This window comes from Variovorax paradoxus, assembly GCF_029919115.1.
Taxonomy (GTDB): domain Bacteria; phylum Pseudomonadota; class Gammaproteobacteria; order Burkholderiales; family Burkholderiaceae_C; genus Variovorax; species Variovorax paradoxus_O.
Genome location: NZ_CP123990.1, coordinates 1 through 57,671, shown reverse-complemented (window position 1 = coordinate 57,671; position 57,671 = coordinate 1). Strand labels below are relative to the sequence as shown.

Annotated in this window: 45 protein-coding genes (1 of these 45 running past the window's edge); 20 read left to right on the top strand and 25 right to left on the bottom strand. The window is 65.2% G+C overall.

The genetic code is table 11. The annotated features are described in order from the left end of the window. The 4 genes in view from QHG62_RS00225 to QHG62_RS00210 are tightly spaced (each overlapping or abutting the next) and all read right to left on the bottom strand, a layout consistent with a single transcriptional unit that may run on beyond the window. Positions 1-23 carry the 5' end (the start) of a PilW family protein gene (locus tag QHG62_RS00225; protein ID WP_281148815.1) on the bottom strand. The gene continues 1,207 nt to the left of window position 1, outside the view, so the window shows 23 of its 1,230 coding nt (coding positions 1-23); it begins with the start codon at positions 21-23; the stop codon falls past the left edge of the window. Beyond that, on the bottom strand, positions 20-448 hold the full coding sequence (gene pilV, locus QHG62_RS00220; protein ID WP_281148814.1) for a type IV pilus modification protein PilV: 429 nt from the start codon (positions 446-448) through the stop codon (positions 20-22). Before pilV ends, QHG62_RS00225 begins: the two co-directional genes overlap by 4 nt. Continuing rightward, the gene (locus QHG62_RS00215) at positions 448-1,053 is read right to left on the bottom strand and encodes a pilus assembly FimT family protein (protein ID WP_281148813.1); all 606 of its coding nucleotides are present in this window, start codon (positions 1,051-1,053) and stop codon (positions 448-450) included. Before QHG62_RS00215 ends, pilV begins: the two co-directional genes overlap by 1 nt. Beyond that, on the bottom strand, positions 1,053-1,517 hold the full coding sequence (locus QHG62_RS00210; protein ID WP_281148812.1) for a type IV pilin protein: 465 nt from the start codon (positions 1,515-1,517) through the stop codon (positions 1,053-1,055). Before QHG62_RS00210 ends, QHG62_RS00215 begins: the two co-directional genes overlap by 1 nt. A gap of 155 nt (positions 1,518-1,672) precedes the next feature. Between QHG62_RS00210 and QHG62_RS00205 the strand changes: the two genes are divergently transcribed. Next, on the top strand, positions 1,673-3,406 hold the full coding sequence (locus QHG62_RS00205) for a PglL family O-oligosaccharyltransferase (RefSeq protein WP_281148811.1): 1,734 nt from the start codon (positions 1,673-1,675) through the stop codon (positions 3,404-3,406). 4 nt (positions 3,407-3,410) lie between these two features. Here the strand turns inward: QHG62_RS00205 and moaC are convergent, their stop codons facing one another. Then, positions 3,411-3,893 (bottom strand): cyclic pyranopterin monophosphate synthase MoaC, encoded by a 483-nt coding sequence (moaC, locus tag QHG62_RS00200; protein ID WP_281148810.1) that lies wholly within the window; start codon positions 3,891-3,893, stop codon positions 3,411-3,413. A 54-nt stretch (positions 3,894-3,947) separates the two neighbouring features. On the opposite strand from moaC, the gene QHG62_RS00195 reads away from it, so the two are divergent. Further along, positions 3,948-5,513: a M48 family metalloprotease gene (locus QHG62_RS00195; protein ID WP_281148809.1), complete on the top strand. Its 1,566-nt coding sequence runs from the start codon at positions 3,948-3,950 to the stop codon at positions 5,511-5,513. Between the two features lie 39 nt (positions 5,514-5,552). On the opposite strand, the gene QHG62_RS00190 is transcribed toward QHG62_RS00195, so the two are convergent. From QHG62_RS00190 to QHG62_RS00180, 3 genes are all read right to left on the bottom strand, one after another. Next, a complete protein-coding gene (locus QHG62_RS00190; RefSeq protein ID WP_281148808.1) occupies positions 5,553-5,906 on the bottom strand; it encodes a phage holin family protein in 354 nt (117 codons plus the stop codon). A 96-nt stretch (positions 5,907-6,002) separates the two neighbouring features. Next, positions 6,003-6,467 (bottom strand): hypothetical protein, encoded by a 465-nt coding sequence (locus QHG62_RS00185; RefSeq protein ID WP_281148807.1) that lies wholly within the window; start codon positions 6,465-6,467, stop codon positions 6,003-6,005. An 81-nt stretch (positions 6,468-6,548) separates the two neighbouring features. Then, positions 6,549-7,292, bottom strand: a complete 744-nt coding sequence (locus QHG62_RS00180) for a TerC family protein (RefSeq protein ID WP_281148806.1) — start codon at positions 7,290-7,292, stop codon at positions 6,549-6,551. A gap of 463 nt (positions 7,293-7,755) precedes the next feature. Between QHG62_RS00180 and QHG62_RS00175 the strand changes: the two genes are divergently transcribed. Together QHG62_RS00175 and QHG62_RS00170 are read left to right on the top strand one after the other, a co-directional pair. Beyond that, positions 7,756-8,223, top strand: coding sequence for a DUF3717 domain-containing protein (locus tag QHG62_RS00175; RefSeq protein ID WP_281148805.1), 468 nt, complete (start codon positions 7,756-7,758; stop codon positions 8,221-8,223). 13 nt (positions 8,224-8,236) lie between these two features. Continuing rightward, positions 8,237-8,542: a putative signal transducing protein gene (locus QHG62_RS00170; RefSeq protein ID WP_281148804.1), complete on the top strand. Its 306-nt coding sequence runs from the start codon at positions 8,237-8,239 to the stop codon at positions 8,540-8,542. 13 nt (positions 8,543-8,555) lie between these two features. Here the strand turns inward: QHG62_RS00170 and QHG62_RS00165 are convergent, their stop codons facing one another. From QHG62_RS00165 to purB, 4 genes are all read right to left on the bottom strand, one after another. Beyond that, entirely contained in the window at positions 8,556-9,116 is a 561-nt protein-coding gene (locus QHG62_RS00165; protein ID WP_281148803.1) for a YaeQ family protein, read from the bottom strand. A 34-nt stretch (positions 9,117-9,150) separates the two neighbouring features. Then, a complete protein-coding gene (locus tag QHG62_RS00160) occupies positions 9,151-11,322 on the bottom strand; it encodes a TonB-dependent receptor family protein (protein WP_281148802.1) in 2,172 nt (723 codons plus the stop codon). 47 nt (positions 11,323-11,369) lie between these two features. After that, positions 11,370-12,515: a PepSY-associated TM helix domain-containing protein gene (locus QHG62_RS00155; RefSeq protein ID WP_281148801.1), complete on the bottom strand. Its 1,146-nt coding sequence runs from the start codon at positions 12,513-12,515 to the stop codon at positions 11,370-11,372. A gap of 150 nt (positions 12,516-12,665) precedes the next feature. Then, entirely contained in the window at positions 12,666-14,045 is a 1,380-nt protein-coding gene (gene purB / locus QHG62_RS00150) for an adenylosuccinate lyase (RefSeq protein WP_281148800.1), read from the bottom strand. A gap of 119 nt (positions 14,046-14,164) precedes the next feature. On the opposite strand from purB, the gene QHG62_RS00145 reads away from it, so the two are divergent. Further along, positions 14,165-14,776 (top strand): glutathione S-transferase N-terminal domain-containing protein, encoded by a 612-nt coding sequence (locus tag QHG62_RS00145; RefSeq protein WP_281148799.1) that lies wholly within the window; start codon positions 14,165-14,167, stop codon positions 14,774-14,776. Positions 14,777-15,102: 326 nt separating this feature from the next. Here the strand turns inward: QHG62_RS00145 and QHG62_RS00140 are convergent, their stop codons facing one another. Further along, the gene (locus QHG62_RS00140) at positions 15,103-15,744 is read right to left on the bottom strand and encodes a glutathione peroxidase (protein WP_281151839.1); all 642 of its coding nucleotides are present in this window, start codon (positions 15,742-15,744) and stop codon (positions 15,103-15,105) included. 128 nt (positions 15,745-15,872) lie between these two features. On the opposite strand from QHG62_RS00140, the gene QHG62_RS00135 reads away from it, so the two are divergent. The 3 genes from QHG62_RS00135 to QHG62_RS00125 all read left to right on the top strand — a co-directional run bounded on the left by QHG62_RS00135 (position 15,873) and on the right by QHG62_RS00125 (position 18,215). Further along, positions 15,873-16,730, top strand: a complete 858-nt coding sequence (locus tag QHG62_RS00135) for a ferritin-like domain-containing protein (RefSeq protein WP_258502981.1) — start codon at positions 15,873-15,875, stop codon at positions 16,728-16,730. Between the two features lie 57 nt (positions 16,731-16,787). Further along, entirely contained in the window at positions 16,788-17,669 is an 882-nt protein-coding gene (locus QHG62_RS00130) for an RNA polymerase sigma-70 factor (protein ID WP_281148798.1), read from the top strand. An 84-nt stretch (positions 17,670-17,753) separates the two neighbouring features. Further along, positions 17,754-18,215 (top strand): carboxymuconolactone decarboxylase family protein, encoded by a 462-nt coding sequence (locus QHG62_RS00125; protein WP_281148797.1) that lies wholly within the window; start codon positions 17,754-17,756, stop codon positions 18,213-18,215. A 6-nt stretch (positions 18,216-18,221) separates the two neighbouring features. Here the strand turns inward: QHG62_RS00125 and QHG62_RS00120 are convergent, their stop codons facing one another. Both QHG62_RS00120 and glnE read right to left on the bottom strand, forming a co-directional pair. Next, a complete protein-coding gene (locus tag QHG62_RS00120; RefSeq protein WP_281148796.1) occupies positions 18,222-19,379 on the bottom strand; it encodes a septal ring lytic transglycosylase RlpA family protein in 1,158 nt (385 codons plus the stop codon). Continuing rightward, positions 19,372-22,170, bottom strand: a complete 2,799-nt coding sequence (gene glnE / locus QHG62_RS00115; protein ID WP_281148795.1) for a bifunctional [glutamate--ammonia ligase]-adenylyl-L-tyrosine phosphorylase/[glutamate--ammonia-ligase] adenylyltransferase — start codon at positions 22,168-22,170, stop codon at positions 19,372-19,374. The genes QHG62_RS00120 and glnE overlap by 8 nt, the downstream gene beginning before the upstream one ends. Positions 22,171-22,195: 25 nt before the next feature. Here glnE and QHG62_RS00110 point away from each other — a divergent pair, with 25 nt between their 5' ends. From QHG62_RS00110 to QHG62_RS00095, 4 genes are read left to right on the top strand one after another with little or no spacing between them, the layout of a single operon-like run. Continuing rightward, the gene (locus QHG62_RS00110; protein ID WP_281148794.1) at positions 22,196-26,380 is read left to right on the top strand and encodes a YhdP family protein; all 4,185 of its coding nucleotides are present in this window, start codon (positions 22,196-22,198) and stop codon (positions 26,378-26,380) included. Next, the gene (locus QHG62_RS00105; RefSeq protein ID WP_281148793.1) at positions 26,377-27,192 is read left to right on the top strand and encodes a carbon-nitrogen hydrolase family protein; all 816 of its coding nucleotides are present in this window, start codon (positions 26,377-26,379) and stop codon (positions 27,190-27,192) included. Before QHG62_RS00110 ends, QHG62_RS00105 begins: the two co-directional genes overlap by 4 nt. Continuing rightward, entirely contained in the window at positions 27,193-29,241 is a 2,049-nt protein-coding gene (locus QHG62_RS00100) for a two-component system sensor histidine kinase NtrB (RefSeq protein ID WP_281148792.1), read from the top strand. It begins immediately after the preceding gene. Between the two features lie 42 nt (positions 29,242-29,283). Continuing rightward, positions 29,284-29,910 carry a response regulator transcription factor gene (locus QHG62_RS00095; RefSeq protein ID WP_281148791.1) on the top strand — a complete coding sequence of 209 codons (627 nt, stop codon included), beginning with the start codon at positions 29,284-29,286 and terminating at the stop codon, positions 29,908-29,910. 4 nt (positions 29,911-29,914) lie between these two features. Here the strand turns inward: QHG62_RS00095 and QHG62_RS00090 are convergent, their stop codons facing one another. From QHG62_RS00090 to QHG62_RS00080, 3 genes are all read right to left on the bottom strand, one after another. Next, the gene (locus tag QHG62_RS00090; RefSeq protein ID WP_281148790.1) at positions 29,915-30,478 is read right to left on the bottom strand and encodes an OmpA family protein; all 564 of its coding nucleotides are present in this window, start codon (positions 30,476-30,478) and stop codon (positions 29,915-29,917) included. Between the two features lie 112 nt (positions 30,479-30,590). Then, positions 30,591-31,250, bottom strand: a complete 660-nt coding sequence (locus tag QHG62_RS00085; protein WP_281148789.1) for an OmpA family protein — start codon at positions 31,248-31,250, stop codon at positions 30,591-30,593. Positions 31,251-31,447: 197 nt separating this feature from the next. Beyond that, complete coding sequence (locus tag QHG62_RS00080; protein WP_281148788.1) at positions 31,448-31,612, bottom strand: hypothetical protein; 165 nt, start codon at positions 31,610-31,612, stop codon at positions 31,448-31,450. On the opposite strand from QHG62_RS00080, the gene mltA reads away from it, so the two are divergent. Both mltA and QHG62_RS00070 read left to right on the top strand, forming a co-directional pair. Further along, positions 31,611-32,759 (top strand): murein transglycosylase A, encoded by a 1,149-nt coding sequence (gene mltA, locus QHG62_RS00075; RefSeq protein WP_281148787.1) that lies wholly within the window; start codon positions 31,611-31,613, stop codon positions 32,757-32,759. The two genes, QHG62_RS00080 and mltA, sit on opposite strands and share 2 nt — an antisense overlap. A gap of 88 nt (positions 32,760-32,847) precedes the next feature. Next, on the top strand, positions 32,848-35,115 hold the full coding sequence (locus QHG62_RS00070; RefSeq protein ID WP_281148786.1) for a PhoX family protein: 2,268 nt from the start codon (positions 32,848-32,850) through the stop codon (positions 35,113-35,115). A 58-nt stretch (positions 35,116-35,173) separates the two neighbouring features. Here the strand turns inward: QHG62_RS00070 and QHG62_RS00065 are convergent, their stop codons facing one another. Further along, complete coding sequence (locus QHG62_RS00065; protein ID WP_126749627.1) at positions 35,174-35,638, bottom strand: Lrp/AsnC family transcriptional regulator; 465 nt, start codon at positions 35,636-35,638, stop codon at positions 35,174-35,176. 105 nt (positions 35,639-35,743) lie between these two features. On the opposite strand from QHG62_RS00065, the gene mdeB reads away from it, so the two are divergent. Next, positions 35,744-38,407, top strand: coding sequence for an alpha-ketoglutarate dehydrogenase (mdeB, locus tag QHG62_RS00060; RefSeq protein ID WP_281148785.1), 2,664 nt, complete (start codon positions 35,744-35,746; stop codon positions 38,405-38,407). Between the two features lie 40 nt (positions 38,408-38,447). On the opposite strand, the gene QHG62_RS00055 is transcribed toward mdeB, so the two are convergent. The 6 genes from QHG62_RS00055 to QHG62_RS00030 all read right to left on the bottom strand — a co-directional run bounded on the left by QHG62_RS00055 (position 38,448) and on the right by QHG62_RS00030 (position 51,675). Next, positions 38,448-39,065, bottom strand: a complete 618-nt coding sequence (locus tag QHG62_RS00055; RefSeq protein WP_432445637.1) for a CC0125/CC1285 family lipoprotein — start codon at positions 39,063-39,065, stop codon at positions 38,448-38,450. Positions 39,066-39,072: 7 nt separating this feature from the next. After that, a complete protein-coding gene (locus QHG62_RS00050) occupies positions 39,073-40,776 on the bottom strand; it encodes a ShlB/FhaC/HecB family hemolysin secretion/activation protein (protein ID WP_281151838.1) in 1,704 nt (567 codons plus the stop codon). 120 nt (positions 40,777-40,896) lie between these two features. After that, positions 40,897-41,280 carry a hypothetical protein gene (locus tag QHG62_RS00045; RefSeq protein WP_281148783.1) on the bottom strand — a complete coding sequence of 128 codons (384 nt, stop codon included), beginning with the start codon at positions 41,278-41,280 and terminating at the stop codon, positions 40,897-40,899. A 276-nt stretch (positions 41,281-41,556) separates the two neighbouring features. Continuing rightward, positions 41,557-41,931: a hypothetical protein gene (locus QHG62_RS00040; RefSeq protein ID WP_281148782.1), complete on the bottom strand. Its 375-nt coding sequence runs from the start codon at positions 41,929-41,931 to the stop codon at positions 41,557-41,559. Positions 41,932-41,969: 38 nt separating this feature from the next. Continuing rightward, on the bottom strand, positions 41,970-42,431 hold the full coding sequence (locus QHG62_RS00035; RefSeq protein WP_281148781.1) for a hypothetical protein: 462 nt from the start codon (positions 42,429-42,431) through the stop codon (positions 41,970-41,972). A 13-nt stretch (positions 42,432-42,444) separates the two neighbouring features. Further along, positions 42,445-51,675 carry a polymorphic toxin-type HINT domain-containing protein gene (locus QHG62_RS00030; protein WP_281148780.1) on the bottom strand — a complete coding sequence of 3,077 codons (9,231 nt, stop codon included), beginning with the start codon at positions 51,673-51,675 and terminating at the stop codon, positions 42,445-42,447. Between the two features lie 270 nt (positions 51,676-51,945). Here QHG62_RS00030 and QHG62_RS00025 point away from each other — a divergent pair, with 270 nt between their 5' ends. The 5 genes from QHG62_RS00025 (at position 51,946) to otnK (ending at position 57,456) form a co-directional block, all read left to right on the top strand. Then, positions 51,946-52,722: a FadR/GntR family transcriptional regulator gene (locus tag QHG62_RS00025; RefSeq protein WP_281148779.1), complete on the top strand. Its 777-nt coding sequence runs from the start codon at positions 51,946-51,948 to the stop codon at positions 52,720-52,722. Between the two features lie 148 nt (positions 52,723-52,870). Next, positions 52,871-54,199, top strand: a complete 1,329-nt coding sequence (locus QHG62_RS00020) for an MFS transporter (protein ID WP_432445565.1) — start codon at positions 52,871-52,873, stop codon at positions 54,197-54,199. Continuing rightward, the gene (ltnD, locus tag QHG62_RS00015; RefSeq protein WP_348638697.1) at positions 54,199-55,143 is read left to right on the top strand and encodes an L-threonate dehydrogenase; all 945 of its coding nucleotides are present in this window, start codon (positions 54,199-54,201) and stop codon (positions 55,141-55,143) included. Before QHG62_RS00020 ends, ltnD begins: the two co-directional genes overlap by 1 nt. A gap of 18 nt (positions 55,144-55,161) precedes the next feature. Next, the gene (gene denD / locus QHG62_RS00010) at positions 55,162-56,181 is read left to right on the top strand and encodes a D-erythronate dehydrogenase (RefSeq protein ID WP_281148777.1); all 1,020 of its coding nucleotides are present in this window, start codon (positions 55,162-55,164) and stop codon (positions 56,179-56,181) included. Positions 56,182-56,184: 3 nt separating this feature from the next. Beyond that, positions 56,185-57,456, top strand: a complete 1,272-nt coding sequence (gene otnK, locus QHG62_RS00005) for a 3-oxo-tetronate kinase (protein WP_281148776.1) — start codon at positions 56,185-56,187, stop codon at positions 57,454-57,456. The last annotated feature ends 215 nt before the right edge of the window (positions 57,457-57,671 follow it).

The following is a 57,671-nucleotide window of genomic DNA, read 5'->3' as shown; positions in this document are numbered from 1 at the left end:
AAGGGTTTGGAGTGGGCGTTCATGGTGGGGGCAGCGCGACGCGCGTAGTCAACCGGCTGTCTTGCTGGCCCACTGGGCGCTGAGGAGGGCGCCAAGTGATAAGGATGTCTGCGGTATTGGCTGCGACGTCCGAGGTGATTTGAACAGTGCCGCCAGGCAGGCCGCCGGCTTGCGGGTTGCTGGCGCGGTCGTTCCACGAAGGTTCTCCTACGTCGGGGTCTATCGCCACTGTGCGAGTAGTCCACATCGTGGCCGCGATGTCGTTGGCGATCAGGGCGGCGCGGTTGCGGTCTTCCGCATCGAGTGATAGGCCGATCGCGCGCGTCTGCAGGCCGATCAGGCCGAGGATGCCCAGCGAAAACAGAAGGACCGAGACCAGGACTTCGATCAACGCGACACCGGACTGGGAAGCGCGCGCGACGGAGCGCGAGAGGCGTTGGTGTGTCATCACGCGGGGCACCCGTCGGGATGGGCGTTGGAAAGCGTCTTAGCCGGATCGCACAGCCGGACCTGCCCTCCCAGTGCGACTAGCACACGCATCGCGCGCACGGAATCGACATCCGGGATCGTGATGTTGTAGGCCGCAGCTGCGGCGCTACATGCCACACCGGTGCCAGGCGCGGGGTTGTCGACGACCCGTCCCAGCGAGTTGAAACAGAGTGTCGCCGGGCCGGTGACCCGAACATCGGGGGCCAAGCCAGTTAGGCCGCCGCCCTCGATGAACGTGGGATCAGTTGACTCGCCCGTGAGGAGCGGCACGAAGTTGACCGACCAATTGGAGCCGTTCGCCGCGGCGGTGAGACCGTCTGCGGGGTTTGTGTCGGCGGTCAGCGAGAAGACGGTCTGGCGGCTGCGCCGAAGTGCCTCGGTCTGGGCGAGGCGAAGCCCGTTCTGCAGTGCATCCGCGACCGTACGTATGCGGCTGTTGCGCAACCATTCACTCATTGCAGGCAACGCCAGCGCCATCAGGGCGCCCAACAGCACCAATGTCACCATCATCTCGATCAGCGTAAAACCGCGTACGGCCGGCGGCCGACGGAGTGGCGTCTTCATCAGCACCCCGACTTCCTTGTCGTCCAGCCGGTCGCACAGGCCGTCCAGCCGGAGCCTGCTGCGGTCGTGGCACGGGTGTTTTGATGATTAACAGTGAACGTGAATCCACTAGTAGGGCCGCTACCCACGGCGCGCGCTGTGAATGTTGTGGCCGTCAGCGTTGGACAGGAGATAGCGAAACTACCTGCCGCAGCTGGCGCGGCGCATGGCGAGATGAAGGTGGTGCCAATGGAGCGGTAGTCTCGGTTGTCTTGGAAGTGCCGCTCCATGTTGGCGCGTAGTGCCGAAAGGGCGTTATGAGCCTCCACGAGCTGCCCTCGAAGCACGTAGTCTCGATAGCTGGGAATAGCGATTGACGCCAGAATGCCGATGATCGCGATGGTGACCATCACCTCGATCAGCGTGAAGCCACGTGAACCGCGCGGACCTATCACGGGTTGACGCGGAACCGAATGTTGTTTCATTGACACCTTTCGCGCTCGCCCGCACCCCCAAAAAAGGCGCTGGGCAACAGTTGCAGACAGTTGTCAAAGAATGTCTCCAATTGTGTTTTTTTGCAAAACCGCTCGTCTGCGGTTGGTAGCCATTCGTCGGCTCCCCAGTCGGCACAATCGGCGGTATGACTTCCCGTGCAGCGCCGCTCGAGGTGGCCGCCCTTCCATCGACAGCCGTGGGCGCCATGCGGGCCGGGCTGATCGCATTCCCTTTTCTCTGCCCGCTGGTAGCGGGCCCCTCCGTCCAGGCTTGGCAGCTGTTCGCCACATGGGTTTGCATTGCCGCACTGCTTCTCGTGATACCTCCGGCCGCGCCGGCGCGGGGCATCTGGCTTTGGCTAGCGGCGGGCTTGGCCGCAGTCGCGATTTCGTCGCATGGCGCACCGGCCCTGTGGCTCCCCGTCGTCGCGGTGCTAGGCGCCATGGCCGCCGCAGCGTGTGTGGGCACCGGCATCGTTCGGGGCGGGCCGCCGGCAGCGGCGGTGCTGGCAACCGGCATCCTCGCAGCCGGCCTCATCAGTGCCGTCCTCGGCCTGCTCCAGTACTACGGCCTGGCCGACCCGCTCGTCCCCTGGACCACAACCCCGGCGCTGGGCCAGGCGTACGGCAACCTGCGCCAGCGCAACCAGTTCGCCACGCTGATCAGCATGGCGCTGGTGGCGGCGCTCTGGATTCATGCCACGCAGCCGTGGACTCGCGTTAGGCGTTGGCTGCTGCCAGCCACTTTGCTGTTATTGACGGCCGCGGCGGCATCAACGTCGCGTACCGGCTTGCTTCAGCTGCTATCGATCGTCGGCGTGGCGACTCTGATCGCCTGGCGAGAGCGCCGCGGCAGGCCTGAAGCAACAGAACACGGCGGCCCGAGATTCACCTTGCCGCCGCCGCTCGTGCTGCTGGCGATGATTCCGATCTATTTCGCCATCGCCTGGGCGCTGCCCCAGCTCACCGCCAGCGAGGTCGAGGGCATGATGCAGCGGCTGCAGGAGGGCGCGCCGGGCGACCACACGCGGCTGATTCTGTGGCGCAACGTGCTCACTCTGATTGCCGAGCACCCCTGGACGGGATGGGGATGGGGCGAACTGGCCTTTGCGCACTACAGCACGCTGTATTCCGGCCCGCGGTTTCCAGAGATTCTGGACAACGCGCACAACCTGCCGCTGCACCTGGCCGTGGAACTGGGCATTCCAGCTTCGGTGCTGATCTGCGGTGGTTTCATCTGGATGGTGCTGGCAGCGCGGCCTTGGCGCGAGCGCGATCCGGCCCGTCTCATGGCGTGGGGCATGCTGGGCGCGATCGTGCTGCACAGCCTGCTGGAATATCCGCTCTGGTACGGGCCCTTCCAACTGGTGTTCGGGCTGTGCCTTGGAATGCTGTGGCCCGGCAGGCGTGCGCCAGCGCGGCTTGCTTCGCTGCGGCAGCATTTCGGAGCCAAGTGGCTCAACGCCAACGTCTTGTCCGTGGCGGCGGCCTCTGTGCTGGCAGCGGTGGTTGGCTATGCCACCTGGGACTACATCCGCATCAGCCAGATCTACCTGCCGCGCGACGAGCGTTTGCCGGCCTATGAGGACGACACGCTGACCAAGGCGAAGGGGTCGTGGCTTTTTGCGAGGCAGGTGGGGTTTGCCGAGCTGACGCTCACGCGGGTCACGGCCGCCAACGCCGCCGAGATGCATTCGCTGGCCGAGCGCACGATACATTTTTCGCCCGAGCCTCGCGTGATCGTCAAGCTGATCGAAAGCGCCGAGCTGACGGGCCGAGACCAGGAGGCCTGGGAGCAGGCGGAGCGGTTTCGCATTGCCTTTCCGGAGGAATACGAACGCTGGCTGAAGGGGCTGCCGGTCGACAGGCGAGCGCCCTAGCTGGCTAGCCGGCGACGTAGCTCCCCGACTTTCCGCCGTGCTTCTCCAGCACATGCACGTCGGTGATCCGCATGCCGCGGTCAACCGCCTTGCACATGTCGTAGATGGTGAGCAGCGCCACTTGAACGGCAGTGAGCGCTTCCATCTCGACGCCTGTCGGCCCCACGGTTTCGACGGTGGCAGTGCACACGACCTGCGGTGCATGGCCCTTTTCTGCGACCGCAAATGCCAATGCCACGCGTGTGAGCGCCAGCGGGTGGCACAGCGGAATGAGGTCGCTGGTTTTCTTGGCAGCCTGAATGCCTGCGATGCGAGCGATGCCGAGCACGTCGCCCTTCTTTGCCGTGCCCGATTCGATCAGCGCCAGCGTGGCGGGCTGCATTTCGATGCGGCCGGTGGCCACTGCAACGCGGTGGGTGGCGGGCTTGGCCGCAACGTCGACCATGTGGGCTTGGCCCTGGGCATCGAAATGGGTGAGGGAGCTCATGTGTGAACGTTCGGTGTGGAGGTGCATCATACGAGCCCGAGCCATGGACGAGGAATGCCGCGCTTGACTCCTTCAGCCAAGAAAAAAAGTTCTGCCACGCCCGCTTTGCGGTCGCTGTGCGCTACCGTTTTAATAGCGTGCCAGGTACTGCTGCCGGTGCCTGCCCGTGCGCAGCTGCAAGTGCTGCCGGGCTTGGGCGACGGCGGCGAAATGACGGCCAGCGCCGAGCGGCAGCTGGGCGACCAGATTGCGCGCGAACTCTATCGCGACACCGACTACATCGACGACCCGGTGGTCGGCGCCTATGTGCAGGAAATCTGGCAGCGCCTCATGACTGCCGCACGCGAGCGCGGCGAACTCACGCCCGAGCTCGATGAGCGGTTCGCCTGGGTCGTTCTGCTGGGCCGCGACCGCAACATCAACGCCTTCGCGCTGCCGGGCGGCTACCTTGGCCTGAACATGGGCTTGATTGCCACGGTCGGCAGCCGCGACGAACTGGCCACCGTTCTCGGGCATGAGCTGTCGCACGTCACGCAGCGCCACATCTCGCGCATCATGAGCCGCCAGGGCAAGCAGATGCCGCTCATGCTGGCGGGGCTCATCCTGGGCATGATCGCCGCCGGCAAGAGCCGCAATGCCGACGCGGGCCAGGCGGTGATCATGGGCAGCCAGGCGCTCTTCATGCAGAACCAGCTGAGCTTTTCGCGCGACATGGAGCGCGAGGCCGACCGAGTCGGCTTCGGCGTAATGACCCAGGCGGGCTTTGCGCCGCAGGGCGCGGCGACCATGTTCGAGAAGCTGCAGTACGCCTCGCGCCTCAACGACAACGGCTCGTATCCTTACTTGCGCAGCCATCCGCTCACGTCCGAGCGCATTTCCGACATGCAGGGGCGGTTCCAGTTCCGCATGGACGCTGCCCCGGCCATGCCGCTCGTCATGGACCACGCGATGATCGCCGCGCGCGCGCGGGTGCTCACGCGTCCGGGCGTCGATGTGCTGCGGCTCTGGGTCGATGCTGCGTCGAGCGGCGAGTTCGCCAGGAGCAGCCCGGCCCAGCAGGCCGGTACGCTCTACGCGGCAGCCCTGTCGGCCAAGGAACTGCGCGATTTCAGGTCGGCGCGTGCGCTGGCCGAACGGCTGACCGCACGAACCGCCGAAGACGCACCCGCCGCCAAGCTGGCGCGGTGGCTCAGTGCCGAAATCGAGCTTGCCGGCGGCGGTGCTCCCAAGGCTGCAGCCCTGCTCGACGTCAAATCCCGCGAAAGACCCGAGATGCTGCTTGCGGCCGAGGCTGCCGCGGCAACCCGCCAGCCCGCGCCCATGGTGCCGGTGCTGCGCGACTGGGTGGCTACCAATCCGCGCGACGCCACTGCCTGGCGGGCGCTGGCCAATCTTTACGGCGCGCAGAACGACACCCTGCGTGCCGTGCGGGCCGATGCCGAAGCGAACGTCGCCATCCTCGACTACCCCGCTGCGCGCGACCGTTTCAAGGCCGCGCAAGAACTGGTGCGCAAGCCGGGCGCACCCATCGACCACTACGAGGCGTCGATCATCGATACTCGCGCGCGGGCAGTGGAGGCGATGGTGAAGCGGCAGGCCGAAGAGCCGCCGCTGAGGTGAACTTTGGGAAGGCGTTGAGGCGGTCGCGCAGGCGTTCGCTCAGCGCTTCGAAAGAAGCCCGCCCAGCGCCGCTTCGATGACCAGGCCCAACAGCGAATAGATCAGCGAGCCGATCAGCGCCGCCAGAAAGCCGCTGACCTGAAAACCCGCGAGCAGGCCCGAGGCGGCCCAGAACAGCAGTGCGTTGATCACGAAGAGGAAAAGCCCCAGCGTGACGATGGTGACCGGCAGCGTCAGCACCACGAGCACCGGCCTCACGATCATGTTGAGCAGGCCGATGACCGCTGCGGCGATCAGTGCGGAGCCGAAGCTGTTGACCTGGACGCCGCTGTACAGATAAGCGACCGCCAGCAGCGCGACAGCGCTGAGCAGCCATTTGATGATGATGCGCATGCGCCGCAGGATACCCCAGCAGTCGCAAAACGACGAGCCCCGGGGCGTTGCCGCACCGGGGCTCGTCAGGGGAGCGCCGAAGCGCCGGCTGCGCGGCTACTCTGCCAATTCGTTCGCGAGCACCAGCAGCGCACCCATGCCCATCACCGCGCCGGGAAAAGCCCAGCCCGACTGGCGCGGGGGCGTCTGTTCGGGCGTGACCGGCTCAAGGTCGACACCGATCTTCGGCCGGCGCGCATCGACCACATGGGTGGCCGAATGCTCGCGCTTGAGCTGCTGCGTCAGTTCGGCCAGCGGACCCTTGGCAAGCACCGCCGTCACCTGCCCGCCATTGCGCTCGAGCATGGGCAGCAACTGCGCCTGCACCTTGCTGAACCACTTGGCACGCCAGTTTTCGCGCGCGCTGTGGCTCACCCATTTGCTGATGCGGTGCGTCATGCGCGGAGCGCAGGCCACCAGTACCCAATGGCGCGCCACGACGCTGCCGGCGTCCGGTGCGAGTTCTGCGAACTGCTCGGCGGCATAACCGGCGTCGTCGACATAGAGAATGATCTTTTCCATGAGGCGCTCCTTCAAGTAGTTAGAGTGGCAGAGGCTGTTCCATAGAGGAAGAGCATTTTCTCCGATAGCGGCGTTGGGCGGTCAGCTTGTCGTGGCGGCTTGTTCTGCCGCCTTCGGGCGGCGCATGGCCACCAGCTTGCCGATGACCAGCACCAGCAGCGCACCGGCGATGCCGGCTGCATACCTGACCGTGTCGCTCTGCGGCACCTTCGGCACCCACGTCCAGGCTGCGGTGTTCGACAGCGCGGGGTCGGACACCGCCATGGTGCCGGCAATCCAGCCGAGCAGCATGCCGCCGACCGTGATGATGACCGGGAAGCGGTCCATCAGCTTGATGACCAGCTGGCTGCCCCAGACGATGATCGGAATGCTCACCAGGAGGCCGAAGATCACGAGCGGCATCTGGTGGCCCTGGCCGGCACCCTGCGCGGCGCCTGCAATGGCAATCACGTTGTCCACGCTCATGACCAGGTCGGCCACGATCACGGTCTTCACGGCGGCCCACAGCTTGTCGCTGCCCTGGATGTTGCCGTGCGCGTCGTCATGGTCGGGTGCCAGCAGCTTGACGCCGATCCACACCAGCAGCGCGGCGCCGACCAGCTTGAGGAACGGAATGGCCAGCAGTGTGAGCGCAAAGAAGATCAGGATCACGCGCAAGATGATGGCGCCGGCCGTGCCCCAAAGAATGCCTTTGGTGCGTTGAGCGGGCGGCAGCTTGCGGCAAGCCAGGGCAATGACGACGGCGTTGTCGCCACCGAGCAGGATGTCGATCATGATGATCTGACCGACCGCGACCCAGAATTCCGGGGCCATGAACTGTTCCATAGATTCCTCTTGTCTTCACGCGCCATTCGACAGCCTGGCGCATCCGTTCGTTTCGATTCATCCCGCACTGGAATGTTCGAAGCGATGACGAAGACCGGGGTGAAGACCGGAGATTCAGGAACGCTTCGACCAAACCTGCGCAGGTTCAAATCGAAGGTCTTGCTCGACACAGCGCGCCCGCAGGCACGCGTTGCCCGACAGGCCGGAAGTGTTGTGCTTCGTATTGACGACCTGTCGATTTCCGCCGTTGGATGGCGGTCGGGAGCTACTCCCCTTCGTAGGCGGGATTAGAGCATCGAGGCCCTTGTTCTGGCAACCCGAAAGTTTTAGGCCTTCAAGCGGAAGGCTTCTGGAAGAACCGTCAGCGCTTGCCTTGGCGCTATTCATTTGGGAGCGTCTATAACCTTCGGCCTTGGTAGGGCATTGCCGGACTATGATCGCCGCTCGCTGTTTTTTCTCTTCCATGGCCGCCATTCACATCACAGACATCGAGGCCGCCATCAATCATTGGCGCGAGAAGAGCCCCTCGCCCGACGGCATCACGCTGGCGCCCGAATTGCGCGCGCTCGCCGAGGTTTATGCGCTCATGGTGTTCCACCACGAAGACGAGGTCGACGAGAAGGGCTTCCCTGAAAAAGCCTGGGCCGCCTGGCTCGACTGGTACCACAGCACGCCCGACACGCCCTGCATTGCCATCTGCTCCACCAGCCAGGGCGACGACCAATGCAAGGGCTGCGGCCGCAGCTTCGACGAGGTGCAGCACTGGCCTGCCATGTCCCCGGCTGAAAAGCGCGTGACGTGGCGCCGCATCACCATGGAAGACTCGGCCTGGCGTTTCAACAAGTACGCCGAGCGGGCGCGAGAGGCCGAGCCGCCGCAGTGGCCGGACGAAGACCCCGCCGAGCCGCTCGGCCCCGACGACACGCCCTGACAAAGGCCACCGCATGCGCCGCCTCGCCCAAGCGCCCAACCTTGCGATCGCGACCTTGTGGGTACATGCCTTGCGAGAGGAGGGCGTCGAGGCAACGGTGCAGCGTGAATTTCTCGGCGCCGTGATGGGGCAGCTGCCACCCGACCAGTGCCTGCCCGAAATCTGGATTGATGACGAAGCCCAGTTCGAACGGGCGCAGCAAGTGCTGCATGCGGCGCAGCACCGGCCGCAGCGCAACTGGCAGTGCGCCTGCGGCGAGCGCATCGAAGGCGCCTTCGAGCAGTGCTGGCACTGCGGTGCGATGATGCCAGCCGCCTGAAGTCTTTAAGGCGTTACTTCCAGCGCAGCAATTCGACGTCGATGCTGTTCGTGCCGTCGCCCAGCGTCAGCGTGTTTTCCTGGATGGTCGCTTGCAGCTGCATGCTGCGTTGCGCGAGCGCTGCAAGCGCCTGCGAGGCCTCTGTCGGCACCCGGTAGACAGACAGGTTCTGCGGCCGCGTGAGCTTGCTTTCGATGCCACGCCACCAGATCTCGGCCGCATGGTTGAAGCAATAGACGATCACCTCGTCCGACTTGCCGCAGGCCTTGATGATGGGCTTGTCCTCGGGCTGGCCGACTTCGATCCACAGCTTGGTCTCGCCCGTGAAATCGCGCAGCCACACATCGGGCTCGTCCACGTTCGACAACCCGGCGCCGAAAGCCAGGGTGCCGTCCCCTTGGCACACCTCCTGAAGCTTGTAGGCGTTGAGCGCGAGCGCCACGAGCCGGATCATCATCCGTTCGTCGGTCTCGCTCGGATGGCGCGCCAGGGTCAGCGCATGGTCGGCGTAGTAGCCGTGGTCGATGTCGGCCACCGCGAGGGCGGCCTTGAAGATGGTGGATTTGAGGGCCATGGGTGCGCGAGTGTATGCGCCCCCATGGGGTTCGTCAGAACGCCACCGAGGCCTGCATGTACAGCGTGCGCGGCTGGCCCACGTACTTGCCGCCGTTGTTGTCGACCGAGCGGTTGTAGTAGCGCCGGTCGAACAGGTTCTTGATGCCGACGGCCAGCTTCAGGTTGCTCATCGACGGGCCGAAGTCGTAGCCTGCGCGCAGGTTCATGGTGGCGTAGCCCGGAATGTTGCCGAGGCGGCCGGTCGAATCTTCGAGCGTGACGTAGTTTGCGCCGTCGTCGGGCGAGCCCGGCGAACGCTGCTTCGATTGCGCGTACACGTCGGCGTTGAAGGTCCACGGTCCGCGCTCGTAGCGTGCACCGAGCGTGGCCACCTGGCGCGAGTAGAACGGCAGGTCGCGGCCGGCAAAGGCGCCGGCCTTGGAGGTGGCCTGCGTGTACGTGTAGGTGGCCGACAGCGACAGGCCCTTGAGCGAATCGCTCAGGCTGCCCATGTCGTAGCGCAGGGCCGACTCCAGGCCGCGGTGCCGCGTGGCGCCCAGGTCCGTCCATTGGCCGACGTCGCCGGTGATGGAGCGGGCCAGCTGCAGTTCCTTGTCGAAATTGATGTTGAACAGCGTCAGCTCGCCGCTCCAGGCCTCGCCCTTGTAGTGCGTGCCGATCTCGTAGGTTTTCGCTTTTTCCGGGTGCAGGCCGGTGGTCGACTGCGCAAGCTGTGCGTACTGCTGCGGCCCGAAAGAGACACCCGCGTTCGCAAACACCGACCAGCGCTCGCTCATGCGGTAGAGCACCGACAGCGTCGGCAGCACCTCGTTCGAATCGATCTTCGGATAGATCGCGCCGGTCACCCGGTTGTTTGCCACGGTGAAGACATCGTTGTGCGAGCGGATCGACTCGTAGCGCACGCCGGGCGTGATCGTCCAGTTGCCGAAGTCGATGCGGTCGTCGATGTAGAACGCATGTGCGGTCGTGCCGCCCTTGCTGGTCTGGTAGGCCGGTTGCGCGCGCGTGTAGGCGTTGTAGCCGGGAGTGGGCGTGTAGTAGGTGCTGCGCGTTGCGATCTCGGAGGCTTCTTCCTTCAGGTAGCGCACGCCCACGCTCACTTCCTGCACCACGCTGCCCGAATCGATGAGGCGCGAGTAGCGGGGTTCGATCGCAAATGTCTTGTAGTCGCGCGGAGCCGTGGTGAGGCGGCGCCGGCCGGTGTTGGCGCCGGTGCCCTCCTGCTCGAGGTAGCTGCTGCGGTACGAGTCCGTGTAGTAGGTCAGCATCTCGAACTTGTTCACGCCGTCGTTGTGCGTGTACTTGATCGACCCGTCGGTCCGGCGCCCCGAAAACTCGTCGAAAGGGCGGTCCGACTGGAGCGGGTTGACGGCAAATTGCGCTGTTGTCAGGCCGCCAGGCATGCGGCCCTTGCCCTCGAAGTGATGCAGCGAAACGGCGATGTCGTCCGTCTTCGAAATGCGGTACGCGCCCTTCAGCATCAGGTCGTCGATGCTGGCGTGGTCGTTGCTCTGGCGAAAGCCGTCGCCGTGCGTGCCCGAATACAGCAGCGCAAGCCCGAGGCCGTTCTCGTTGGTGCCGCCCATGAACAACGTGGGCGTGGTCTTTACGCCGCCGCCGTGGCTGGCGCTTTCAACACCCACGCCCACTTCGCCCGCAAACTGCTTCGGAATTGCCCGCGTCACAAAGTTGATGATGCCGCCCACGTTCTGGGGACCGTAGCGCACCGATCCCGCGCCGCGCACCACGTCGACCGCTTCCAGGCTGCCAAGCGACAGGGGCGCCAGCGAGAGCTGCGGCTGGCCGTAAGGGGCATAGGCCAGCGGCACGCCGTCCAGCAGGATGGTGGAGCGGGGCGACAGCCGCGAGGTGAGCCCGCGCACGCCCACGTTCAGCGAAATGTCGCTGCCGCCCGTGCCGTTGCTCTCCTGCACCTGCACGCCGGGCACCTGGCGCAGCACGTCGCGCACGCTGCTCGATCCGCTCTCCTGGATCTGCCTGCGTTCGATGATGCTGCGCGCACCCGGATGCTCGAGCACCTTGGTCTCGCTGGGCGAGCCGAGCCAGTCGCCGGTAACGGTGACCGCCTCGAGCGTTTTCGCGCCGGATGCGGCATCGGCGGGCTCTGCATCGGCCGCAAAGCTCTGGAAGCTGATCGGAAACAGCGCCACGACCAGCGCGGCGCACTTCTTTTGTTTGAACAAGGTTTCTCCTCGGATATCAAGAAATCGAAAGGCCCGGCGCGTACCGCTCAGGACGTCGTGCGGCTGCTGCCCGAAAGTGCGCCCTGGCGAGCCGCTGCGGCCACCGCGCGGCGCCGCCACCACAGCCAGACACCGCTCAAGCCAAGGCCGCCGAGCGCAAGGCCGATCAGCACGGTGAGCGCCTGGTGCACAGGCCCGCCGAGCACGCCTGTGTGCAGCGGATAAATCACCACCACCGCGCCGTTGCCGGCGTCCAGGTCTTGCCAGCGGCGCACCGCCAGCACCTCGCCCGTGAGCGGATGCAGCCACACCGAGCCGATGCCGTTCGGATGGGGATCGTCGGGCAGCCGAAAGCGCACGCGCATCGGCCGGTCCGGCTTGCCCGGCACCTGCACGTAGCCGATCGGCTGGCCCGGAAACACCTGTTGGGCGCGGGCGACGAGTTCGTCGAGCGAAAGCCGGGGGCCTTTGGCCGCGCCCTTCGGCATCACAGGCGGCTTGACCTGCTGTTGCCCGACCGCGGCGGAAATAAAGTTGCCGAGCGGCCGCCAAGCCATGTAGGCGCCGGTGAATACCGACACCGCAATCAGCAGCCCAAGCACCGCGCCGCCGGTCCGGTGCAGATCGAACAGGCCGCGCAGCAGCCCGCGGTTCAGCACGATGCGCAGCGAAGGCGGCCAGCGCGTGGGCCACCAGAGCACCACACCCGTGACCAGCAGAAACAGATAGGCCAGCGCCACGAAAGCCAGGATGCCTTTGCCCGTGTCTTCGAGCAGCAGGCTGCTGTGCAGCTCGAAGAGCACGTTGTAGGCGCCTTCATGCGACCCGCGCCGGCCCTGCTCCGCGCCGGTTGCGGGGTCGACATAGAGCGTGCCCTCCCACGGACCGCGAACCAGCACCCAGAGCGTCTCGCCGGGGCTGCGCGGCGGCCGCAGCGTGAGGTTGGTGTTGGGCCCGAACTCCGCGAGGATGCGTTGGCGCAACGGTTCGAGCGGTAAGACAGGGGTGGCCGTTCCTGTTGCCGCATCAGCCGTGCTTCGCGCGACGAAAAGTTCGGGATGCGCGTGGCGGTCGATAGGCAGGGCCACCACCAGCATGGCGCCGAGCAGCGCCGTGAGGGCCAGTATCGGGCCGAGCGAGAGGCCGATCCAGCGGTGAATCTTGAGCCAGAGGCGTCTCAGTGGGGCGCGCATGAACAACAGGGACTTCGAGGAGCCCCGTCACGGTTGTTGGCTGGCGCGCCGCTCACGGTGCGTTGGCTGGAAATTTCGGCAAGAAGCGAAAAGCGAAAACGCGAAGCGAACAGCCGCCCTCGGGCGGCTGGTGCATCGGTGCGGGAAGCCTCAGATTCTACTGGCGAGCTCCGCAGCCTTGCCCACGTAGCTCGCAGGCGTCATGGCCAGGAGCCGCTCTTTTTCGGCCTCGGGAATCTCGAGCGAGCGGATCAGGCCGTGCAGCGCTTCGGCGGTGACCGTCTTGCCGCGCGTCACTTCCTTCAGTTGCTCGTAGGCGCCCTGCACGCCGTAGCGGCGCATCACCGTCTGGATGGGCTCGGCCAGCACTTCCCACGAGGCGTCGAGGTCTTCGGCCAGCGCTTCTTCGTTGAGTTCCAGCTTGCCCAGGCCCGTGGCCAGGCTCGCATGAGCCAGCGTGGCGTAGCCGAACGCCACGCCGATGTTGCGCAGCACGGTGCTGTCGGTCAGGTCGCGCTGCCAGCGGCTGATCGGCAGCTTCTCGCTCAGGTGGCGCAGCACTGCGTTGGCCAGGCCCAGGTTGCCTTCGGCATTTTCAAAATCGATCGGGTTGACCTTGTGCGGCATCGTCGAAGAGCCGATTTCGCCCTTCTTCAGGCGCTGCTTGAAGTAGCCCAGGCTCACGTAGCCCCAGATGTCGCGCGAGAAGTCGATCAGGATGGTGTTGGCGCGCGCCACGGCGTCGAACAGCTCGGCCATGTAGTCGTGCGGCTCGATCTGGATGCTGTAGGGCTGGAAGCTCAGGCCCAGGCCCAGCGGGGCGGGGGTTTCGATGACCTTGCGGCTGAACGCCTCCCAGTCGAAATCGGGCCAGGCCGCGAGGTGGGCGTTGTAGTTGCCCACGGCGCCGTTCATCTTGCCGAGCAGCTGCACCGCGGCAATCTGCGCGCGGGCCTTCGACAGGCGCACCGCCACATTCGCGATTTCCTTGCCCACGGTGGTGGGGCTCGCGGTCTGGCCGTGCGTGCGCGACAGCATCGACACGCCGGCAAACTGGTGCGCCATTTCGCGCAGCTTGGCAATCAGCCCGTCGATGGCCGGCAGCACCACTTTCTCGCGGGCGGCCTGGATCTGCAGCGCATGGCTGGTGTTGTTGATGTCTTCGCTGGTGCAGGCAAAGTGCACGAACTCGGCGGCGGCCAGCAGTTCCGGCCGGGCTTCGAACTTGGACTTGATCCAGTATTCGACCGCCTTCACGTCGTGGTTGGTGGTTTTTTCGATTTCCTTGATGGCCAGTGCGTCGGCCTCCGAGAAATGGGCGACCAGGCCCAGCAGGTACTTGCGGGCGCCGCCCGTGAGTGGCTTGAATTCAGCGAAGCCGCAGTCGGACAGCGCAATGAACCACGCCACCTCGACCTGCACGCGCCGGTGCATGTAGCCCTGTTCGCTCATCAGCGGGCGCAATGCCGCGAGTTTGGCCGCATAGCGGCCGTCCAGTGGGGAGAGGGCGGAAACGGTGGAGAAGCTCATGCCCGAATTTTAGGCGGCCTGCGCGGGCACCCGTTCGTGACACATCGAAGCTGCCTTTTTCAGCGTTCCCCTAAAATAGGCGCGAACAATCGTTATCAAAGCAAAGGGAGAGAGCCTTCATGAAACTGATCGGATCGGCCGCCAGCCCCTATGTGCGCAAGGTGCGCGTGGTGCTGGCCGAGAAACGGCTCGACTACCAGTTCGTGATCGAAGATGTCTGGTCCGCCGACACCACCATCGCCCACTCCAACCCGCTCGGGAAGGTGCCTTGCCTCATCATGGAAGGCGGCGAGGCGATGTTCGATTCGCGCGTGATCGTCGAATACCTGGACACGCTGTCCCCCGTGGGCAAGCTCATTCCGCAGCAGGGGCGCGAGCGCGCCGAGGTCAAGACCTGGGAAGCGCTGGCCGATGGCGTCATGGACGCCGGCGTGCTCTGGCGCCTGGAAGCCACCTGGAGCGGCCGCGGCGACGGCGAGCGCAGCGCCACCTGGATCGAGCGCCAGCGCGCCAAGGTCGAGGGCGGCATTGCCGCCATGGCCAAAGGCCTGGGCGACAAGCCTTTTTGCAGCGGCATTCACCTGAGCCTGTCGGACATCGCGGTGGGCTGTGCGCTGGGCTGGGTGGGGTTTCGCTTTCCCGAAATCGACTGGCGCGGCGATCATCCGAATCTCGGAAAGTTGTACGACAAGCTGATGCTGCGGCCCAGCTTCATCGACACTCAACCATGAAAAAAGGCGCCTTGGGCGCCTTTTTCAATTTCAGGGCGCCTGGTTGCTGCGCCCCGCCCGTTTGCCGGGAAATACAAAAATGCTGCGAGGCGCCCCGACGCGAAGGAGGGAGGGAGGGAGGAGGAGAAGAATCACCTCGGGATTTCGACCAGACGAGAAACGCCCGGAAGACCTCGCAACATGAAAACCGGAGGACATTTGCTGTCCACGTCTTTATGAGGACAGTGTGCCAGCGCGGTTCCCGGTTCAGTGGTAAACGTTTGTGACGATCAGTTCACGCGTACTACAGAGCCCGCGAGGAGAATGGCCGTTTGCCGGCCCCCCGGTCAGTTTGCTGCCAACTGGCTTTCCACCACCTTCACGAAGGCGGCTTCGTCCGGTGCGGTCATACTCGACCACGCCTGCACCACCTTGCCGTCGCGGCCGATCAGGTACTTGTAGAAATTCCACTTCGGCGTGGTGCCGGAAGCCAGCGCCAGCTGCTTGAAAAGCGGGTTGGCGTTGGGGCCGCGCACCGAGGATTTCGCAAACATCGGAAACTTCACGCCGAATGTGCTTTCACAAAAGTCGGCAATCTCCTTGTTGGAACCCGACTCCTGCGAAAAATCGTTAGAAGGAAAGCCCAGCACGACCAATCCGCGCGAGCGATATTTGCTGTCGAGTGCCTCAAGCCCCTTGTATTGCGGGGTAAAGCCGCAGAAGCTCGCGGTGTTGACCACCAGTACCACTTTGCCGGAGTACTGGCACAAAGACTGGGGTTTTTCGTCCTGCAGCCGCGGGAAGGTGTGTTGTAGCGTGGCCGGGCAGGCGCCGGCAGCGGCACCGTCGGCCGGGGCGGCTACCGGGGCAGAAGGCGTACCGGCAGAGGGGGCCTGGGCACCTGCCGTACCTATGGCAAAGAGGCATGCCGCCAGCGCCGCGGCCTGTGCGCAACGCCTCGGCGCGGGCGATCGGGTGGGGGTTTGCATAGGGGCTCCTGGTACAAAAAAGGGAGTGTGCATCCGTGGCGTCAAGGGGCGCATGGCCGCATCATGGCGTGTCTGTCACGAGCGCGCCAAGCGGGCCGACTAAAATCAGCGGCCTTAGAAAGATTTTGATGCTTTATCCGGAACTCTTCAGACAACTCGAATCTGTCCGCTGGGACATGGACAAGGACATTCCCTGGCAGTCGTTCGATGCTTCACTGCTGTCCGAAGAGCAGGCGCAAACCATCAAGATGAACGCCATTACCGAGTGGGCGGCGCTGCCGGCCACCGAAATGTTCTTGCGCGACAACCGCCACGATAGCGACTTTTCGGCTTTCATGTCGATCTGGTTCTTCGAGGAGCAGAAGCACTCGCTGGTGCTCATGGAGTACCTCAAGCGCTTCAGCCCCCAGCATGCGCCCACCGAGCAGGAACTGCACGAGGTGCGTTTCGACTTCGACCCGGCGCCGCCGCTCGAAACCCTCATGCTGCACTTCTGCGGTGAAATCCGCCTCAACCACTGGTACCGCCGGGCGGCCCAGTGGCACACCGAGCCGGTCATCAAGCACATCTACACCACGCTGAGCCAGGACGAAGCCCGCCACGGCGGCGCCTACCTGCGCTACATGAAGCGCGCCCTCGAAAAGTTCGGCGACGAAGCCCGCGCCGCGTTCACCAAGGTTGGCGTGCTCATGGCCAGCGCGCGCCGCACCGCGCAGGCGCTGCACCCCACCAACCTGCACGTCAACAAGGCGCTGTTCCCCAACGACACCATCCAGAGCCGCATGCCCGACCCGGACTGGCTCGAGCACTGGCTCGACAAGCAGATCAAGTTCGACGCCGTCTGGGAGGGCAAGGTGGGCGAGCGCATCCTGCACAACCTGAGCCTGCTCATGAACCGCAGCTTCAAGACCGTGCAGGAGCTCAACCGCTACCGCAAGGAAGTCTCGGCCAACCTCGGGCCCAAGGCCGAATACCAGGGCGCCTAGAGAGGCGCCCCGCGAAAGGGCCTGTCACAAACCAGGCCGGCCGCCCGTCTTGTGACCATGGACGACGCCACCCTCACTTTCGACAGCCACCGCCGCCGCCTTCAAGGCATTGCCTACCGCATGCTCGGCACCGTCGCCGAGGCCGAAGAGGTGGTGCAGGACGCCTGGCTGCGCTGGCACGAGGCCGACAAGGCCAGTTTCGACAGCGCCGAAGCCTGGCTGGTCACCGTGGTCACGCGTCTTTCCATCGACCGGCTGCGCGCCGCCAAGGTTCAGCGCGAGCACTACATCGGCGCCTGGATGCCCGAGCCCACGCTGACCGATGCCCCCGCCACGCCGGAGCAGGTGCTCGAACGGGCCGACAACGTATCGGTGGCTTTCCTTGCCGTGCTGGAGCGCCTCGCGCCCGAGGCGCGCGCCGCCTTTTTGCTGCGCGAGGTGTTCGACGCCGACTACGAAGAAGTGGCCCGCACCCTCGGCAAGAGCGAAGCCGCCTGCCGGCAACTGGTGCACCGCGCCAAGGCGCAGGTGCAGGAGGCGCGCCCGCGCTTCCAGGTGTCGCGCGAAACCCATGAGCGCTTGCTTCGCGCCTTTGCCGACGCCGCCGCACGCGGCAGCCTGCAAGAGCTGAAGGCCCTGATGGCCGAAGACGTCGAACTCATCGGCGATGGCGGCGGCAAGGTGCAGTCCTTCAGCAAGGTCCTGCGCGGCAGCCAGCGGCTGGCGCAGCTTTACTTTGCGCTCTGGCGGCGCATGGGCGCCGCAGTGCGCATGGAACTGGTGGACATCAACGGCGAGCCGGGGCTGTTGCGCTTTTTCGATGGGCAACTCGAGTCGGCGCAGACCTTCGAGATCGAGGGCGACCGCATCGTGCGCATCCGTGCACAGCGCAACCCCGACAAGCTGGCCCGCATCGCGCAGCTTTTTTCTTCGAAATAGCTCGCGCGGCTGTCACAGGGCCGGGCGGTCGCCCGTCTTCAGTGGGTAGGAAGCAGATTTTCAACCCCGACCCACTGGAACACCATGAATACGACTCCCCGCCTGAACTGGTTCAAGACCATCCCCAAGACCTTCGAAGCCATCCTGGCCGTCAGCGCCAGCATCGATTCGAGCACTGCCGGCAAGACCGTGCTCGATCTGGTGTTCGCGCGCGTCTCGCAGATCAACGGCTGTGCCTACTGTCTCGACATGCACGTGCGCGACCTGCGCAAGCAGGGCGAAGGATGGCAGCGCATCAACAGCCTGGCCACCTGGCGGGAAGTGAGCTTCTTCAACGAGCGCGAACGCGCGGCACTGGCCTGGGCCGAATCGCTCACGCGGCTGGCCGATCATCACGACGAGCGCGAAGCCGAGTTCGCAGCCCTGAAGGCGCAGTTCAGCGATGTCGAGATTGCCGAACTCACTGTGGCCGTCGCGCAGATCAATACCTGGAACCGCATCAACGTCGGCATGCGCATGCCCGTCGCCGTCAAGGCGCTGGACTGATTTTTCTCAGCGGCGCTCGACCACCATCGGCGCAATGCGCAGGCTCTCGCGCAACTGCGTCACGGCCTCGCCGGCTTCGTTGCGCGAGGCAAAGGGCCCGGCCTGCAGCCGGTGCGTGCCGGCCTCGCTGAAAACGCGCAGTTGCGGCGCCAGTGAAGGCAGGCCGCGCGCCGCCTGGCTGCGCAGGCTTTCCGCCCCGTCGCGCTCGCGGAAGGCGCCGAGTTGCACCCAGAAGCCGGCTACGGCGGCCGGAGAAGGCGCGGTCGCCGATGCGGCCGCGCCCGGCGCCGTCGGTGCGGACAGGGGCGCCATGGGTGCAAGGTCGGTGACCACCATCGACTGGCGCGGTGGTGGCGCGGCGTCCGATTCGAGCGCCGGCGGTGCTGCTTGCGCCACGGCTCCTGTCTGCGCGATCGGCGTCATTGGCGTCTGCGGCACCACCGGCATCGCCGAAGCCTCGGCCCCATTCATGGCAACAGGTGCCACCCACGCCGAAGGCACCGGCACCGACGCGGCCGCCGTACGTTGCGAAGGCGGTGGGGCCGGCGGCGCCGCGGCATATGCGGTCGCTGAATCCCGCCGCCAGGCGCCGGTGCGGATGTCCTCGTTCGTGATGCGCTCGATCTCCACCGGCGCCACGCCGCGCAGCAGGTCGAGCTTGAGCGCCGCCGTGTAGCTCAGGTCGATGATCCGGCCGTCGACGAAGGGGCCGCGGTCGTTCACCCGCACGATCACCGCGCGCCCGTTGGCCGGGTTGCGCACCCGCACGTAGCTCGGCAGCGGCAGGGTCTTGTGCGCGGCCGTCATGGCGTACATGTCGTAGGGCTCGCCGCTCGCGGTCGACGCGCTGTGGAACTTGCGGCCGTACCACGAGGCGATGCCCGATTCACGGAACGGCCGGTCGTCGGTGATCGGCTGGTACGCCCGGCCGAGCACCGTATAGGGCTTGCTGGTGCCGCCGCTGCCGCGAATGGCTTCGATGCGGGGCTCGGCGTCGGGCACCCGGTCGAGGTCCGGCGGAATGCTCGTGCCCGGGCCGTCGCGGCCGCTCAGCGCACCGCCGCCGCTGCGGGTGCCGCTCGCGCAACCCGCGAGAAGAACGGCGACCGCCACCGCGCAGGCAGCCAGCGCGATGGAGGCGGGAGTGCCGGCGCGCTCAGCCAAATACAGCCTTCCACAGGGCCAGCATGGCGTCGCGCTCGGCGGCCAATGCGGGCGGGGTGACCTGGGTCGGTTCTTCATTGAGGCGGGCGCGATGCTGCACACGGCGCAGTTCGCGGTAGGCCGAGGCGGCCTTGCGGCCGACCCCCGCCGGCAGCAGGCCGGCCTCTTCCGCGCGCACCAGCAGCGCGATGTTGCCCAGGTTGGGAATCAGTTCCGGATGCTCGCCCGAGGCCGACAGCACCAGAAACTGCACCGCGAACTCGGCATCCACCATGCCGCCCGGGCTGTGCTTCACGTCGAAACGGTCGGCCTTCACTGGCCGTGCGCCGCGTACCTTGTTGCGCATGGCAATGATCTCGGCCTTCAGCGCCTCTCGGTCGCGCGGCGACACGATCACTGCCTGGCGCACGTCGTCGAAGCGCGCGCCGAGCTCGACGCTGCCCAGCACGAATCGCGCGCGGGTCATGGCCTGGTGCTCCCACGTCCAGGCCGTGTTGCTGCCCCGGCCGAGCTGGTACTTCTCGTACGCTGCGAAGCTCGTGGTCAGCAGGCCCGAATTGCCATTCGGCCGCAGGGCCGTGTCGATCTCGAAAAGATCGCCCTCGCGCGTCTTCACCGTGAGCCAGTTGATGAGCTTGCGCACATAGGCCGCATACACCTCGCCCGCGCGCTCGTCGTCATCGTCGTAGACGAACACGATGTCCAGGTCGCTGCCGTAGCCCAGCTCTTTGCCGCCCAGCTTGCCGTAGCCGATGATGGCGAACTGCGGCACTTCACGGTGGAGGTTGCGCACGTGGGGCCAGCACCAGCGGGCCGTTACGCGCAGCGTGGTGTCGGCCAGCGCGCTCAGGTCGTCGGCCACCTGCTCCACGGTAATGCGGCCGTCCACGTCGCGCGCCAGCGTGCGGAACACCTCGGCATGGTGGGCATGGCGCAGCAGGTTGAGCAGGCGCTCTTCGTCGGCTTCGCCAGTGCGGCTGAGCGAGACGTGGCGTGCTTCGAGCTCGCGTTCGAATTCGGCCGCCACGAAGCGGCCCGACAGCATTTCGTCGCTTGCGAGTTCGTCGATCACGCCCGGGTGCTGCATCAGATAGCGCGCCGGCCACTTTGCCGCGCCCAGCAGCCGCAGCAGCCGTTGCTGCACCGCAGGCCGCTCGACCAGCAGCGCCAGGTAGCTCTCGCGCCGCATCAAGGGCTCGATCCAGTCGGCCCAGCGCAATGCGGCGTCCGCATGGCGCGGGGTCTGCCCCGGGCCGTCGCCGTCGGGCTCTTTCAGCCATTGCCCGGTGCGCTGGACCAGCTGGCGCAGCCGGGCCCGCGTTTCTTCGCGCAGGGCAAGCACGCGGGGCTGCTCGCACCAGTTGCGGATGCGCTCGGCAAATGCGGGCGGCAAGTCGTCGAGCAGATCGGCCAGGTCGGCGGGCGCAGAGGCCTTCTTGCCGCTGCATTTGCCGTTGCAGGGCTTCTCGCCGCCGAGCAGTTTGTCGAACTCTTGCGCCACCAGCTCACGGTGCGTGTCGAGCTGCTCCAGAAACGGGCAGCAATTGGCGTAGCCCATGGTCTGCGCAATCCAGCGCAGGTCGTCGTCGCCCACCGGAAGCATGTGGGTCTGCTGGTCGTCCAGGTACTGGATGCGGTGTTCCACGCGGCGCAGAAACTCGTAGGCCGAGGCCAGCGCATCGGCGGTTTCCTGCGGCATCAGGCCGGCGCGGGCCAGGCGCTGCAGCGCGTCGAGCGTGGGCCGGGTGCGCAGCTCAGGGAACTGCCCGCCGCGCACCACCTGCAGCAGCTGCACGGTAAATTCGATCTCGCGGATGCCCCCGCGCGAAAGCTTCACGTCGTTCGCGCGCTCGGGCCGCCCCGCACTGCGCCGCGCCGACTGCTCGCGAATCTGCCGGTGCAGTGTGCGCAGCGAGTCGAACACGCTGTAGTCCAGATAGCGGCGAAACACGAAAGGCAGCACCGTGGCGCGCAGGCCCTGCGCGAGGCCTTGCGAAACGACGTCGCGCGGCGCCACCACCCGGCTCTTCATCCAGGCAAAGCGCTCCCATTCGCGTCCTTGCACTTGAAAATATTCTTCGAGCGCGTCGAGCGACACCACGCTCGGACCGGAATTGCCGTTCGGCCGCAGCGCCAGGTCGACGCGAAACACGAAGCCGTGTTCGGTGGTGTCGCCCACCAGTGCGTAGATGCGCTTCACGGCGCGCGAAAAATACTCCTGGTTCGACAGCCGGCCGCGGCCCTCGGCATCGCCGCGGGTTTCGCCGTCCAGGTCGTACAGGTAGATCAGGTCGATGTCGCTCGACACGTTGAGCTCGCGCGCACCGAGCTTGCCCATGCCCACCACCCACAGCTGCGCGCGCTGGCCTTCGGGGCCGAGCGGGGCGCCGTGCAGTGCATCGAGCTCCTGGCAGGCGTCGCGGCAGGCAATGTCGAGGGCGAATTCCGCCAGTTCGGTCACCGCCGTGGTGACCACGGCCAGCGGCGCCTGGGCATCGCAATCGAGCGTTACAAGCCGTTCCATCACGAGCTGCCGCACAATGCGCAGCGCATCGCCGACGCCGTCGCCGCGCGCGCGCAATGCCTCGTAGGCCTTTGCCATCGACTCGCGCAGCGGCGCGCCGGGGGGGAGCAACGAAAGTTCGGCCGCATACCTGCGGCGCAGGCGCTGCACGAAGCGCGAATAGGAAGAAAACGCGACCTCGATCGCGATGGGTGGCGTGGGCGTGGCTGGCAACTGGTTCACACTGATATTGGTTTCCGTGGAACCCCTCTGATTGCTGGCGGTCATAATTCCCGACACAGCGCGATCCTCAATGAACGACACGGCGTCTCCCCCTTCACGTCTGCTCAAGATCACCGCTGCGACGGCGCGCTGGCTGTTGGGTTTACTGATCGCTGCATGGCTTTTGCTTGCACTGTCAGTGGTTGTCCTACACGCGTGGATTGTGCCGCGAATCGGCGACTACCGTGGTGCCCTGGAGGCACAAGCCAGCAAAGCCATCGGGGTACCTGTTCGCATCGGGTCGATCACCGCCCGTTCCGATAGCCTGTTTCCCGTTTTCGAACTGCGCGACGTGGTGCTGCATGATGCCGCCCGGCGGGAGGCCCTTCGCCTTGTGCGGGTTGTGGCCAGCGTGTCGCCGCGCTCCTTGTGGCGCCTCAATTTCGAGCAGCTGTATATCGAAGGGCCGCAAGTCGACGTGCGGCGCGACGCGCTCGGCAAGCTGCACGTGGCGGGCCTGCACATGGACAACGACACCACCGGAGAGACCCGCGCCGCCGACTGGTTTTTCGCCCAGCGCGAACTGGTCGTCGAAGGCGGCACCGTCCGCTGGACCGACGAGCAGCGCCAGGCCGAGCCCCTGCTGCTGACCGATGTGCGCTTTGTGGCGCGCAACGGCGGCCGCCGGCACGGCCTGCGGCTCGATGCCACCCCGCCGGCCGGCTGGGGCGAGCGCTTCACCCTGCGCGGCCAGTTCCGCCAGCCGCTGCTGTCGGTGCGCTCCGGCCGGTGGCAGGCGTGGGACGGCCAGATCTACGCCGACCTGCCCTACATGGACGTGACCCGCCTGGGCCGCTATGTTTCGCTCGACGCGCGCATCCGCGAAGGCAGCGGCGCGCTGCGCGTCTGGGCCGACGTGAAGGACGGGCAGATCGTGGGCGGCGCGGCCGACCTCGGGCTCAACCGCATCGATGCCTCGCTCGGCCGGGGACTGCAGCCGCTGGTGCTGCGTTCGGTCACCGGCCGCCTTGCCGGCCAATTGAACGAAGAGAACTTCGAGTTCTCGACCGCCGCCCTGCAGTTCGACACGGCCGACGGCATGCGCTGGCCCGGCGGCAACCTGTGGATGCAGCATTCGCCTGCGCGCGGCCGCACGCCGGAGCACGGCGCCTTGCGTGCCGACCGGCTCGACCTGGCGGCCCTCGCCCTCATTGCCGATCGCCTGCCGCTGGGCGACGCCACGCACCGCGTGCTCGATGCCTATGCCCCGCGCGGCCTGGTCGAGCGCATCGACCTGAACTGGCAAGGTTCGCTGGGCGCGCCCGAGCGCTACCAGGCCAAGGGGCGGGTCAGCGGCCTGCGGGTCGCATCGCAGCCGGCTCCGCCCGAGACTGCCGCCGTTCCAAAGGCCGGCGCCCCCGCCCCTCACCGCCCGCACGCCGGCTCCCCGGGCCTGAGCGGCGCCACCATCGAGTTCGACGCCACCCACACGGGCGGCAATGCCGCGCTGTCGATTGCGCAGGGCACGCTCGAATTTCCGGGTGTGTTCGAGGAGCCGACCATTCCCATCGACCGGCTGGCGGCCCAGCTTCACTGGAAGCTCGACAAGGGCCACGCCCAATTGCAGGTTTCCAAGGCACGTTTCGCCAATGCCGACGCCGAGGGCGAGGCTGAGGCCAGCTGGCGCACCAGCGATCCCGCCGTATCCAGCGGCCAGGCGCTCTACCCCGGCGTGCTCGACCTGCAAGGCAAGCTGACCCGCGCCGATGGCACCCGCGTGTTCCGTTACCTGCCGCTCGAAATTCCCCAACACACCCGCGACTACGTGCGCCAGTCGGTCACCAAGGGTACGGCCAGCAGCGTCGATTTCCGGGTGCGCGGCGACCTGCACGACATGCCGTTCATGGACCCGAAGAAGGGCGAGTTCCGCATTGCGGCCAAGGTGGCCGACGTCACTTACGCCTACGTGCCGCCGGCTTCGGCCACTGCCGCGTCCACGGCTTCCAAGGCTGCCGCCTCGGCCCGCCCCGGCACGCCCGCGCCCGTACCCGTCTGGCCCGCCCTCACCGGCGTTTCGGGCGAGCTGGTTTTCGAGCGCGCGGGCATGCTGGTGCGCAATGCGCGCGGCCGGCTGGCCGGCGCTACGGGCATCGAGGTGACCAAGGCCGAGGCGCAGATTGCCGACATGTCGCACCACGCCTCGCTGCTGCGCGTCGATGCCCAGGCCAAGGGCCCCCTTGGCGAACTGCTGCGCGTGGGCGCGCCGCTGGCCGGCGAAACCGGCGAAGTGCTGGTCCGCGCGCGCGCCACCGGCACGGCCGACTACCGGCTGCATCTGGAACTGCCGCTCGAGGCGATGGACACCGCCAAGGTCCAGGCCAGCATCGCGCTTTCCGACAATGAGCTGCAGCTGGTGCCCGACGCGCCGTCGTTCACCCATGCGAAGGGCGTGGTCGGCTTTACCGAAACCGGGTTTTCGCTGACCGGCGTCAATGCCAGGCTGCTCGGCGGCGACGTTCGCATCGAAGGCCGCGGCCGCTTTGCCGGCGCCAACCGCGAAGTGGCATTGAAGGCGCAGGGCACGGCAACGGCCGAAGGCCTGCGCGGCGCGCGCGAGGCCGAGTGGCTGACGCGCATTGCGGCCAAGGCGACCGGCAGTACGCCGTATGCGGTCACCTTTTCCATGCGCGACGGCGCGCCGGAGTTCTTGCTCACCAGCACCTTGCAGGGCCTCGCGCTGCAGCTGCCCGCGCCGCTGGTGAAGACGGCAGACGAACAGATGCCGCTTCGAATCGAAAAGAAGGTGCTGCAGCGCGAGACACGAGCGGGTGCCGCCGTTGCGGTGCAAGACCAGCTTTCGATGGAGCTTGGCCGCATTGGCGCCGTTCAATACGTGCGCGATATTTCCGGCGCTGACGCGCGTGTTCTGCGCGGAAGCATCGGGATCGGCCTGGCCGCGGGCGAAACCGCCAGCGTGCCCGACAAAGGCGTGCTGGCGAACGTGAACGTCGCCAAGCTCGACATGCCCGCATGGAAAGCGCTGGTCGGCGATGCAGCAACCAGTGCCGGCACGGGCGAGGCGGGCGGGGCCGAGCGGCCCGAGGACGCGGCCATGGGCTACCTTCCCACGCGCATTGCCGTGCGCGCGCAAGAGCTCGGCATTGCGGGCCGCACGCTGCACAACGTGGTGCTCGGCGGCACACGCGACGGCTCGCTCTGGCGCGCCAACATCGACGCCACCGAGCTCAGCGGCTATGCCGAGTACAGCCACTCGCAGGCCGGGCGGCTCCATGCGCGGCTTGCGCGGCTCAAGATTGCGCCGACCGAGGCAACGCAGGTCGAGACGCTGCTCGACGAGCAGCCCGGCACGCTGCCCGCGCTCGACATCGTCATCGACGACTTCGAACTGTTGGGCAAGCGGCTCGGCCGCGCTGAAATCGATGCCGTCAACCGCGGCGGCGCGGGCCGCGAATGGCTGCTCAACAAGCTGAGCTTCACCATGCCCGAGGCAAGCTTTTCGGCCAAGGGCACCTGGGCCGCCGTGCCGGGCGGCCGGGCAGGGCGCGCCGAGCAGCGCCGCACCGCCATGACCTTCAGGCTCGACATTGCCGACGCCGGCGACCTGCTTGCGCGCTTCGGCATGCCCGGCGTGCTGCGGCGCGGTAGCGGGCGGCTCGAGGGCGACGTCAACTGGCGCGGCTCGCCGTTCTCGCTCGACTACCCGAGCCTGGGCGGGCAGCTGCAGATCAACGTCGGGTCGGGCCAGTTCCTGAAGGCCGATCCGGGGCTTGCAAAGCTGCTTGGCGTGCTGAGCCTGCAGGCGCTGCCGCGCCGGCTCACGCTCGACTTCCGCGATGTGTTCAGCCAGGGCTTTGCGTTCGACTTCATCCGGGGCGACGCGAAGATCACGAACGGCATCGCGAGCACCAACAACCTGCAGATGAAGGGCGTCAATGCCGCAGCTCTCATGGACGGCTCTGCCGACATCGTGCGCGAAACCCAGGATCTGCGCGTGGTGGTGGTGCCCGAAATCAACGCAGGCACGGCCGCGCTGGTGGCCACCGCCATCAACCCCGCCATCGGCCTGGGCACCTTCCTCGCCCAATGGGTGCTCAGCAAGCCGCTCGCGGCGGCCGCCACGCAGGAGTTTCATATCGAAGGCACCTGGGCCGACCCCAAAATAGCCAAGGTGCCGCGATCCATCCTGCCGAATCCATTGAATCTTCCCGCGGCCCCGGCGGCCGCCGAAGGCCGGAAAACGGAGACCACGCAATGAAAGTCGCAGCCATCCAGATGGTGTCGGCCATCGCCCGCGAAGCCAACCTCGCACGTGCCCACGACCTGCTCGCGCAGGCCACCGCTGCGGGCGCCGAACTGGCGGTGCTCCCTGAGTATTTCTGCATGATGGGTGCCCGCGACACCGACAAGCTGGGCCTGCGCGAAACCGCCGGTGCCGGCACGGTGCAGGGTTTTCTTGCCGATGCGGCGCGCGAGTTCGGGCTGTGGATCGTCGGCGGCACGCTGCCCATCGAAAGCGGCGATGCCGAGCACGTGTTCAACAGCTCGCTGTGCTATTCGCCCGACGGCCAATGCGTGGCGCGCTACGACAAGATCCACCTGTTCTATTTCGACAACGGCACCGAGCGCTACGACGAGCGCCGCGTCATCGCACCGGGCGCCGTGCCCGTGGTGTTCGAGCTGCCGTCCCGCGACGGCCACCGCTGGCGCGTTGGCATGAGCGTTTGCTACGACCTGCGCTTTCCCGAGCTGTACCGCGCGCTCGCCAAACAGGGCGCCGACCTGCTGCTGGTGCCCAGCGCCTTCACCCGCACCACCGGCGCCGCGCACTGGGAGGTGCTGCTGCGCGCACGCGCCATCGAAAACCTTGCATGGGTTGTTGCACCCGCGCAGGGCGGCACGCACGAGAACGGCCGCCATACCTGGGGCCAATCGATGGTGGTCGACCCTTGGGGAACCGTGGTTGCGCAGCAGGCCCGCGAAGAAGGCGTGGTGCTGTTCGACATCGATGCCGGGCAAACCGGGCGCATGCGCGCGCAGCTGCCGGTTCTCTCGCACTGCGTTCTCTAGATGCAGGACGTGCTGACCGCCGCATCGCCGCGATGGGCGCTGTCGGCGTTTGTGCGCCTGCGCTCGCTGTGGAAGCGCTGGTTCCTTTGGCTGATTCTTGCCGTGCTGGTGTCCGTGTTGCTGATCACCGTGGTGTGGCTTGCGGGGCGGCACGAGGTCGAGCAAGTGCAGGCGGCGCTCGACCGCGACACCGCCGATGCGGTTTCGGATCTTCGCATCGGCCTGCAGCGCAATGCGCAGAGCCTGCGCGCCACGCAGGCTTCGGGCCTGGACCGCACGCATTGGCCCGAAGCCGCGGCCACCCTGCTGAGGGAGCATCGCGAGTGGCTTCGCCTCGAATGGCGCGACGCCGCGCTGCGACCGCTCGAAGCGGCCAACACGCCCTTCCGCATGCGGCTCATCGCCGAGGAGAGCCGCGGTGCAGACCAGCCCGACGTGGCGCTGGCCTGCACCGCGGCGCGCAAGCTCGGTGCGCCCGCCTATTCGCCGAGCCACTTCGTGCCGGTGCTCGGCGGAGGCGGCGTCGAGGTGATGGAGCTGTGCGTGCCCATCGACGCGGGCGGTTTCCTGGTGGCGAGCTATTCACTGCGCGACACGCTCATCGAACTCGTCGGCCCCACGCTCACGCGCGGGCAGGAGGTGGCGTTTACCGAAACCGACGGCACTCGGCTGGTGGCACTGGGCACATCGCGCCGCACCGGCACGCGCGTCTTCACCTCACAGCAGCTCATCGATCTGCCCGGTGCCGCGCTGATGCTGCGCGTCGACGGCTGGCGTGCGGCGCCCGATCTATTTCCTAACGTGCTCACGGCGCTGGTCACCGGCATTTCGATTGCGCTGGTGTCGGTGCTGGTGCTGCTGGCGCGCGACACGCGCCGCCGCCTCCGCGCCGAGCGCGACCTGGCCGATGCGCTCGCCTTCAGAAAGGCGATGGAGGACTCGGTCATTACGGGCCTCCGCGCGCGAGACCTGCAGGGGCGTATTACCTACGTCAATCCGGCGTTCTGCGAAATGGTCGGCTTCAGCCCCGAAGAGCTCATAGCTGGCAGCGGTGAATCGGCCGAGGTGCCCTACTGGCCCACCGAACTCGCGCATGAATACCACCAGCGGCAAGCCAGGCGCCTCGCCGGCGGCATGCCGCCGCGCGAAGGGTTCGAGTCGGTCTTCATGCGCAAGGACGGCACGCGCTTTCCGGTGCTCATCTTCGAGGCCCCGCTCATCAACGCGCAGCGCGTGCAAACCGGCTGGATGAGCGCCTTCATCGACATCAGCGAGCAGCGCCGCATCGAAGAACTCTCGCGCGCCAGCCAGGAGCGCCTGCAGGCCAGCGCCCGGCTTGCCACCGTGGGCGAGATGGCGTCGCTGCTGAGCCACGAGCTCACGCAGCCGCTGGCCGCCATTGCCAGCTACGCCACGGGTTCGCTCAACATGCTCGGCCCCCATGCAAAGGGCGAGCAGGCCGAAGTGGCCATGGCAGTGCGGCGCATTGCCGAGCAGGCCGACCGCGCCGGCCAGGTCATTCGCAGCGTGCACGACTTCGTGCGCCGGCGCGACCGCACGCGCGAAGCCGTGGCGCCGCAGGCTCTGATCGACGCGGTGCTGCCGCTGGTGCGGCTGCAGGCGCGCAAGCTCGGCGTGATCATCGAGGTGCTGCTGGAAGACCGCCTGCCCCAGGCCATGTGCGACCGCACGCTGGTCGAGCAGGTGCTGCTCAACCTGGCGCGCAATGCAATGCAGGCCATGGACACGCCGGACAATGCCGCAGAACGCGTGCTGCGGCTGCGTGTGGCGCGCGCCGTTGCGGTGGGTGGCACCGGCACCGAAGACGCGCGCCGCTGGCTCGAATTTTCGGTGGCCGACCTTGGCAGCGGCATCAGCGAAGAGGTGGCGAGCCGCCTTTTCACGCCGTTCTTCACCACGCGCGCCGACGGCATGGGGCTTGGCCTCAGCCTGTGCCGCACCGTGGTGGAGCAGCACGGCGGCGTGCTGATGTTCGAGCCCAACCGGCCACGGGGCACCGTGTTCCGCTTTTCCCTGCCGGCGGCATGACCCCTTTTGCGGGCTGCCGCGGCGACACTTGAAACGACTGATATGCAACCGCTGATCGACGGCCTCATCTTCATCGTGGACGACGACGCCAGTGTGCGCGAGGCGCTGGCCTGGCTGCTGCGTTCGCGCCGCCTGGAGAGCGAGCACTTTGCAAGCGCCGACGCCTTCGAGCAACGCCTGGCCGAAGGGCCGCTGCCACAGCAGCCGCTTTGCCTGCTGCTGGATGTGCGCATGCCGGGCACCAGCGGGCTGGTGCTGTTCGACCGGCTTGCCGAGCGCGGCCTGCTGGACGCCATGCCCGTCATCTTTCTTACCGGCCACGCAGACGTGCCCACCGCGGTAGATGCGGTCAAGCGCGGCGCTTTCGATTTTTGCGAAAAGCCGTTCTCCGACAACGCATTGGTCGACCGCATCGAGCAGGCGCTGGGCGCCTCGCTCCGGGCGCTTGAAGTGCAGCGCGTGCGGCGCAGCCTGGCCGACCGCATCGCAGAGCTGACCGACCGCGAGCGCGACGTGATGCGGCTCGTGGTCGAGGGCCTCCCGAACAAGCTGATTGCCGATCAGCTGGCCATCAGCGTACGCACGGTGGAGGTCCACCGCGCGCGCGTGTTCGAGAAGATGGATGTGAAATCGGCGGTCGAACTGGCCAACCGCCTGAGAGACCTCTAGGAGATCAGGACTTTTCCGCGACGAAGATCTCGACGCGGCGGTTCTGCGCACGGCCGGCAGGCGTGCCGTTGTCGGCCAGGGGCTCGCGCGAGCCGCGGCCGTCGGTGGTGATGGCGGTGGTCGAGACGCCGCGCGCCACCAGGTGGTTGCGCACGCTGTCGGCGCGGCTCACCGAGAGGCGCTCGTTGCCTTCTTCGCTGCCGGTGTTGTCGGTGTGGCCCACCACGCGCACGCTGGCTGCCGTGGCGCTGCGCAGGCCTTCGGCGACCTTGTCGAGCACCTGCGCGAGGTTGCGCTTCACGTTGGAGCGGCCCACGTCGAACGAGAGTTCGTTGGGAACCACGAGGTGCAGCTGGTTGTCCGTGGTCTGCTCGATCACCACGCCCGTGCCCTTGGTGGAATTTTCCAACTCGGTCTTGAGCGACGCCAGGCGCGCCGTCCAATTGTTGGATGGCGCGGCCGACTGTGCGTCCGGTGCGGCTGAAGCACCCGGCGCAGGCGATTGCGAGGCGCAGCCCGCAACGAACAATGCGGCCGCAGCCGCACCCAAAACAACAAACTTCCTCATGAGTTTTCCCTCTGGATTGACATTGAAACGATAACGACGGACGCCGGCCGCTCCCGCCCAGCCGGCTTTTTCTTCTTATCTGGTTTTACTTATGTTCTGTCTGCCGGGCCGGTCAGCCGCGCGGCGCACGCTCGCCCACATAAATCTCGACGCGGCGGTTCTGTGCCCGGCCGGCGTCGCTGTTGTTGTCGGCAATCGGTTCGTGCGAGCCGCGCCCTTCGATGCGGAAGGCCGCGGCGCTCACGCCGCGTGCCACGAGGTAGTCGCGCGTGCTGGCGGCACGGTCGACCGACAGCGGGTTGTTGATGGCGTCGGAGCCGGTGCTGTCGGTGTGGCCGATGATGCGCACCTCGGCATTCGGGTTGTTGCGCAAGCCGCTCGCAAACTGGTCGAGCACCGGCGCAAAGTTCGACTTGATGTTGGAGCGGCCCACGTCGAACGACACGTCGCTCGGAATCTGCAGCTTCAGTTCGTTGTTCTGCGTTTGGGTCACGGCCACGCCGGTACCTTGCGTTGCCGCTTCCATCTGGCGCTTCTGGTTTTCCATGCGCTGCGACCACAGGTAGCCGCCGAGCGCGCCCGCTGCGGCACCCACTACGGCGCCGGTGCCAATTGCACCGCGGTTGCCGCCGGTCGCGGAGCCAATGGCCGCGCCGCCCAGGGCGCCGATGCCGGCACCAATGCCGGTGTTGCGCTGGGTGTCGGTCATGCCGCCGGCACATCCGGACAGGACGAGTGCGGCGGCGGTGGTGGCGAGAACGAATTTTTTCATGGCTTTCCCTTTCAAGGATGAATCAGGCGGGCCACAGCTTAGCTTCGGCAAGCATGCGATGGTACGGCCTTAACGATCCGCCGAAAACAGGAAAACCTTTCGCCGTGTCCGATGAATGCTAGGATGATTGCTACTAAAGTAATAGCTGATGGGCTCTTCTCCGACATTTCCCTGCGGCTTGCGGCTACGCGAGCAAATCACGCTTCGGGAGGGCGGCGCTGATTGGCGGACTCGTTGTCGTCAGCGGCCTTTTCTTCTTCTTCGTGCAGTTCACCGTTGTTCCGGCCGGAAAACATGGTCCACCAGACGATCAATATGAGGACGAGCCCGGCCCCGAGGGCTTCAAGCAAAATCAAACCCATGAGAAATGGACTCCAGTGGCTGGTAGGGCTCGCGATCGTAGCAACGATGGCGGGCTGCTCCTTCAGCCCCCGCGCGCCGGAAACGCCGGCACGCCCCACTGTTACGCCACCGCGTGACCTCGGACCGCTGACAGGCTCGCTCACGCATCCCAAGAGCCGGTGGGTACCCGTCGGCTGGTCGGAGCTGCCGGGCTTCGGCGACGATCCGCTGCACGAGGCCTGGATTGCGTTGCTTGCCAATTGCGCGCGGCCCAACGCCGCCTTTGCGCCGCTGTGCCGCGACGTGCGCCAACTGGCGATTGCCACGCCCGAAGAGCAGCGCCAGTGGATGACCGACAGGCTGCAGCCGTACCGTGTCGAGTCGCTCGCAGGCGCGAGCGAAGGCAAGCTCACGAGCTACTACGAGCCGGTGTACGACGCCTCGCGCGTGCCCACGGCCACCTTCAACGTGCCGATCTACCAGGCGCCGGAGGGGCTGGTACCGCGCCGCCCCTGGTACACCCGGCAAGAAATCGAAACGCTGCCCGAAGCGCAGGCGGCACTGCGCGGACGCGAGATCGCATGGATGGCCGATCCCATCGACGCGCTCATGCTGCACATCCAGGGCTCGGGGCGTCTTCGCATCACTGAAGCCAACGGCGCGCAGCGCACCGTGCGCGTGGCGTTCTCGGCCACCAACGAGCAGCCCTACAAGAGCGTGCAGCAATGGCTCGTTTCGCAGGGCGTCTCCAAGGTCGGCAAGTGGCCTGACGACACCAAGGCATGGGCCGCGCAGAATCCGCAGCGCGTGCCGCAATTGCTGTGGAGCAACCCTCGCTATGTGTTCTTTCGCGAAGAGACGATGAGCGAGGTCGATGCGGCGTTCGGTCCGCGCGGTGCGCAAGGCGTGCCGCTCACGGCGGGCCGCTCCATTGCGGTCGACCGCGAGAGCATTCCGTATGGCACACCGGTCTGGCTTGCATCGAGCGGGCCGGCCGCGCAGTTGCAGAAGCTGGTGGTTGCGCAAGACACCGGCAGCGCCATTGTCGGTGCGGTGCGTGCCGACTACTTTGCCGGCACCGGCGCGGACGCCGGCCGGCTGGCTGCGAGCATGAACCAGCCCCTGCGCCTGTGGGCCTTGTGGCCGAGGCAAATGCCAGCCCCCTGACCGGAGGCTGAGCGTTTCACGCTCGTGTCATGCGAACTGACTACCTTCGCGGGTTGATTTCTTGTTCAACCCACGAAAGATATTGCGCATGACCGCAAATTCCCGCAGCGACGATCCTTCGATCGATCTCGACGACATCGGCACCAACCCCACCTCGAATCCCTCTTTCACCGACCTGATCGCGTCGCGCCTGAGCCGCCGCCATCTCTTCGGCCTGGGCGTCGGCACGGCCGGCACCGCGTTGCTGCAGGCATGCGGTGGTGGTGGCGGCGGCGGGGGCATCGGCTTTCCGGTGCTGCCTCCGGCACCGGCTCCCGCACCGCCGGCACCGCCGCCGCCAGCACCCGCTCCGCCGGCACCGGCGCCCGCACCTCTCAAGCTCAACTTCAATGCCGTGGCCAAGAGCCTGGACGACGTGGTGAGCGTGCCTGCCGGCTACACCGCCAGCGTGCTCTACCGCCTGGGCGACCCGATTGCCAACGGTGTGGCTGCCTACAAGAACGATGGCACCGACGATCCGGCCACCTACGACCGCCGTGCCGGCGACCACCACGACGGCATGACCTTCTTCGGCATGGACGGCTCGAACAAGTGGGACCCCGTCAACGCGGCGCGCGGCCTGCTCGTGATGAACCACGAAGCCATCACGCCGCTGTTTTTGCACCCCGCTGGCCAGACCATCACCGGCACCGGCAATGCTGCGGTTCGCACCGTGGCCGATGAAGTGCTGCGCGAGTTCTACCTGCACGGCGTGAGCGTGATCGAGGTCAACAAGAGCGGCAACGCCTGGAGCTACAAGCAGGATTCGAGCTTCAACCGCCGCGTGCACACCCTCACCGAAATGGCGTTCTCGGGCCCGGCCGCCAAGACCGACTACCTGAAGACCAAGTATTCGACCGACGGCAGCAAGACCCGCGGCACGCTCAACAACTGCGCCAACGGCACCACGCCGTGGGGCACGTACCTCACGTGCGAAGAGAACTGGGCCGGCTACTTCCGCCGCATTCCGGCCACCGACAACCCCAACCGCACCGCCAAGGAAATCACTTCGTTCAACCGCTACGGTGTTTCGAGCACCGGCCGCGAACTGTGGGCCACCGTCACCCCCGACACGGCCGACAGCATCTACGGCCGCTGGAACACCCAGGTAACCGGCGCCACCGCCACCGACGACTTCCGCAATGGCGCCAACACCTACGGCTGGGTGGTCGAGATCGACCCCTTCAACCCCGCCAGCACGCCCAAGAAGCGCACTGCACTCGGCCGCTTCGGCCACGAAGGCGCCTGCCTTGGCCCGGTGGTGGTCGGCAAGCCGCTGGTCTGGTACATGGGCGACGACTCGCAGAACGAGTACCTCTACAAGTTCGTTTCCACCAAGACCTGGGATGCAGCCGACATCGGCGGCGGCATTGCGGCCGGCGACAAGTACATGGACGATGGCAAGCTCTATGTCGCACGCTTCAACGCCGACGGCACCGGCAACTGGCTGGAGCTCTCGCTCGGCGTGAACGGCATCACCTCTGGCAACGCGACGTACTCCTTTGCCGATGCAGCCGACGTGGTGACCAACGCGCGCCTCGCAGCCGACATCGCCGGCGCGACCAAGATGGACCGCCCCGAGTGGACCGCTGTCAATCCGAAGAACGGAGAGGTGTACCTCACCCTCACCAACAACGCCGCGCGCACCATCGGCTCGACCGACGCCGCCAACCCGCGCTACTACAACGATCCCAAGGGCGTGGCCCAGACGGCGCAAAAGGGCAACCCGAACGGCCACATCGTTCGCTTTGCCGACGCCGGCGGCGACCCCGCGGCAGTCACCTTCAAGTGGGACGTCTATCTGTTTGGTGCACGCTCGACGGCATCGGCCGACATCAACCTGTCGAACCTGGGTGCCGACAACGACTTCTCCAGCCCCGACGGTATGTGGTTCAGCCACGCGACCGCGGGCCTGCTGTGGCTGGAGACCGACGACGGCAAGTACACCGACGTGACCAACTGCATGCTGCTTGCAGCATTGCCCGGCACGGTGGGCGACGGCGCCGCGAAGACGATCACCAACGTCGACGGCGCCACCACGGCGACGCAGGCCACCTTCATCGGCAAGGCACCCGGCACTGACGGCCTGCGCCGCTTCCTGGTCGGCCCGAAGGACTGCGAAATCACCGGCATCGCTGAATCGGGCGACGGCCGCGCGCTGTTCGTCAACATTCAGCACCCGGGTGAAACCACCGCTGCAGCAAGCATCAGCGACCCGACGAAGTTCGGCAGCCACTGGCCCGAAGGCGGCACGGCCCGCCCGCGCTCGGCCACGGTCGTCATCACCAAGGACGACGGCGGCTTGATCGGCCTCTGATCGGTTGTGCCGTTCACTCCCCCGGGTTGCACGCAACCCGGGGGAGCCCCACAGCAAGCTAGCGGGGCAACGGCAGCGCCGTCTTGTATCGCACCTGCTTGAGCGCAAAGCTCGAGCGGATCTTCTCGATGCCTGGAATCGGCGTGAGCTGTTCCAGGATGAATTTCTCCAGCGCCGCCATGTCCGCCACCGCGATGCGGATCAGGTAGTCGCTGTCGCCTGTCATCAGGTAGCACTCCATCACCTCGTCGTGCTCGGCAATGCGCTGCTCGAAGTCGGCGAGCGACTGCTTGCTTTGCGTGGTGAGGCTGATCGAGATGAACACATTGAGCCCGAGGCCCAGCGCCTTCGCGTTCGCGAGCGCCACATAACGATCGATCACGCCGCCGGCTTCCAGCGCCTTCACGCGCGCGAGGCATGGCGAAGGCGACAGCTGGACGCGGCGCGCAAGCTCCACGTTCGACAGCCCGCCGTCGCGTTGCAACTCGTCGAGAATGCGCAGGTCAATGGTGTCGAGTTGCACGAAATGCGGCGTTCGGTTGATTTCCAGGAATTTTATGCTGCACTGATGCCATGGGCATGCCCAAGCCAGTAGCTAATTCTTGCCGCTGCGGCCTAAAGTGCCGGCATGAATGCCCCGATTTCATCCGACCAGATGCGCGCGCTGCTGCTCGACACGCCGCTCTCGCACGACCCCGACCCTGCGGAGACCGCCGAATGGCGCGACGCCTTCCTGGCTCTGGCGCAAACGCATGGTCCGCAGCGTGCGCGGCAGATGCTGGTGGAGCTTGCCCGGCTTGCGCGGCAGCAACGCATCGGATGGCAGCCCGAACTCGCAACGCCTTATGTCAACACCATTGCGGTCGAAGACCAGCCGCCCTTCCCGGGTGACCTGGCCGTCGAGGAGCGCCTGGCTTCGCTCATGCGGTGGAACGCGCTCGCCATGGTCGCAAAGGCCAACCAGGCGTATGGCGAGCTCGGCGGCCACATTGCAAGCTATGCGAGTGCGGCCGATTTGTTCGAGACCGGCTTCAACCACTTCTTTCATGCGCGGGATGAAAAGCATCGAGGCGACCTGGTGTTCTTCCAGCCGCACAGCGCGCCCGGCGTCTATGCACGCGCGTACCTCGAAGGCCGCCTCGGCGAAGAAGACCTGAAGCACTACCGTCAGGAACTGACCGCACCCGCCTTCACGCAAGGCAGCGGCGCACGCGGCCTCAGCAGCTATCCGCATCCCTACCTGATGCCGGACTTCTGGCAGTTCCCCACCGGCTCGATGGGCATCGGCCCGATCAGCTCGATTTATCACGCGCGCTTCATGCGTTACCTCACGCACCGCAATCTGCTCGACTGCGAGGGCCGCAAAGTGTGGGGCGTGTTCGGCGACGGCGAAATGGACGAGCCCGAATCGATGAGCGCATTGACGCTCGCCGCGCGCGAGAAGCTCGACAACCTGGTGTGGGTCGTCAACTGCAACCTGCAGCGCCTCGACGGCCCGGTGCGCGGCAACGGCCGCATCATCGACGAGCTCGAAAAGCTCTTTGCCGGCGCGGGCTGGAACGTCGTCAAGCTCGTGTGGGGCAGCGATTGGGACGGCCTCTTCGCGCAGGACGTGAGCGGCGCGCTCGCGCGCGTGTTCGCCAACACCGTCGACGGCCAGATGCAGACCTTTGCGGCCAAGGACGGCCGCTTCAACCGCGACAACTTCTTCGGCCAGAACCCCGAACTCGCGCGCCTGGCCGAAGGCATGACCGACGAGCAGATCGACCGGCTGAAACGCGGCGGCCACGACCTCGTGAAGATATACGCCGCCTATGCCGCCGCGGCCGCGCACAAGGGCCAACCGACCGTGATCCTCGCCCACACCAAGAAGGGCTACGGCATGGGCAGCGCCGCGCAGGGCAAGATGACCACGCACTCGCACAAGAAGATGGGCGACGTCGATTTGCTCGAATTCCGCGATCGCTTCGACCTGCCGCTCACCGATGCGCAGGCCATTGCGATGGACTTCTACCGCCCGCCCGAAGACAGCGCCGAGATGCAGTACCTGCGCAGCCACCGCGCCGCGCTCGGCGGTGCCATGCCCCGCCGCGAAACCGCGTGCGACATAGTGCCCAAGCCCGACATTGCAAGCTACGCGCAGTTCGCAACAGCGGCAGCGGGCAAGGAAATGAGCACCACCATGGCCTTCGTGCGCATGCTCGGCAACCTGCTGAAAGACAAGGCCCTTGGCCCGCGCATCGTACCCATCGTGGCTGACGAGGCGCGCACCTTCGGCATGGCCAACCTGTTCAAGCAAGTCGGCATCTATTCGAGCGTGGGCCAGCGCTATGCGCCGGAAGACATCGGCTCCGTGCTGAGTTATCGCGAAGCCACCGACGGCCAGATTCTGGAAGAAGGCATCAGCGAAGCCGGCGCCATTGCCAGCTGGACGGCAGCCGCCACCAGCTACAGCGTGCATGGCCTCGCGATGCTGCCCTTCTACATCTACTACTCGATGTTCGGCTTTCAGCGCGTGGGCGACGCCATCTGGGCCGCCGCCGACCAGCGCGCACGCGGCTTTTTGCTGGGCGCCACCTCGGGCCGCACCACGCTCGGCGGCGAAGGCCTGCAGCACCAGGACGGCAGCAGCCACCTGGTGGCCGCGACCATCCCCAATTGCAAGGCCTACGACCCCGCCTACGCCGGCGAGATGGCCGTCATCGTCGACGCGGGCATCCGCGAAATGATGGTCGAGCAGAAGGACGTGTTTTATTACGTCACGCTCATGAACGAGAACTACGCGCAGCCCGATGTGCCCGAGGGTGCAGAGGCGGACATCCTGCGCGGCTGCTATCGATTCGGCGTGTATGCGCCGGCTGCTTTAGGCAAGGCGAAAAAGAAGAAGGTCGTCACCCTTATGGGCTCTGGCGCCATCCTCACCGAAGTCGTCAAGGCGGCGCAGCTACTGGCCCATGAAGGCATCGAGGCCGAGGTGTTCAGCGTGACGAGCTGGAGCGAACTTGCGCGCAATGGCCTGGCTTGCGAGCAGCGCGCAATAGCGGGTGAGAAAGAGGCCGGTGTGCCGTTCATCGCACAGCAGCTCGTTGCGAGCAAAGGCCCGATCATCGCCGCCACCGACTACGTGCGCGCCGTGCCAGAGAGCGTGCGCGCCTTCCTGCCCGAAGGCCGTCGCTATCTCACGCTGGGAACGGATGGGTTCGGCCGCAGCGATACGCGTGCGGCGCTGCGGGGGTTCTTTGGGGTGGATGCGGGGAGCATTGCGCGGGCGGCGCGTTATGCGTTGAGGTGAACGGAGCGATGGCTGCCGCAGGGGCGCGATCCACGGCAGGTCATGTGGAACCGGCCGCCCGCACAATGCGCGCCCCCAGCTTGCTGAGCACTTCCCGGGTCATAAACGTCTTGTCGTCCAGCGATGCCGGGAGTTCTTGAAGCATCTGTATGCGCAGGATGGTGAGCTTGGATACCCGTTTCTCGTCTGCGTCCCTCTGCGCTTGGCCTGGCGGGGTGATATAGATCGGAATCGGGATGTATCTTGTTCCTGCAACCTTTTGCAACGTTGCCGCGTTGACAGCGTTCTCACGGTTTACCGCGAGCCTGCCGAAAGGCTGCGTGGGGAACGAATCTGACCACGAGAAAACATCACTGCCGTCCAGGATGGAGCGATCCACTTCTCCTTGGACGATCCTGAAAGCGGGCACACCGAGTTCGCCCGCAAGCTCTGCCGCGCGATAGAAGGCGAACGCCTTGGCCGTCCGCGAAGCGGTCGCCGGTGATCCATAGAAGTCGATCCGGTAAACGTCTCCCTCGATATGCATGGTGCTGTACCCGTAGGTGCCATCCCCCGCAGATGCCGCTCGGTACGGCGTCGCCGGCAGGCTGGTACAGCCAGAAAGCAGGACGCCTCCGGCAGCAACTGCAACGAACAAAGATCTGGCTGAACAAATCATCGACATATCAAAAGCTCGCGTTGAGATTGAACCCAAAGGTGGTCCTGGCCGTGCGATACCCCTCGGGCTTGCTGATCGGCGCGCCCATGAAGAAGTCATAGCTCAGCTTGCTCCACTGCCCCCGCACGCCAATGACGGCACCCGCCAGGCTGCGGCCGAGCAGATCCACCGTCGAGCGCCCGCCCACATGCCCGTAGTCGGCGCCGACGTACAGTTCCGCCCCGCTCTGTCCCATGGCCCACCCAACATCGTTGCGAATCAGCCAGCCCCGCTCCCCCATCAGGCTCGTCTCGCCGTCGAAGCCGCGCACCGTGTAGCGCCCGCCAATCGAAAACCGGTCCTGCGGCGTCAACGGCGTGCGGTTCCACTGCGCGCGAATCAGCCCCGAATAGCGCAGCTTCTGCGCACCCAGCTTGAACGGCGCATTCAGGCTCACCTCGGCCGTGTACAGCTTCATGCGCGAGGTGCCTTCACCAAATTCTTCTTCCGGCGCCGCAATGGAACCGAAGCCGCCCGTGCCGTGCTTGAACGCCAGCGTGCCCTCCAGCGTGGCCTCGCCGATGAACTCCTTGTGGTTCAGGCCCAGCTCCCAGCCGCCCACCACCCGGTGCTGCACATCGACCTCGGTGTCGTCCACGAAGTTGCGCGATTCCCTGCGGAACCCCTTGAGCGCCAGCGTGGTCTTGCGGCTCTGGTCGCGGTACAGCAGGCGCGAGAGCTTGACCTCGGCGTTGTTGGTCTTGCCTGCATACACATAGTCCTGGTTCAGCCCGGCCACGCTCTGGTGGTACTGGCTGTTCGAGGCCGTGAACCCCAGCATCCAGTAGCCGTACGGCACCGAGTAGTGCACCGTCTGGCCTTCGGTGCCATAGCTCGGCTCCGAGAGAAAGTGGCTGTTGATGCTGTGGTTGGCGCTCAGGTAGAACAGATCGTTCAGCCCGAACGGGTTGTCCATCGACACCGTGGCACCGGCCTGGTAGCGGCCCGTGACCTTGGTGCCGCTGTCGTCCAGGCTCAAGGCCACGCGCCACTTCTTGGCCTGCACGTACTTGACCACCAGGTCGCTGTCGCCGGGCCTGGCGTTGGGTGCGGTCGAGGGCTCGATCTGGATGTCGGCCTCGGCCGTGGGGGCGCGCTTGAGGTTCTCCAGCCCCTGCTCGATGTCGCGCAGGTTCAGGAGATCACCGGGGCGTGCGGGGATGGCCGAACCCAGCAAGGCGCCGCTGCCCAGCAGCGTGGCCGAAGAATCCGGCGTCAGGCGGATGGCCGCGATGCGCCCGGGCACCAGCGACAGGGTCAGGGTGCCGGTGGACAGATCCTGCGGCGCGGCCAGCACCCGGGTGGTGACGAAGCCGCGCGCGATCGCCGCCTGCTGGGCGCGTGCGAGCACGACGTTGACGCCGGTGGTGCCCAGGCATCGGCCGAGGGGGGAATCGTTGCCTTCAGGGCCCGACAGATCGGAAACCGCCCACTGGAAGGCCTCGGCCTGCTCGCCGACCAAGAGCACGCGGTCGATCCGGAAGCACAAGGCTTCGGTCTCGGGGATGCGTGCCACCGGTGCAGGCGGCGCGGCCTGCAGGCGCTGGTCGACCGTGCGCTCGTTCTGCTCGCGCAGGGCGCGTTCGCGTTCCTGCTGGCGTTGCTGTTCGACGAAGGATTGGGGGGTTGTCGGTAGTTGTTGAGCCCCGGCTAACAAAGGGAAAGGGCACATCGCCACAGCAACTGCCACTTGCAATTTGCATTTCAATTTCTAGTTCTCATTTTTATTTCCGGCGCTGACGCTGAGGACGCAATGCTAATGCGCTCGACTCGCAATTTAAATGGCTTTAATTTATATCTCAATAGCCATGATCGCACCATCTAAGCCTTCTATCTCCTCCACGTCCATCCATGCTTCATTTTTGCGTTTCTTGTGAAAGGAGAAGGTCGCATCGGGCCCGAATTCTTCTTCCTTAGCGGCTACTCCAAAATAAATGAAAATATTTTCATCGAAGCTAGCTCTCCATTTTTTTATAAATTCATGAAGAAAAACAAACCCTACAGAAATTGCCAATTCCTTTTTGTCGCAGAAGTCTTTCACGTGAAAACCATTCACCGAGGCCTCGCACCTCGTTCTATTCCCGTACCGGTGAAAATTAAATTCACCTCTCGATTCTGGCTTTAAGAGAAAATCAAAAAACACGCAACCCTGTGTCTCAAAAAAAGGTACGCTCAAGAAGGTGTTCCTTAGGCGATCAGGAATGTGAGGAACTGAGCGTTCGTCGAAGAAATTCCGCTCCATCAGCTTGCTCGCAAATATTTTCATATGCTTAAAGGAGTAGGACCGAAGCTCTGTTGAAAGACGTCTTTATTTTGTTCCATTGCAAGGATCAATAGCCTCATCCTCAAATCCCCAAAGTACGGATAAAATTTTCAATCGCCTCCTTGCTCAGTTTCCATTCGGAAATCAAGAGACCATCATCATTAAAAATTTCTCGCACTTCTTTCTCTTTCATGAAATCCTCGAAGGTTGGGGTTCTTTCGTGATCAAGAAAAAATACTTGTTGCGCAACGCGAATTCTTGCTCGACCTTAAATACAATCCAGGCGGGAATAAAATTGGAATCTTTGAAATCCCGCCAAGAAATTATTAATTTGGCAAATGATTGTCCTGCCAATAGGTTTTCTAGTTGCGTCTTCCAGTGCACTAGATAATCAAGTCGACTCCAGCATCCGGAAGGGGAGAAGAAAGATTCCTCAAGCTCGTTGCAAGAAATCCTGCCACACCATCCGGGCTCACCCAAATAAATTGTCTTATGCGGAGAAAGAGAAATATTGAATTTTCTATTTTTTGACATTTTCAAACCTACTGCATAGGTTGACGTCATGAAAAAGTCAATCTTCTAGTTTCCATGCCAATCTCATTCTAAATTTCGATGGTCATGATGGCATCTGTGGCGGTTTTTATTTTTTTTAAATCCATCCAATTTTCGCCAATGCGCTTTTTATGAAACGTGAAGGTCACATCGGGGCCAAATTCCTCTTCTTCGGGAATCACCCCAAAATAAATAATGCATCCTTCGTCAAATTGATTTCTCCAAAATTCGACAAACTCTTGAAGAAACCCATACGCAATCGCAAGTACATTTGAGCTTTCTCCGCAAAAATCAACAATATGAAATCCATTAACTGATGCTTCACACCCGGTTCTATCCCCATATTGGTGAAAATTTAACCTAGTTGCGGCATCGGGCTTCAAAAGGTGTTCGAAAAAAATGCAGTCATCTTTAACTAAAAGAGGAGAGGTTAGAAAATTTTTCCTCAACTCTCCCTCTGTTGGCGGAGAGGCTTTTATTTCGAAGAAATACCTCTCCATTGATTTGCTCATGCGTATTTTCATGTCAATCTTGCAGTACGCCCAAAACGCTCAGCGCTTTATTTAAGCCCTTAACGAAGCTCTTGTCATCGAGCATTGCCTGCACCTTCTTGGGCGCCGGATCCATCGACTTTTCGTTGTAAAAAATCTTTTTGTTTGCATCGTAGTAGTATTTTTTATTATTTTCGTCTTGATAATGAATTTGTCCTGCCCGCTGCCCGGGATTTGGATTTTCCACATCAATTCTTGATTTTCCCTCACCTTTCCACATGGGTTTGCTGGCTGTTTGGGCTCCATCTATCCCCAACATTTTTCCATCAAACGTTTTCAAGGAGTCGTAGTACTTTCCATCGACCCCTTTGTAGAAAACTCTTGTTTCTTGGTATCTTGTCCCCTCGTTGACGACAGCTGTATATTCCTGTCGCCCGTTTGCATTCTGAGTGCCGATCGGTCGGGCGTTGGGAAGCTGATCAGCCGTGTATGCACATGTGTTGTGAACCCAAACCCCCTCCTGCCCCTCCTCGCCCTTGACGAAGTAGGTATGGAAGTCCGCCACCGTCAGGTTATAGGCCTTCAACGGCTCCGTTGTGCGTTGAACTTGGGTAACTTCCAGCCAACTGCCGCTGCTGCCCAGCAAGCGATAGCCCGCCTTCAAATTGGCTGCATCTACCCATTGCGCACGAAGGATTGGCCCCCGGTAATCGTGACCTTCGGATGCCTTAGGCAGCACCGTTCCCCTCTCAGTGCCCGGCACCTGCGCAAAGAACGGATGAATGACATTGGAAACGATGACCTGCACTTCTCCATTCTTGTCTTTGGTGGTCACATAGACTGTTTCTTGGTACGGATTGCTGTACTGCGCCAGCACGTTCTTATAGCCCGCGGCTCCGTCGAGCTCATTGCGCGCGTAGACGTTGTCACCGACACGAATGTCCTTGATTTGGGTGTAGCCAGAACGGGTCTTGACTTGCATGTCACCCCTGAAGGAGCAGGTGGCACCTCCGGAGGGTTTCCCCCCGGTGGGGGCCTTGGCCACGGTGGTGCCTCCCAGCTTGGTGCCTACCATGCTGCCGACAGCAATACCAGCGTATGGCAGTGCACCGACGATCGCTGCCTTCAACAGCTCGCCCGCACCTGCTGCGGAATGCTGTTTCTCCAACGTCTCGTACATCTTGGTCATGTCCGTGAGTTGCTGGTCGATCAGACCGTTCACCAGCGCCTTTTTCTCTGGCGTGTCCGCATAGAAGTAGGCTTCCGTGAGCCTCTGCAAGTTGTGACTCGCTGTAGTGGACGTTCCCATGCATTGGTTCAAGCTGCCTCCAGTGCCGCAATCGCGTTCAATGCGCGCTGTCTGCTTTTCGGCGTCTAGCGTCATCTCCTTCCGCAACTTCTCGACATCGCAACTCTTGTTAGTCCCGCTGGAACACGCACGCAGGTCGCTCATCAATTTGGTCGCACCGCGGTTGCTCAAGGCATTGTTGATAGCCGCATTGGCACTTGAGGCTGCAGCGATGTTGATGCCCTCGGCATCGAGCCCGGCTACCGCGCCTCCGATAGCGGCGAGCACTTGGGTCATCTCGACTGCCCCCGGCCTGACATTGCCGTATTCATCACGTCCGAACGCGTTGGCCGTGAGTTCACCGATGACTGCACCCAGCGCCCCTGCACCGCAGCCGCTCGAACTGTCTGCACGCGCGGCGCCGACGGCGCACCCTGCAATGGCGTGAAGGACGTTCTGCGTGAAGCCGTTGATGTCCCCGTAGTACTTCAACCCTCCAATGCCATCCGCGCTTTGGGCTGCAACCGTATTCAAAATCGCATCCGTCAACCCCGAACGCAGTTCGTCTTCCAGGCTGGTTCCATTGATAGCACTGCGCACCACCGCGCTAGCCGCGCCGTCAATAAGTTGGCGCTGCAACTGATCCGTGAACTTCGCCGAGCCGTTGGTCGCGTTAGCAAGGTTGTCTGGCAAGACCTCGCTCAGCCCCTGAAGCACGCCCGCGGTGACCATTGCCGTGGCGATGCTCTTTACACCCTCGCTGCTGCCCAACTCCTCGAGCACCTTGCCGATGTCACCGTTGTTGTTGACGAAGCTCACCGCGGCCCGGCTGGCCAGGGCGGTGACGCCGGCTTGCACTGCGGCGCCCACACCTGCAGACGCGGTCGCGCCCATGCCTGCTCCAGCCGCAGCACCGCTGGCAGCAGTCCCGGCCTGGGCAGCCACAGGCCCGGCCACCATACCGACCACTACACTGACGACAAGGGCCGCCACCGGCCCCAGGCTGGTCTGGCTGTAAGCCCACTTCTTGTGCTCTTCCTGCACGCGCTGCCATTCGACGCTGTTGGCGAAGGCTGGGTCGGACGCAAGTTGATTCACCCAAGCCATGCCGGGCTGCTGGCCCAAAGCAGCGAGGCTGTCGTTCTGTCCCAGCTGCGCAGTCACCCCTCCGTTGGCCTTGATGGTCAGGTTCTGGACATTGAACAGGTTGTATTGGCTGGTTTCGTCAGCCTGGCCACTCCCCTTGGCCGAGACCCAGGCCCCGTCGCCGTCGTTCTCCGTGCGACTGGCCGCGCTCGTCGTCTTCTGCGTGAGCAGGTTGAGCCTGCCGCCAGCCTCGATGTCGAGGGTCTGGGCATTGGCTTCGATGGCGCTGAGCGTCATGTCGCCGCCACTTCGCAGCTGGATGTCTTTCCCAGCAAGCGTGCTGCGTGCCAAGGTGGTCTGCTGGCTGTCGGCATCTAGGCTGGAATGGCTCAGCCCCTTCCGGGTGGAATGGGTGGTTTCGGCAGTCGCCCGATTCTCACCCGCGTACAAGGTCAGCTTGTCGCCCGCATCGAGGCTCAGGGTTTGACCCGCACTCAGCGTGGCAGCACGCCCGGTAATGTTGTTTCCGGCGGAGATGTTCACATCACCCGCGCCGCTGACCGTGCTGCCGGTTTCCTGACTGCGCTCCTCATTGCGCGTGTTTCTGCTGCTCCAGCGGATGTCTTCGGTACGGTGGGTTGTGACGCTGTCGAGGTTCACGTCACGCCCGGCAACAAGGGCCGCATCGCCTGCGCTCTTCACTTCGGCGCCGACCAGGTTCATGTCGCGCCCCGCCGCGGCCACCAGGCTGCCCCCCGGGTTGGTCACATACAGGCCGGCGACCCGGTCCAGCGTGACGGCGGATAGGTCCACGCCGCTCGAGGCATCGGAACGCGCGAGCGCACCGGCGGTGCTTTTAGAGTCGCGTGTGGTGGTCACCACATTGATATCGCGTCCGGCCACCGCGGCCAGGCGGCTGCGAGCATCGACGATGCCACCGATAACGTTGAGGTCGTTCCTGGCCGTGAGGCTGACGTCATCGCCGGTGATCCGGCCGCCCAGATTGTTGATGTTCTGGCCTGTAAGAACCACGGCGTTGCGTCCGGCAATGGTGCCGGCGTCGTTCGTGATGTCTCCTGTGAACTGCATGTTCACGCTGCGGCCCGACAGCAGCGCGCCCGAGCCGTCGATGTCGCCTGCCTTCACATGCACGTAGACCTGGGGTACCAACACGCGTTGGGTGCTGCCGTCTGGCAAGGTGGCGGTCTGCTCGACCAGCCAGACGATGTCGCTGGTGAGCTGCGCCATTTGCGCGTCTGTCAGGGCGATTCCCGGGCGCAAGCCGTACTGCTTGGCGAACGTTGCCCCGGCGTTCATCAGCGCCGTGTACTGCGCTTCGTCGCTCTCGAAGCCACTCAGGTAGCGGAAGCCGGTCAACTGCGCCACCTGTTCACGGATCAGCCGCTGCTCGTAGAAACCGTCACCCAGGCGTTTGAGCGTGTTGTTGGGGTCCAGGCCGAGGTTGTTCAGCAGATAGTCGCTGGACAGCCAGTTGCGGTAGCTGGCAAAGCGTGGGTCCGTCTCGATCAGATAGCGGCTGGACGATTCAGGATGCGTGGTGAACAGGCTGGCGGTCGGTACCGTGGCGTTGGGCACAGTGGTGCGAACGACGGTGGGTGCGGTTCCAGCAGTACCTGCGGTTCCGCTCGGCCCTGCGGCCGAGGGAACCTGGATGATCGGATTGACACGCGCGCCGGCAGATACGTCGCCCGCGCCTTGGGCGCCGGTATCGGTCTGGCCTCGCGTCAGCGTGCCGGTGCCGGCTCCACTGCCCGCGAACGCCACATTGCCTTGCTGGCGTGCCGCTGCGAGCGTGACGGTGGAGTTGGTCGTGAGGTTGTACGGCGCTAGCTGGTAGACCCGCTCGTCGCTCCCGAAGTCGTGCTCGTTGATGTAGCTGTGGAGCGTGATCCCTTTCTGCACGGTGGGCGCATCGACCGTCAGGCCGACGTTCTGGATCGTGCCGCCGGTGACCGTCAGTGCGCCACCGGCGAGGATCTGGCTCATGTCGTTGACGCCGCTGCCCACGGCGATGTTCATCGTGCCGCCCGCGAGGATCTTCGCCGGCTTGGAACTTTGGAGCACCGGCGTGGACGAGGTCACGGTGTAGTCGTACGCGTCGTAGATGGACGACATGCGCGTGGGCTTGTAGTCGCTGGGATCTGTGAGCGACGTGTGCCCCGTCATGGTGTAGATGAATTTCAGCGTGGCTTCATCCAGCTTCTTGTGTGCCGCGCGATAGGCCTGCCACCGGTCGTACTCGGCCTGCGTGACCGGATGGTCGAAAGGCGTAAACACTTCGTGCGGAGGCTCGCTGCTGTCCCAGCTTGTGATGCCTGCCTGTCCCACCGTGACGTCGGGGTAGCGCCAGCCGATGAAGTCCGCGGGCACCTCCTCCGCGGGCGGCGTCACGCCGAAGGTCGCCCAGATCGGATCGGTGCGCAAGTACCAAGCGCCAGGGACGGTCACTCCGGTGCAGGTGCTGTCTTCCCCGACCGTGCACTCTTGGACCGTCCGGTCATGGCTGCTGGCCGGGCTTCGCATGTAGTAAGCACGGAACTTCTCGAGGGGATACTCGGGCGACGGGATCAGCAGACGCATGTTGGCGTTGCTGCCGGGCCCTTGTGGGTTGGTGGCGGGTACGGCGGCCCAGCCGTTCCAGCCGGTGTCGGGGAACTGCTGGAAGCCACCGATGCTGAAGAGCACCTCGCTCGCCGCATAGCGCACGCTGCTGCCGGGGAGCGAATATTCGACGACGTGCTGGCTCGAGCCGGGCTCCAGGGTCCAGGTCGCGCCGCCATTGGTGTTGTTCAGCACGCTCGTGTTGATGTCGACGTTGCGAGTCGCCTCAATGGTTGCGGCGTGGTTGTTCAGGGTGGTGGCCGATCCCGTGGCACGGCCTGCGGCGTCGAGGCTGCCGCCGATAGCGAGGTCGCCGTCGCTGAAGATCAGTGAACCATCGCGGTTGCTGACGGTGGTGGCGCCGATGTCCAGGCGCCCACGCGCGGCAATCGTCGCAGCGGTGGTGGTGCCGTTGATGGTTTCGGCGAGATTGTTGAGCGTACCGGCACCGATGGAAACATGGTCGCCATAAATGCGGCCGGTGCCCACGTTGTCGAGAGTCCCTGCGTCAACGCGCGTCACCACGCCATCGATCACTCCGCGGTTGGTCACAGTGCCGCTGGCGCTCAAACGGGTGGTGGTGCCCTGAATGTCGCCAGTGGCGGTGTTGTCGATGTTCGTGGCCGACAGCGACAAATCCTTGCCTGCGGCGATCCGGCCGCTGTTGGAAATGTTGCCGCTGGTGGTGATGCCCAGGTCCCGGTTGGCGATGGTCTCGCTGCCCGAAGCCATTGCGACGTCTTGCGTCAAGGCAAGGTACATGTTGCCTTGGGAGAGCAGCTTGCCGCCGCTGGCGAGCGACGCCGCATCCATGATGAGCGTATTGCCGGCCAGCAGGGTGCCCGCATTGATTATCTTCAAGGCCTTCGCGCTCGCCGTACCCGCATTGGGATCGGCGAGGGTCAGCGTGTCGCCTGCGGAGATCAGCCCGCCGGTGCCGTTCTCGATGCGCCCGGTACTGGTCAAGGTCGCGTTCGCATTGGCGCGGACCGTCCCCAACGTGTTGTCGACGGCGACCGCCGTGATCGCAACGTTCTGGCCTTCGATGCCCTGATCGATGCCCGAGGTGGCTGTGTTGTCGAGGCTTCCGGCGCTCAGCGTGGTCGTCTTCGTCGAGCGGATCAGACCGCCCGCGTTGAAGAGGTTGCCGGCGCTGATGCCAAGGTCATCGACCGCCAGCGTCTGCCCACTCCGGTTGTCGTAGGCGGCGCCGTGGGTGTCGATGGCCAACGTAGATTGGCCCAGCACCAAGCCGGCATTGCCGTTGACGAACTCGCCGCTGTCAACGACGAGGGAATTTTTTGAGCCGATGAAGCCGGCCCTATTGTCCACGCGGCCGTAATAACCGTCTGCGGCACCTGTAGCAATGCGTACAGTGTCAGCGCTGACGATGCCGCCTTGGCCGTTTGCATATCCTGCAGCGTTCGTGTTGACCAAAGCTCCGCCATGCGTGTCGATGGTCATTGCGCCGCCGGATTGAATCAGTCCGGCGTCGTTGGTGAGCGCACCGGAGTTCACGCCGACGGTGCTGCCTGCAGTCAGGGTTCCGCGTGTGTTGTCCAACGCGCCCTTGTTCGTGTCGATGGCAAGGCGGTTGCCGCTGACCTTGCCGTCGGTGTTCGTTAAGAGGCTGTTCGCAAGCACGACTCCGCCCGCAGCCAGCAGGCTGCCAGACGTGTTGTCGGTCGTGCCGGTCGTCGTGACGTGAAGGTCTCCCGCCACAGCGGCAATCGCTCCGGATGTGTTGTCGAGGCTCGCGGCGTTGACGATGGTCCCGCCATTGGAGCCCAGCGTGCCCTTGACGTTCGACAGCGCTCCTGCGGCCGTGATGCTCAACGTACCGGGCGTGGTGACCACGGCGTCGCTGGTGTTCACGTCCCCTTGCGTCGCGACGATGGCGATGTTGGCGGCGCTGGTCTGTTTCCCGGAGATGTCGACGCTCGCGCCTTGCAGGGCAGCATCGCCCGCTGCGAGGTTGGTGCCGTTGGCAACGAGGGCACCGGTGGAGGTCACGCTCAGGGAGCCTTGTGCACCGGGTGCGCTGGCGAGATTGCCGTCGCTCTGGATGCCGGCGCCGAGCACGCTGGTGCTGCCGCTTCGCACGCTCGCGGCCGTGATGGTCGTATTGCGGCCTGCCGTGATGCTGCCGTCGTTGATCAGCGCACCGTCGACCGCGACATTCACATCGTTGGCACCGCGCAGCGTGCCGCCATTCGTGAGCGAACCCGCCTGGATGCCCAGATCGGTGGCCGCGTTGATGGAGCCCGTGCCGCCGTTGGCCAGTTGATTTCTGACCGCCAGTTGCACGCTGGACTGCGCCGACTGGACGCTGCCTTGCGTGTTATCCAGCGAGCCGGTGCTGAGCGTCAGGCCTTGGTTGGTAGCAAGAGTGCCGCCGGTGTTGTTCACCGCGCCCGCCACATTGGCCGTCAGCGCGCCCGTTGCCGAGATCGTTCCGCGCGTGTTGTCGGCCTGGCCGCCCACCGTGAGCGTGGCGTCGGTGGCGCTGGTCAGCTTGCCATCGATATTGACCAGGTCGCCGGTCGTGGTGATGTTCAGGCTGCCCGCGTTCAGCGTGCCGCCGGTGTTGTCGAAGCGATCGACATTGGCGCTGAAGCCGTTGCTGACGTTCAGCGTGCCGCCGTGGTTGTCGAACGTCGGCTGGCTCACGGCCATGCTGGCGACGTTCAAGGTGCCGCCGTTGTTGTTGATGTTCGCGCTCTGCAGGCTGATGGGCCCGCCAGCGTAGATCTTGCCGCCGTCGTTGCGGATCGTGCCCGCGGCGGTGATCGCACCCGGCGACGGCGGCACGTACGGGGCGGGCGTGATGGTGCCGCCGGAGCCGGTATCCGTGCCGGTGCCTGCGGTCGGCGTGGTCGGGCTGGTGGTGCCGCCTGTGCCAGTTCCTGTGCCCGTGCCGCCGCCGGTTCCGGCGTCGGGCGTGGCCGGCGCAGCCGCCACGGGCTCCGCGCCGATGACGCCGCCGCTGGTGTTGCTCAAAGCGGGCGCGCTCAGCGCCAAGCCGGTGCTGCTGGTCTGGCGGATGGTGCCGCCGCGGTTGTCGATGTCGCCCGCCGTGCTGGCCAGCTCCAGCCGCGCGCCTTCGAGCGTGCCGCCGGTGCCGTTCAATGCATTGGCCAGGTCGCCCTGCGTCGTGATCTTGAGGTTGCCGCCGCTGACTACGCGGCCGCTGTTGGCCATGCCCGTTGCCGCCAGGTTCGCATCGGCGGTGGCCTGGAGGGTTCCGATGTTCTCCAGGCGCCCGGCGCTGGTCACCACCAGCTGGCCCGCACCCATCAGCGCAGTGGCGCCGGGTGCAGCCTGGATCGTGCCGGCATTGCGCACGCCCAGCCCGGCCTCGGTGCCGATGAGCGTGATCTTGCCGGCGTACATGCCGCCGAGCGCGGCCACGTCCAGCGCAAAGGTGGGCGCCGTGCCGGTGCCGCTGGTGGGCGTGACCTGGCTGTGGTCGGCGCTGACGGTGTTCGCACCCGTCACCACCTTCAGCTCGTTGGCCCAGATGCCCGCGTTGGCCTCGACCGCACGCGCAAGAATCGCGGCGTAGTCCGTCTTGCTGGCGTCCAAGCCGGCCCCGTCGATGGTGACGGTGCCGCCGCGCACCAGAAAGCTGTCGAGGCCGCCAATGGCATTGAACTGCGGCGTGCCCGTGGTCAGCGTGGCGCGCGATGCATTGATGAAGCCGACTCCATCGATGCTGATGCCTGCAGGATTGGCGATGACCACCTCGGCACGCTGACCCGCCACTTCGATGTACCCGCGCAGTTGGCTCGGGCTGCCGCCGTTCACTTCGTTGAGGATGATGCGCGCGGGGCCGGTCGCGAGATACGGATTGCCTTGGACGAACCCACCGAGCTGGCTCTGCACGTTGGTGCGGCTGTTGTTCAGGATGGCGCCGTTGGGCGCCACGTTGAACTGCTGGTACACGTTGCGCGAGACGCCCGCGGCGCTGGGCGTCTGGATGTTGATGAGCGGCACGCCGTTGGGCGCGACCATCACGGTGGGGCGCAGGTTGGCGGGAACGTTGGGCGCGCCGACGATCTGGGCTTGGGCGGGTGAGGCCGAGAGCATGCCCGCGAGCGCTGCGCCCACGACCATGGGCGCCAGGGCTGCCGCACCTGCGGCAATTGCGCCGCCGGCATCGGTGGTGGCCTTGGACGTGCCTTTGCCCGTGCTCTTGGCCGTTTCTTGAACGACCATGCGGAGCCCGCGCTTCGCATTGAACACAATGCGGTGCAAATTTTTATTCATTCCCTGATCTCTCTGCGTGACAGCAATGCACGCCCCTCAGGAGGGCGTGCTAACCGCCGGCACCGATGCCGACGCATGCGATTTTCTCGTTACAAAGAGTTAACGAATGTCAAAATCAATGGAAGAGCGCAGATAGGCAGAGGAATCGTCAGATTTTTCACACGTGCAAAGAGCATCAGAACAACACTCGTCAATCGTGTGTAACCCGTAAGTTCTAGGAGTTCAGCGCAAGAGCCTGCGTTAGAGTCGCAGCCCACCGCCACACGCGTCATGACCGCACGATTTCAATCCGTCGCTCCCACAGTTCGCCTTGCCGACCAGGTGGCCGATGCGCTGGCGGCCGAAGTGCGCAGCGGGCGTTTGTCGGAAGGCGACAGGCTTCCGACCGAGTCCGCACTGGCCGAGCAGTTCGGCGTGAGCCGCACAGTGGTGCGCGAAGCGGTTTCGCGGCTCAAGTCGCTGGGGCTGCTCGATTCGCGCCAAGGCAGCGGCGTGTATGTGCGCGCGGCCGGGGTTGAGCCGCTGCGCTTCGAGATGCCGCATGTGGCCTCGCGCGAGGCGGTGATCCAGATGGTCGAGCTGCGCCGCGCGCTCGAAGCCGAAGTGGCCGCGCTGGCCGCCGAGCGGCGCACGCCTGAAGACGTGCAGCGCATCCGCGATGCCATCGAGGCGCTGCACGCCGCGGTGGCGGCCGGCGGCAACGGCGCGGATGAAGACGTGCGCTTTCACCGCGCCATTGCCGAGGCCGCGCGCAATCCCTTTCTGATCGGCACGCTGCAGTACCTGCGGCAGTTTCTGCATGGCGCCACGCGTGTCACGCGCGCCAACGAAGCGCGCCGCGCAGACTTTGCGCGCGAGGTGGCGCAGGAGCACGCGCAGATCGTGGAAGCCATCGAGGCCGGCGACCCGCTGCGCGCCCGGGAGGCCGCCAAGTCCCACATGGACAACGCCATTCGCCGCATCGAACAGGCCGACCCTGCCTTCTGGCAGCAGGAGGGCGCGCAACTCGCGCGGCCGCTGGTCGAAGGCTGGCCCGTCGGCAAATAAGCAGAAAGGAAACGAGGTGTAGTTTGCGGGTTTACCCGAAGCGGGCTGGCTGGTTCAAATTTGTATGATGACCTGATAAATCAAGGGGCGGCGGCGCAGAAGAAGCAATCCGCACGACCCCGGTTCCTCATCCAAAACGGACCTTCCAATGAATTCGACACTCCAGGCACCCTTGGTTGCCACTGCCGACATGCAGGCCGATGGCGCGCTCGAGAAGCGTGCCTACACCAAGGTGTTCTGGCGCCTCGTTCCCTTTCTGATGCTCTGCTACGTGGTCGCGTATCTCGACCGGGTGAACGTGGGATTCGCCAAGCTGCAGATGGGGCAAGACCTCGGCTTCAGCGAAACGGTGTTCGGCCTGGGCGCCGGCATCTTCTTTCTCGGCTACTTCCTGTTCGAGGTGCCGAGCAACCTGCTGCTCAACCGGGTGGGCGCGCGAATCTGGATTGCGCGAATCATGATCACCTGGGGCATGCTTTCGGCGTGCTTCGTTTTTGTGGAAACACCGACCAGCTTCTACATCCTGCGTTTTCTGCTCGGCGTGGCGGAGGCGGGCTTCTACCCCGGCGTGATCCTGTACCTCACCCACTGGTACCCGGCGCATCGGCGCGCGCGCATCATCGCGGTCTTCATGTCGGCCATTCCGGTGGCGGGCATCTTCGGCAATCCGCTCTCGGGCTGGATCATGGATGCCTTCCACGGCGTGTCGTCGATGGAGGGCTGGCAGTGGATGTTCATCATCGAAGCGATTCCGGCCGTGATCGTCGGCGTGATGGTGCTGGTCTACCTGGACAACGGCATCCAGCAGGCGCGCTGGCTCGACCCCGAAGAAAAGCGCCTGCTGCAACGCGAGGTCGAACGCGACCAGGCGCACGGCGCCAAGGGGCCGCACTCGGTGGGCGCCATGTTCCGCGATGCGCGCGTGTGGTGGATGGCGCTGATCTACTTCGCCTTCGTCATGGGGCAATACGCGCTCACCTTCTGGCTGCCCACGCTGGTCAAGGCCACGGGCGTCAAAGGCAACCTGCACATCGGCCTGTTGAGCGCCATTCCGTTCATCTGTGCCATCGTCGCGATGAACCTTTTCGGCCGCAGCGCCGACCGCCGGCAGGAGCGCCGCTGGCACCTGATCGTGCCCGCGCTGATGGGCGCCATCGGCTTCACGGTGGCGGCCTCGTACACGCAGAATACGGTCGTGTCGCTCGCATTCCTCTCGCTTGCCGCAGCCGGCGTGCTCACCTGCGCGCCGCTGTTCTGGTCGCTGCCCACCGCCTTTCTTTCGAGCACGGCGGCGGCCGCGGGCATTGCGGTCATCAACTCGGTGGGCAACCTCGCGGGCTTCGTCAGTCCCTATCTCATCGGCTACCTGAAAGACCTCACCGGCAGCACGCAGATCGGCATGTACGTGCTGGCCGCAGCGCTGGTGCTTGGGGCCATTGGCGTGTGGCTCACGCCCAAGCAGCTCGTGAATCGCTGATCGAAAGAACCCCTGACATGACTTTCAACACCAACAACACACCCGTGGTCGGCCTGGTGGGGCTGGGCGCCATGGGCAGCGGCATGGCGCAATCGCTGCGCCGCGCGGGCTACGAGCCGCACGTTTTCGACGTGCGCCTGGACGTGGCCCACGCCTTTGCGCGCGACGGCGGCGTGGCCTGCGACACACTGGCCGCGCTTGGCGCGCAGTGCGACATCGTGGTTTCCGTGGTCGTCAATGCGGCGCAGACCGAGTCGGTGCTGTTCGGCGACGGCACCACGCCCGGCTGCGCGGCGTCGATGAAGCCCGGCAGCCTGTTCGTGATGTGCTCCACCGTCGATCCGAACTGGTCGGTCGCGCTCGAAGCGCGCCTGGCCGCGCAGGGCATCCTGTACCTCGACGCGCCGATTTCCGGTGGCGCCGCCAAGGCCGCGAGCGGCCAGATGACGATGATGACCGCCGGCACGCCCGCGGCCTATGAAAAGGCCGGCGCGGTGCTCGACGCCATGGCCGCCAAGGTTTATCGTCTTGGAGACCGCGCAGGGGCGGGCAGCAAGGTCAAGGTCATCAACCAGTTGCTAGCGGGCGTGCACATTGCCGCAGCGGCCGAGGCCATGGCGCTAGGCCTGCGCGAAGGCGTGGACCCGGCTGCGCTGTACGAGGTGATCACGCACAGCGCGGGCAACAGCTGGATGTTCGAGAACCGCATGGCGCACGTGCTGGCGGGCGACTACACGCCGCTCTCGGCCGTTGACATCTTCGTAAAGGACCTGGGCCTGGTGCTCGACGTGGCGCGCACCAGCAAGTTTCCGCTGCCGCTCTCGTCCACTGCGCACCAGATGTTCATGCAGGCGTCTACCGCGGGTTTTGCGCGCGAAGACGACAGCGCGGTCATCAAGATTTTTCCCGGCATCGAACTGCCGGCTGCCGACAAGAAAGCCTGAACAAGGAAGACAAGCATCATGAATATTCTCATCACCGGAGGTTGCGGTTTTGTCGGTGCGCGGCTCGCGCGCACGCTGCTCTCGGGTGGCCCGCTGGCGCTGGCCGGAGGCGTGGTCCAGCCCGTCGCGCGCATCACGCTGGCCGACCGCGTGCCGCCGCCCGCAGACCTGCAAGCCGATGGCCGCGTGCACTTTGTGCAAGGCGACCTGTACGAGCAGGCCGTGAGCGGCGTGCTGCCGCTGGCCGACACGCATGCCGTGTTCCACCTTGCCGCCGCAGTGAGCGGCGAATGCGAGGCCGACTTCGACCTGGGCATGCGCAGCAACCTGGACACCACGCGCGCGCTGCTCGAAGCCTGCCGCCGCGCGGGCCACGCGCCGGTGTTCGTGTTCTCCAGCTCGGTTGCGGTCTTCGGCGATTCGCCCGAGCAGCGCCTGCCCGAAGTGATCGAAGACACCACGCTGCCGACGCCGCAGAACAGCTACGGCATCCAGAAGTTCATCGGCGAGCAGCTTGTGGCCGACTTCACGCGCAAGGGCTTCGTGCAGGGCCGCAACGTGCGGCTCATGACGGTGTCGGTGCGCCCCGGCCGGCCCAACGGCGCGGCCTCCAGCTTCCTGAGCGGCGTGCTGCGCGAGCCGCTGGCCGGCGAACGCGCGCGCTGCCCGGTGGCGCCCGAGACAGCCGTTGCCCTTGCATCGCCCGGCAACACCGTCGCGGGCATCATCCGCGCGGCCACGGCCAGCGCTGCCGAGTGGGGTGCGCGCACCGCGGTCAACCTGCCGGCCTTGACGACCACCGTGCGCGAAATGGCAGATGCGCTCGAGCGCATCGCCGGCAAAGAGGCCACGTCGCTGATCGACTGGGAGCCCGATGCGAACATCGCCAAGATCGTGACCAGCTGGCCCAGCCGCATTCATGCGGCGCGCGCCGAGGCGCTGGGCCTGAAGGCCGACGCGAGCTTCGACGCCATCTTGCGCGACTACGTGCGCGAGAACACGCAGGCCGTAAAGTTGGCCGTGGCCGCAAAGGACTGAGCAATGCCCAAGCTGCTGCTCGGCTGCATTGCCGACGACTTCACCGGCGCCACCGACCTGGCCAACAACCTCGTGCGCGCCGGCATGCGCGTGGTGCAAGCCATCGGCGTGCCCGCCACGCCGCTCGACGCTGAAGTCGATGCCGTGGTGGTCGCGCTCAAGTCGCGCACCATCGCACCGGCCGAAGCCATCGAGCAGTCACTCGCCGCGCTGCGTTGGCTGCAGGCGCAGGGCGCGCAGCAGATCTACTTCAAGTACTGCTCCACCTTCGACAGCACGCCGCAGGGCAACATCGGCCCGGTGACCGAAGCGCTCATGGACGCGCTGCAATGCGGCTTCACCATTGCCACGCCGGCCTTCCCCGACAACAAGCGAACCGTGTTCAAGGGCTACCTGTTCGCGGGGGACGTGTTGCTCAATGAGAGCGGCATGCAGAACCATCCGCTCACGCCCATGACCGACCCGAACCTCGTGCGCGTGCTGCAGGCGCAGTGCAAGCGCAAGGTAGGCCTCATCGACCATGCGGTGGTCGCGCGCGGCGCAGCGGCCATTACAGAGCGCATCGAAGAGCTGAAAGGCGAGGGCGTGTCGATCGCGATCGTCGACGCGGTGTCGAACAACGACCTGCTGCGGCTCGGCCCGGCCATCGCCAAGATGCCGCTGGTCACCGCCGGTTCAGGCGTCGCCATCGGCTTGCCCGCCAACTTCGGCCTTGCCCCCTCCTCGCAATCCAGCGCGCTGCCAGCCGCGGGCGGATTGCGTGCCGTGGTGTCAGGCAGTTGCTCATTGGCCACCAACCGGCAGGTGCTCGACTTCATCCAGCGCGGCGGCGCGGCACTGGCCATCGATCCGCTGCGCATTGCCGCAGGCGTCGATGTGGCTGCGGAGACCCTCGAATGGGCAACACCTCTCGTCGGCAAGCAGCCAGTGCTCGTCTACTCCACAGCCGAGGCGGGCGCTGTCAAGTCGGTGCAGGGCCGGCTCGGCGTCGAAGAGGCCGGTGCCATGGTCGAGCGCACCATCGCCGCCATTGCGCGCGGCTTGGTCGAACGCGGTGTGCGCCAGCTTGTAGTGGCGGGCGGCGAAACCTCGGGCGCATGCGTGCAGGCGTTGGGCATTGCACAGATGCAGATCGGTCCGCAGATCGATCCCGGCGTGCCGTGGTGCCATGCCCGCACCGATGTGGCGGAAGGCACGTCGGTGCACATTGCGCTCAAGTCTGGCAACTTTGGGGGGGATGATTTCTTCACCAAGGCATTTACAGTGCTGGGATGAATTGCATGCCGGGTACTTGTTCAGGGCGCGCTCCCGTGCGTTCGGGGTGCGCACCCGCCGACGGGGTACCTTTCTCCGCGAATGTCCCCCGGCCTGCGGCCTCCTCCTTTATTTCTCCAGAGCAGTCGTTGATCAGCGGTTCACCACGAGCGTGCCCAAGTGCACAGGGCATCGGGTGCTCCGCGCAGCGAAATAAAGGAGGAGGGGCGCAGCCC

Coding starts and splice junctions, on each gene's coding strand:
- QHG62_RS00055 (WP_432445637.1), bottom strand. CDS start 39,065: ATGATTTGTTCAGCCAGATCTTTGTTCGTTGCAGTTGCTGCCGGAGGC.
- QHG62_RS00095 (WP_281148791.1), top strand. CDS start 29,284: ATGCAACCGCTGATCGACGGCCTCATCTTCATCGTGGACGACGACGCC.
- QHG62_RS00210 (WP_281148812.1), bottom strand. CDS start 1,517: ATGAAACAACATTCGGTTCCGCGTCAACCCGTGATAGGTCCGCGCGGT.
- moaC (WP_281148810.1), bottom strand. CDS start 3,893: ATGAGCTCCCTCACCCATTTCGATGCCCAGGGCCAAGCCCACATGGTC.
- QHG62_RS00110 (WP_281148794.1), top strand. CDS start 22,196: ATGAACGACACGGCGTCTCCCCCTTCACGTCTGCTCAAGATCACCGCT.
- QHG62_RS00170 (WP_281148804.1), top strand. CDS start 8,237: ATGCGCCGCCTCGCCCAAGCGCCCAACCTTGCGATCGCGACCTTGTGG.
- QHG62_RS00190 (WP_281148808.1), bottom strand. CDS start 5,906: ATGCGCATCATCATCAAATGGCTGCTCAGCGCTGTCGCGCTGCTGGCG.
- QHG62_RS00185 (WP_281148807.1), bottom strand. CDS start 6,467: ATGGAAAAGATCATTCTCTATGTCGACGACGCCGGTTATGCCGCCGAG.
- QHG62_RS00135 (WP_258502981.1), top strand. CDS start 15,873: ATGCTTTATCCGGAACTCTTCAGACAACTCGAATCTGTCCGCTGGGAC.
- QHG62_RS00105 (WP_281148793.1), top strand. CDS start 26,377: ATGAAAGTCGCAGCCATCCAGATGGTGTCGGCCATCGCCCGCGAAGCC.
- QHG62_RS00040 (WP_281148782.1), bottom strand. CDS start 41,931: ATGACGTCAACCTATGCAGTAGGTTTGAAAATGTCAAAAAATAGAAAA.
- QHG62_RS00070 (WP_281148786.1), top strand. CDS start 32,848: ATGACCGCAAATTCCCGCAGCGACGATCCTTCGATCGATCTCGACGAC.
- QHG62_RS00085 (WP_281148789.1), bottom strand. CDS start 31,250: ATGAAAAAATTCGTTCTCGCCACCACCGCCGCCGCACTCGTCCTGTCC.
- QHG62_RS00130 (WP_281148798.1), top strand. CDS start 16,788: ATGGACGACGCCACCCTCACTTTCGACAGCCACCGCCGCCGCCTTCAA.
- QHG62_RS00205 (WP_281148811.1), top strand. CDS start 1,673: ATGACTTCCCGTGCAGCGCCGCTCGAGGTGGCCGCCCTTCCATCGACA.
- QHG62_RS00215 (WP_281148813.1), bottom strand. CDS start 1,053: ATGAAGACGCCACTCCGTCGGCCGCCGGCCGTACGCGGTTTTACGCTG.
- QHG62_RS00030 (WP_281148780.1), bottom strand. CDS start 51,675: ATGAATAAAAATTTGCACCGCATTGTGTTCAATGCGAAGCGCGGGCTC.
- pilV (WP_281148814.1), bottom strand. CDS start 448: ATGACACACCAACGCCTCTCGCGCTCCGTCGCGCGCGCTTCCCAGTCC.
- mltA (WP_281148787.1), top strand. CDS start 31,611: ATGAGAAATGGACTCCAGTGGCTGGTAGGGCTCGCGATCGTAGCAACG.
- QHG62_RS00025 (WP_281148779.1), top strand. CDS start 51,946: ATGACCGCACGATTTCAATCCGTCGCTCCCACAGTTCGCCTTGCCGAC.
- QHG62_RS00140 (WP_281151839.1), bottom strand. CDS start 15,744: ATGCAAACCCCCACCCGATCGCCCGCGCCGAGGCGTTGCGCACAGGCC.
- purB (WP_281148800.1), bottom strand. CDS start 14,045: ATGAGCTTCTCCACCGTTTCCGCCCTCTCCCCACTGGACGGCCGCTAT.
- QHG62_RS00180 (WP_281148806.1), bottom strand. CDS start 7,292: ATGGAACAGTTCATGGCCCCGGAATTCTGGGTCGCGGTCGGTCAGATC.
- QHG62_RS00020 (WP_432445565.1), top strand. CDS start 52,871: ATGAATTCGACACTCCAGGCACCCTTGGTTGCCACTGCCGACATGCAG.
- QHG62_RS00195 (WP_281148809.1), top strand. CDS start 3,948: ATGCCGCGCTTGACTCCTTCAGCCAAGAAAAAAAGTTCTGCCACGCCC.
- glnE (WP_281148795.1), bottom strand. CDS start 22,170: ATGACCGCCAGCAATCAGAGGGGTTCCACGGAAACCAATATCAGTGTG.
- mdeB (WP_281148785.1), top strand. CDS start 35,744: ATGAATGCCCCGATTTCATCCGACCAGATGCGCGCGCTGCTGCTCGAC.
- QHG62_RS00090 (WP_281148790.1), bottom strand. CDS start 30,478: ATGAGGAAGTTTGTTGTTTTGGGTGCGGCTGCGGCCGCATTGTTCGTT.
- QHG62_RS00080 (WP_281148788.1), bottom strand. CDS start 31,612: ATGGGTTTGATTTTGCTTGAAGCCCTCGGGGCCGGGCTCGTCCTCATA.
- otnK (WP_281148776.1), top strand. CDS start 56,185: ATGCCCAAGCTGCTGCTCGGCTGCATTGCCGACGACTTCACCGGCGCC.
- QHG62_RS00165 (WP_281148803.1), bottom strand. CDS start 9,116: ATGGCCCTCAAATCCACCATCTTCAAGGCCGCCCTCGCGGTGGCCGAC.
- QHG62_RS00175 (WP_281148805.1), top strand. CDS start 7,756: ATGGCCGCCATTCACATCACAGACATCGAGGCCGCCATCAATCATTGG.
- QHG62_RS00145 (WP_281148799.1), top strand. CDS start 14,165: ATGAAACTGATCGGATCGGCCGCCAGCCCCTATGTGCGCAAGGTGCGC.
- QHG62_RS00155 (WP_281148801.1), bottom strand. CDS start 12,515: ATGCGCGCCCCACTGAGACGCCTCTGGCTCAAGATTCACCGCTGGATC.
- QHG62_RS00100 (WP_281148792.1), top strand. CDS start 27,193: ATGCAGGACGTGCTGACCGCCGCATCGCCGCGATGGGCGCTGTCGGCG.
- QHG62_RS00035 (WP_281148781.1), bottom strand. CDS start 42,431: ATGAGCAAATCAATGGAGAGGTATTTCTTCGAAATAAAAGCCTCTCCG.
- QHG62_RS00050 (WP_281151838.1), bottom strand. CDS start 40,776: ATGTGCCCTTTCCCTTTGTTAGCCGGGGCTCAACAACTACCGACAACC.
- QHG62_RS00125 (WP_281148797.1), top strand. CDS start 17,754: ATGAATACGACTCCCCGCCTGAACTGGTTCAAGACCATCCCCAAGACC.
- denD (WP_281148777.1), top strand. CDS start 55,162: ATGAATATTCTCATCACCGGAGGTTGCGGTTTTGTCGGTGCGCGGCTC.